Source organism: Vibrio sp. HENC-03 (assembly GCF_000305755.2).
GTDB lineage: Bacteria > Pseudomonadota > Gammaproteobacteria > Enterobacterales > Vibrionaceae > Vibrio > Vibrio owensii.
Genome location: NZ_JH976124.1, coordinates 626,959 through 684,629 on the forward strand (window position 1 = coordinate 626,959; position 57,671 = coordinate 684,629).

A 57,671-nucleotide genomic window follows, 5' to 3' on the forward strand; every position below is an offset into this window, starting at 1 on the left:
TAACTGGGACAGAACAATGAACAAAACAATTATTGCATTATTAACGTTGACGGCTGCAGGCACGGCAACAGCGGGTGATACTTACATTCGTAACGGTAACATCTACAACAACGAAGGTGGCTGGATGGTCGAAGCTGGCGTAGTACAAGCGAGCGATCTTTTCAAAGACCAAAAACACAACACTGCGCCAGTTCTAAACGGTGGCTACCATGGTGAAGACTTCAACGCTGATTTAGGCGGTATTAACTACCGTTTCCTAGGTGACAACGATGAACTACTTAACATGAGTGCTTACGTGGTAGGTAGCGGTGTACCTCGTGATAGCGATGTAGCGAAAAGCCTAAAAGGTACGAAACGACGTGATATCGCGATCGATCTAGGTTTGAACGCAGATTTCAGACTTGATCCAAACAACGTGATCTCAACTTACCTACAACATGATGTATCAGGCGCTTACAAAGGCTTCCAAGGTGGTGCTACTTACTTCCATATCATGAATATCGGGAATGTTGATTTCGTACCATTTGCGAGCGTGTCTTACCAAAACAAAGATTACGTTGATTACTACTTCGGTGTAACAGACAAAGAAGCACGTGCAAACCGCAAAGCATACACAGGCGACGCAACCGTAAACTACGGTTTAGGTTACAAACTGGTAGTGCCAATCACTGAGCACTGGCAAATCAGCCAAGTATCACAATACACACGTCTAGGTAGCGGCATCAGCGATTCTTCTATCGTAGACAGTGCAAATCAATGGGCAGTAGGCGCGACAGTTTCTTACAACTTCTAAGCAATCCCCCCTATTTAGACACATACTCCATTTAATTAAAAAGCCATCATTACGATGGCTTTTTGTTTATTTAGCTGTGTTTATTTAGCTTTAGGCGCTTGGCGTTTCGGCTTTCCTTGGAACTGCTTAATGCTCTTTTTGGCATTGGTTCGACGATTGGCTTTTTTATCACGTGGAGCACGCTTGCTTTCGCCTGTTGATGGCTTATCCGTTACCGGGAAACCTTCAAGGTCTTGCGTTGGCAATTCACGTTGAGTCAGGTTACGGATCGCGGTAAGCGCTTCGGTTTCTCCATGGCAGACCAGCGACATTGCAACACCTTGCTCGCCAGCACGGGCTGTGCGCCCAACTCGGTGAACGTAAGTCTCTGCGTGCATTGGCAACTCAAAGTTAATCACCACTGGTAGTTGCTCGATGTGAATACCGCGAGCTAATAGATCAGTAGCGATCAACACCTGTGTTTGCCCAGACTTAAACTGCGCCAGCGCTTCTTCTCGCTCTGCTTGGCTCTTATTACCGTGCAGGGCATTGGTTGTGATTCCAGCTTTATTCAATTTCTTCGCCAAACCATCAGCGTTGTCTTTCGCGCCAATAAATACCAATACCTGTGCCCATGTATTTTGCTTGATAAGTTCAATCAACGCTTTGGTTTTACTGCCTTTGTTGACGAGATACAGCGTTTCGGCAATATCTTGATTGGTGCTGTTTTCTTGATGCGCTGCTACCTGTTTTGGTGCATGCATCAGCAGCTTGGCTTTGCCCTTCAACTCATCAGAAAACGTTGCTGAGAACATCGCGGTTTGACGCTGGTTTGAAATCTGCTCTGCAATATTTTGTACGTCAGGCCAAAAGCCCATATCCAGCAAGCGATCTGCTTCATCCAACACTAGGTAATGGATACTACTCAGATCCAAACCGTTGCTCGCCAGATCAACTAAACGACCTGTTGTCGCCACAAGAACGTGGGGATTTGATGCAAGTGCTTGTAGTTGCGTCTCTTTATCAACGCCACCACACAAACACACGGCGTTGAGACCAACAGATTGACCAACTTGGTTAATCGCCTCACTTACCTGAGTTGCTAGCTCACGTGTTGGTACTAGAATCAGCGCTTTTTGCACTGGATTTACACTTAGCTTTTCCAACAAAGGCAAACCATACGCAAGGGTTTTACCACTGCCTGTATTTGCCAATGCCAACACATCTTTACCACTGAGTAGCTCAGGAATAGCCAAAGCCTGAATATCAGTTGGCTTCTTGAAATCTTTTGGCAGTGCGTGAATCAGCTCAGAACTCAAAGAGAGAGTAGAAAATGGCATTAGCTTAACCTTGTGCTTTTGGTTGAAGAGGCAGTACAACAATATAGGTGCAGTAAATCGCAGGCGCGGACTTTACCACAATCTAGGAGACGAACAATCCCATTTTAGAATAGGAAGTCTGCGAACGTCGTTGGTTTTTAATGCCTCAAGTAAAATGCCTCAAACAACAACAGCGATTAGATTGCCGCTTGGTAGGTACCACGAATAGGGTAATCATTTTCTGGGTTACGGATAAACGCCAATCCTGAGAGCAAGACTTCTAGGTCAGGTCGAGCGAATGGACCGTTGGAAATATCGACTAACTGAACTTGTCCTTTACTGTTCACCACAAACAAACCTGGCTCTGCAAAGAGATGGTCTGTCTCTTTTTCTGAGCGAGGCTCCGAGATATACAAACCTAGCGTTTTCATTTGCTCTACTGTCAGACCAAAAGCGACTGGGAACGTGACGCTCAGTTGCTCCATATGCTGCTCTAACTGTGCTTGGCTATCTGCGGAGACTGCCACGATGTCCATCCCGAGTTGTAAGAATCGCGCTTTTAGTGTCTCTAGCTCGTTGAGGTAACGAGTACACAAAGGGCAGTGTTTGCCGCGGTAAACTATCACTAAGCGCCAATCGACATTCTCAGAAGGTGTACCCAGCTCGATAGTTTCGCCACTTAGCGTTGGCAGAGTGATAGAGGGGAACAAATCACCTGCGGTAAATTTTGTGGTTGTCATTATTCAGTCCTATTTACTTCACGTTGTTTAAGATAAAACGAGCGCGACACAGGTTGGAGTGGAGAGCATTGCAGCCCTCACATGTCGCGCTCCAACTAACAGACCGGAGTTATCGTTGAATGTATTCGTAACTTTCGTCAAATTTGTTGCGTTTACCTACGTACTTATCTTCAAAGTTTGGGGACCACACTGCGCTCGCATCTTGGTTTTGGTTCCAATCAAAAGCGGTAAAGCGGTGCACCATTTTCCAAACACCATCACGACGTTCAAAACGGTACAGGTGGCGACCACCTAAAATGCCTTCTTTGTCCACGCCATCTTCTTCATGCACGTGGTACGCCCACACATAACTCTCTGCAGTTGCTGTATCACCATCTACTTCGATGAGAACGTTGCTAATGCGGTGCTGTGTAATTTTGATTGCTTCAAACCCCTTCATTGCTGGTTCAACAAAAGCGTGGGCATTATCGTTATAGAAAAACAAATCTGGAAAGATTGGGTCTTGATGGTCTTCAATAGCATCTTCCCAGTAAGTGGACTTCATCAGCTCTGCGTCCATACGGTCTAAAGAGCGAGCATGACGGAAAATCACCTCAGTAATATCTTGTTTATCAAGTAGTAGTTGCAGTTTTTGTTGCATGTCCATAAGCGCCTCCATTGGCGAATCAATCTTGGTTAATCTTTCTTACCGATTTGTCTTTCGGCTTGGGATGTATCTTAGAACCAACCAATACCGACTAAAACTGAGCTACAATGACTAGCATCTATGCTTATTTGGAATAATTGAGAACACTAATGGACCAACTAAGTGCAATGCGCGCATTTGTTCGAGTGGTACAAACGGGCAGCTTTTCTGCCACAGGTCGTGAGATGAATACCTCACAAACGACGATCAGTAAAAAAGTGGCAGCGTTAGAAAAGAAAATCGGCGTCAAACTCCTCGCTCGAAGCAGTCGCGATCATGCTTTAACGCCTGCGGGCACGAAGTATTATCAAACTTGCGTGGATATTTTAGGAGAACTGGATGAAGCCGAAGCTGAGGCAAGATCGGAGGTGGCTTCTCCGCAGGGAACGATTCGCATCTCAGCACCAGTGGCGTTTGGTCGCATTCTGCTTGCCCCTATCATGTCAGAGTTTTTCCAACGTTATCCTGATATCAAGGTGGATTTACAGCTCAGTGACCAGCACACCGACTTGATCAGTGATGGGATAGATGTCGCAATTCGAGCTAAACAACTGGAAGACTCGACTTTGATTGCGCGCCATTTGTTTGATAACCCAATGCTAGTTTTAGCCGCGCCGAATTATTTACAACAGCACGGTGAACCCAAAACTCCTGAAGACTTAAAACAACATAATTGTTTGGTTTATTCGCGGATGAAAGACATTAATGTATGGAGCTTTACCAAGCAAAATCAGAAACATGCCGTCGCGGTAAATGGTAATTTTCAAAGCGACAATGGGGATGTATTACTAGAGGTTGCATTAACTGGAATGGGGATAGTCACTCTTCCGATTTGGATGGTTGAACATCACTTAAAAGAAGGGCGACTTACACAATTGATGAGCGATTACACAGGGCAAAATTTACCGTTCAATGCGGTGTACTTACAAAGCCGTTATACGCCTCTTAAGGTTCGCTGCTTGATTGATTATCTCAAAGAAAAGCTTCCCAACAGCGAGTAAAAACAAAAAAGCGCAGAGCTAAAACTCTGCGCTTTTAAGAGAGATTTTACATTGTAAATCGTTACTTGGTGTAGAAAGCGCGTTTTAGTGCCATCTCTAGACCACGCACTTCAGCAAGGCCTTTCAAGCGACCGATGGCTGAGTAGCCTGGGTTGGTCTTCTTCTTCAAGTCATCCAGCATTTGGTGACCATGGTCAGGACGCATAGGAATCAAACGGTGATCGCCTACTTCTGCGCGGCGTTGTTCTTCATCCAGAATCGCCATCACCACGTTGTACATATCCACATCGCCATCTAGGTGCGCGGCTTCGTGGAACGTCATTGGGTTGCTTTCTTCACGCTTGGTTGAACGCAAGTGAGTGAAGTAAACACGATCGCCATGCTTTTTAATCATCTTCACTAGGTCGTTGTCACCACGCACACCGTAAGAGCCGGTACACATGGTTAAGCCGTTCATCTTGCTCGGTACTTTTTCGGTTAACCAGTCGATGTCTTCGATGGTTGAAACAATGCGCGGCAAACCAAGAATTGGACGCGGTGGATCGTCTGGGTGTACCGCCAATTTCAAGCCATGCGCTTCACACACTGGCATTAACTCCGCTAAGAAGTACGCCATGTGCTCACGCAGTTTGTCTTTACTGATACCAGCGTAGCGGTCCAATTGTGCTTGGAACTCTTCTAGCGTGTAACCTTCTTCTGCGCCCGGCAAACCAGCAATGATGTTGCTTGTCAGTTGTTGGATTTGCTCTGCCGTCATGTTGTTGAAGTACTCAAGCGCTTGAGCTTGCTCAGCTTCGGTGTAATCCGCTTCTGCGCCCGGGCGTTTAAGAATGTGCAGCTCAAATGCTGCAAATGCGATTTGGTCAAAGCGTAGCGCTCGAGAACCATCTGGCATTTCAAATTCAAGGTCAGTACGCGTCCAGTCGAGTACTGGCATAAAGTTGTAGCAGACCGTATCTACGCCGCACTCTGCAAGATTACGCAGCGTTTGTTTGTAGTTGTCGATCCATTGTTGGAAGTTGCCCGTCTGAGTTTTGATTTCTTCGTGAACAGGAACACTTTCAACCACCGACCACGTTAAGCCTTTCTCTTCGATGATGGCTTTACGTTTTAAAATCTCTTCTTTCGACCACACTTCACCATTTGGAATGTGGTGTAAGGCATTCACGATGCCTGTTGCGCCAGCTTGACGAATATCGTCTAGCGACACTGGGTCATTCGGACCGTACCAACGCCAAGTTTGTTCCATGACACTCACCTTTTTTAAGACGCACTCAGCCCGCTCGAATTATTCAAGCTAAGTGCACAACGACTTCTTAATATGCAGCCACGATAATGCAGCTGCGCTGACTAGAGCCGACCGAAGCCGGCAATGTGGTTAACCGTTTTCAGCGCCCTGCAGAACAACAGGGTTGGAACTGAATAAGTAACCATCAAAATTTGGGTCATCGATGTCAGACAGCTCCAACAGGCGCTGTTTAACGTTTTCAAGGTGTTGCCACATGGCATTTTTTGCAGCGATAGGATCTTTACGCTGCAATGCGGCGAGGATTTTGGCGTGATCGTCTAACCACTCTTCACGGTAGTCTTGACCAGCAATGTGAGAATGAAGTTTCTTCCACATTGGACTGCTCTCGCGTCGCTCCCAAGATTGCTTCAGCATGTCCACCAGTACAGAGTTTTGAGTTGCCTCTGCAATGCACATGTGAAACTTCTCATCACCGTTGCAATCTGCGGTGCCACTGGCGAGTTCTTCTCGTTCTAACTCAAGGGCTGCACGCATTTTCACGATATCGCCTGGCGTTACTTGCATCGCTGCAAATTCCGCAATGTTACTTTCAAGCAACTGGCGAGCTTGGAGCATTTCAAACGGACCTGCATCATCGCTGATCACGTTCTCACGGGAGTTCGGTTGAGATGGAATATTGATGACATACACCCCAGAACCTTTCTTCACTTCGACAAGGTTTTCCAGCTCAAGCATGATGATCGCTTCACGCACGACTGTGCGGCTAACGTCGAGACGTTCTGCGATATCGCGCTCAGGCGGCAACCTATCACCAACCTTGTACAGGCCGTTGATTAACTCTTGTCTTAGGACTAGACCGGTTTCTTGATACGGTCTTTTCGGTTCAAAAGGCATCATGATGATATTATCACTATATTCCATCTAACTTCTCACGCCATCATAACGACCAATAACAATTGGTCAACCTCTATGTACCAGAATGTGGTAACACCTTGTTTTCGATTGTTTCGTACTAATTAAATTGTGAATTATTGAACGGCTTTAATTTTCTCAACCAATTCATTTAATTCAGGATTTGTCTTTTCTAGGTCCGCATACATTGGTTGAACCGCTTCAGCAAATGCTGCTTTATTTGGCTCCACAAATGTCACGCCCATCTTCTCTGCTTTCGCGCGCTCTTTCGCTTCAGACTCAGCCCATAGTTTCTTCATGTATTCCGAAGAGTCTGCCGCTGCTTTCATCAGTGCTTGTTGCTGCTCTGGCGTTAGCTTGTCGTAAGTCTTCGTTGAGATAACCAAAACGTCCGGAACCATAGTGTGCTCATCTAAGCTGAAGTATTTTGATACCTCACTGTGACGGCTCAAGCTGAACGATGGGATGTTGTTTTCCGCAGCATCCACCACACCTTGTTGCAATGCTGTGTATAGCTCACCGTATGCTAATGGTGTTGGGTTACCACCTAACGCTTTTACCATCGCAATCGCTGATGGGCTTGGCTGTACGCGCACTTTCAGACCTTTCAGATCTTCCGGCGTATTGATTGGTTTATTGGTGTAGAAGCTACGCGCACCCGCATCGTAGTAAGTCACACCAATAAAGCCGCTGTCCGCTGAAGAGTTCAGGATTTCACGCCCCACTTCACCATCTGTCACTTTGTAGTAGTGGTCTTTATCGCGGAACAAGTAAGGCATGTTGAATGCTGCGTAAGCTGGGGAGAAAGCTTCCAATTCTGCCGCGTTGCTCTTCACCATATCTAGAGCGCCGTTTTGCATCAGCTCCATCGATTCACGCTGTGTACCTAACTGTGCATCAGGGTAAATGCGGATACGAACTTCACCGTCTGTCATTTCACGAACTTCTTTTGCCATAAAGTCCATTGCTTTATGTACGGCATGGTCACGAGGGTGGTTGTGACTCAGCTTCAAAGTGGTCGCAGCATAAGCAGAAGCGGTGGCGCCGAAGGTCATTGCAGCACCGACTACAGCGCTTAAAAGAGTCTTACGCGTCATCATTGTTCTATTCTCCTTGGATTGGTTGTCCAATGTGTAGGGTAGTTTTAATTTTTTAACGGTATTTCTTGTTTCGAGGCCATTATTGGCGATCAAAAAACCTATCGTCAAAACAAAAATGCAAATTGATTGACCAAAATCACAATCGCAACCCTTAAATTGGTCAACCAATCCAATTGTGAACCTGCTCACGTGACAACCAAATTGGCTAACTTATAATCCGACCAGAAAGATTAGCGTATGTTACTGCCCTACACAGAAACAACTTCTTACATTGGTTAACCAGTTGTTATGAGGTGCGCGTATTTACTTAAAGGAAATAAAAATGAATAAATTGGTCAAATACATCAACAGGGGGCTGGCCGCCTTTACGGTCTCTCTCTCGACCTTCCTCGTCATTTGCGTAGTCTGGCAAGTGTTATCACGCTATGTGATTGGCAAACCAAGCACCGTTACTGACGAACTTGCTCGCTATCTCTTTATGTGGGTTGCGTTAATTGGCGCGGCATACACTACTGGTCTTAAACGTCACCTTGCTATCGACTTGCTAACAATGAAGCTGCAAGGCAAGCGCAAACTCATCAATGAAATCGTCATCCAAATTGCCATCGCGCTGTTCTCTTACGTGGTGTTGGTTCACGGCGGTACACAACTGGCACTGAAAACACTGGCAACTGGCCAGTTAACACCAGCGCTTGGCTTGGAAATGGGCTACATCTACTTCTGCCTACCAATCAGTGGCGCACTGATGATCTTCTACTCTGCGGTATTTGCTTTCGACCGTGTAAAACAATTGACGTCTGGTGAAGCCCTACTCACCGACACACAACTTGATTAATCGAGGGTTCCACAATGGAATGGCAATTAATTCTCACCCTATTCGGTAGCTTCGCGGTCTTATTGACGATTGGCGTACCGGTTTCTTTCGCTATCGGTTTGTCATCGCTAGCCACTATTTTAATGAGCTTACCGCTAGAACCTGCGATCGCCGTTGTGGCGCAGCGTATGGCGGCAGGCCTTGATAACTTTGCTCTACTAGCAATCCCGTTCTTTATCTTGGCGGGTAACATCATGAACCAAGGTGGTATCGCACTGCGCCTTATCAACTTTGCAAAAGTGCTTGGTGGCCGCCTTCCTGGTTCACTAGCACACGTGAACGTAATGGCGAACATGATGTTTGGGTCGATTTCTGGCTCTGCGGTAGCGTCTGCAGCAGCGGTTGGCGGTACCATGTCCCCTCTGCAAAAGAAAGATGGCTACGATGAGAACTTCTCTGCAGCAGTGAACATCACTTCTTGTCCTTCTGGTTTGTTGATTCCACCAAGTAACACACTGATCGTGTTCTCATTGGTGTCTGGTGGTACGTCTATCGCGGCACTGTTCCTAGCGGGTTACATTCCTGGCATCTTGATGGGTCTTAGCATCATGGTGGTAGCAGGTATCATTGCAAAACGCCGTGGCTACCCAGTGGCTGCACGCCCTTCTCTGGCAATGGTTTGGAATACCTTCTTGAAAGCAGCCCCATCTTTGGCACTGATTGTAATCATCATGGGTGGCATCATTGGCGGTATCTTTACCGCAACAGAAGCCTCAGCTATCGCGGTGGTTTATACCTTTGTGCTAGCGGTGTTGATTTACCGCGAAGTGAAATGGCGTGACATTCCAAAGATCATCCTAGAGTCTGCGGTGACCACTTCTATCGTATTGCTACTGGTTGGCGCATCAATGGGCATGTCTTGGGCGATGGCGAACGCCGACATTCCTTACATGATTGCAGATGCTCTACTTGCTATCTCTGACAACCCAATGATGATTCTCTTGATCATCAACGTCATTCTGCTGATTGTCGGTATCTTCATGGACATGACACCAGCGGTACTGATCTTTACGCCTATCTTCCTGCCAATCGCACTAGATATGGGTATTGACCCTGTACACTTCGGCATCATGATGACCTTCAACTTGGCTATCGGTATCTGTACCCCACCAGTAGGTAGCGCGTTGTTCATCGGTTGTTCTGTGGCGAACGTTGCCATCGACAAAGTGATTAAGCCTCTACTTCCATTCTACGTTGCACTGATTGCAGCGCTAATGGCCGTAACCTTTATTCCTCAGCTAAGTCTGTTCTTGCCTAACCTTGTTCTTGGCTACTAAGCGCTTAGCTATAAGTTTTAGATTACGAATTATTAAAATACACCATCCCGCAGGTTCGCCTGCGGGAAAAGGGATACCAAAATGAAGACTATTTCCAATTCCACTCTGAATGACCACGTTCTGCTTCCGGACTACGACCGCTCAACGCTTAAAAGCCGTATTGTTCATCTTGGTTTCGGTGCTTTCCACCGAGCACACCAAGCCTTATTCACCAATGAAATGTTGAGCAAAACGGGCTCTGACTGGGGCATTTGCGAAATCAACCTATTTGGTGGTGAGGACTTAATTCAATCGCTGCGCGCGCAAGATCACCTCTACACAGTGGCAGAGAAAGGCGCAGAATCAACTGAGGTAAAAGTGATTGGCTCAGTGACTGAATCACTCCACCCAAGCCGCGACAGCATTCAAGCAGTGTTAGAAAAAATGGCAGAGCCACAAGTGGCAATCGTTTCAATGACGATTACCGAGAAAGGCTACTGCGCCGACCCTGCGACGGGCACACTTGATAAAAACAACCCGCTAGTCATTGCTGACCTTGCCAACCCAACGGAGCCAAAATCAGCATTGGGCTACATCGTGCAAGCACTGAAGATGCGCCGTGAACGCGGCCTAACGCCATTTACCGTGATGTCTTGCGATAACGTGCAAGAGAACGGTCACGTAGCAAAAGCAGCGGTACTTGAGTTCGCTCAACTGCTTGACCCAGAATTGCGCGACTGGATTGAAACCAACGTTACTTTCCCTTGCACCATGGTTGACCGCATTGTGCCAGCAGCAACCGAAGAGACACTGACCGAAATCGCTGAGCTACTTGGCTGTGAAGATCCATGTGGCATCGCTTGTGAACCATTCCGCCAATGGGTTATCGAGGATAACTTCGTGGCTGGTCGTCCAGATTGGAACGTGGCTGGCGCAGAATTTGTTGCCGACGTTGTGCCTTACGAAGAAATGAAGCTGCGCATGCTAAATGGTAGCCACTCGTTCCTAGCCTACCTAGGCTACCTTGGTGGTTACGCGCACATCTCTGACACCATGACAGATGAAGGCTACCGTAAAGCGGCATTCGACATGATGATGCAAGCACAAGCCCCTTCGCTGACCATGCCAGAAGGCACCGATTTAGAAGGCTATGCGAAGCTGCTTATCGAGCGCTTCACTAACCCAAGTTTGAAACACAAAACATGGCAAATCGCGATGGATGGCAGCCAGAAGATCCCACAACGCATGGGCGGCAGCTTACGATTCCATCTTGCTCAAGGTTCTAACTTCTCTTGGTTAGCAACAGCGATTGCAGGTTGGATGCGCTACGTATCCGGCGTGGACGAGCAAGGCAACGACATTGATGTTCGCGATCCAATGGCAGAGACACTACGTCAGATCTGCGACCAACACGGCTTGAACGTTTCTGTTGTGTCTGCGTTGCTCGCTGTTGAAGCCATCTTCCCTGCAGAGCTTGGTCAAAACCCACAAGTGATTGATGCGGTGAGCAGTGCTTACCAATCGCTAATCGATAACGGTGCTCGTGCCACTGTCGCTGCGTTGTAATAGGAGTTAACGATGAAGAATTTCTTGTGTGAAGACTTTTTACTCTCAAACGAAACTGCACGCCGCTTGTACCATGAGCATGCGTTCCACCAGCCAATTTATGATTACCACTGCCACCTAAACCCAGCGGAAGTGGCGCAAAATCGTCAGTTCGATAACTTGGGTCAAATCTGGCTTGAAGGCGATCACTACAAATGGCGTGGCATGCGCTCGGCAGGCATTGAAGAGCGTTTGATTACGGGTGACGCGAGCGATTACGACAAATACGTGGCGTGGGCGAAGACGGTTCCTCAAACCTTGGGCAACCCGCTTTACCACTGGACGCACTTAGAGCTGCGTCGCCCATTCGGCATTACCAATACGCTGTTTAGCCCAGACACTGCTGACCAAATTTGGCATCAATGTAATGAGCTGCTTGCGACACCTGAATTTACGGCTCGCGGCATCATGCAGCAAATGAACGTCGTAATGGCGGGCACGACCGATGATCCTATTGATTCACTAGAACACCACAAAGCGATCGCAGAAGACGACACCTTTAACGTTAAAGTGCTGCCGAGCTGGCGTCCGGATAAAGCGTTCAAGATTGAATTGGACGTGTTTGCGGATTACATGCACAAACTGGGCGAAGTAGCAGACATTGAAATCCGCCGCTTTGATGATTTATTGAGTGCGCTTGATAAACGTTTGGCACACTTCGATGCACATGGCTGTCGTGCGGCAGACCACGGCATTGAGATCGTCCGTTACGCGCCAATTCCAAGCGAGGGTGATTTAGATGCGTTGCTGACCCGTCGTTTGAGTGGCGAAGTATTGTCAGAGCTTGAATGCGCGCAGTTCTCTACCGCAGTTCAAGTTTGGCTCGGCAAACGCTACGCGCAATTGGGCTGGGTCATGCAGCTCCATATTGGCGCGCAGCGCAACAACAGCACACGCATGTTCCAACTGTTAGGTGCCGACGCTGGCTTTGACTCGATTGGCGATCGCCCATTTGCTTTTGAACTGGCACATCTACTGGATGAAATGGACCAAACCAACGAGCTGCCTCGCACCATTCTTTACTGTTTGAACCCTCGTGATAACGAAATGATGGCGACCATGATTGGTAACTTCCAAGGTGGCGGTATCGCTGGCAAAGTGCAGTTTGGGTCAGGTTGGTGGTTCAACGACCAGAAAGACGGCATGCAACGCCAAATGGAACAGCTTTCTCAACTTGGTTTGCTCAGCCAATTCGTCGGCATGTTAACGGACTCGCGTAGCTTCTTGTCTTACACTCGTCACGAATACTTCCGCCGCATCTTGTGTGACATGGTCGGTCGTTGGGCAGAGAATGGCGAAGTTCCAAATGACCTATCGCTGCTTGGTCCTATGGTCGAAGACATCTGTTTTGGTAACGCAAAACGCTACTTTGAAGAGAGGGCGTAACCAATGAAGCACATCGCCATTATTGGTGAATGTATGATTGAGCTGAATGGCAAACCGTTCGGCTCAATGCATCAAACATTTGGTGGGGATACGCTCAACGCTGCGGTTTATTTGAGCCGCGGCTGCGAAGCCAATAACAAACCTAATGAAGTCAAAGTCTCTTACGTTACGGCGCTTGGTAATGACCCGATCAGTACAGGCATGCTGACTCGCTGGGAAGACGAAGGCGTCTCAACAGACTTAGTGCTGCGCGATGAGACCCGTACGCCGGGTTTGTACCTGATTCAGCTTGATGACCAAGGCGAACGTACATTCCTATATTGGCGCAATCAATCAGCAGCACGTTACCTACTTCAACATCCAAATTTTGGACTGGTTAAGCAAGCATTAACTCAAGTGGATGCGGTGTTTCTCAGCGGTATCTCTTTGGCCATTTTGCCAGAAGAAGATCGAATTTCACTGCTCAACTTATTGGTCGAACTAAAAGCTCAAGGCGTTGAAGTCGCGTTTGATAGTAACTTCCGCCCAGCACTATGGCCTCAAGACGATAATCAAACCGTCAAAAACGTGTACCAAGCCATGTATCAACTGACGGACGTTGCCATGGTGACTTTTGATGATGAGCAATTGATCTGGGGTGACGAAACACCAGAGCAAACCATTGAACGCCTTACCTCTCTTGGCGTGGGCAAATGCATCGTCAAGCTCGGCGCAGATGGCTGCTTAGTTCAAGACTCAACAAATCAGGGTTCGAGAGCGGCTCTGGCTCCACAAGCCGTGCCGACCCAACCAGTCGCTCAAGTGGTGGACACCACATCGGCGGGCGACTCATTCAATGGTGGCTTTTTATCAGCATACCTTGCTGGCGCCGATCTCGCGACCTCATGTCAAAGAGGTAACGCACTGGCAGGTGCTGTGATTCAACATCGCGGTGCCATCATTCCCAATGCATTCACACAACCGGCGCTTGGCGTCGTTTAAGGAACACTCATGTCTAGCATTAAAGAACAATTGAAAGCTCTGAAAGTCATCCCAGTTATCGCCATTGATAAAGCAGAAGACATTATCCCATTGGGTAAAGTACTGGCAGAAAACGGATTACCAGCAGCTGAAATCACCTTCCGTTCAGCAGCGGCTGCAGAAGCGATTCGTCTACTGCGTGAAACCCAGCCAGACATGCTGATTGGCGCAGGTACGGTGCTAAACCGCGAGCAAGCAATTGCAGCAAAAGAAGCAGGCGCAACCTTTATCGTATCACCTGGCTTTAACCCAAATACCGTGAAAGCGTGCCAAGAAATCGGGATTGATATCGTACCGGGTGTGAACAACCCAAGCACAGTTGAAGCCGCACTGGAAATGGGATTAACCACCTTGAAGTTCTTCCCTGCCGAAGCTTCTGGCGGCATCAATATGGTCAAATCACTGCTCGCGCCATACACCGACATTGAACTGATGCCTACTGGTGGCATTAACCCTGCGAACATCAAAGATTACTTAGCTATCCCGCGCGTATTGGCATGTGGTGGTACGTGGATGGTAGACAAGAAACTGATCGAAGCGGGCAACTGGGAAGAACTTGCTCGCCTAACTCGCGAAGCAGTAGCACTTGTAAATGAGTAATGATTGGTAAGTAAGCTCAGGCTCTTGGGTAACCCCTTAGCAGTTTAGATATAGTGCCCAGCCCTCCCTTTGTGGAGGGCTGATTCGTTAAAGGTATGACTCCAGATACAACACTCTAGGGAAACAAATGGAAAACTGGTTAGCACAAGGCATTGGTGGCATCGCGTTTATGGTTGGCGTAATGGCATTCTGGCAAAAAGACGACATGCGCTTTCGCTATCAGATGATGGCGTTTTGTTTCATCATGGGTATTCACTTTACCCTGATGGGCGCAACCGTCGCCGCCATTGGTGTGATCATTAATGGCATTCGCAGTTTCGCCTCAATCAAAACTCAATCACGCAGAGTAATGTGGTTCTTCATTGCACTGATGTGGCTGATGACCCTTCCAAACATCACTCACTTTTTTGAGCTACTCACGGTAATCGGATCGTCCGTCGCCACTTGGGCGCTCTTTTCCAAACAAGGCATCACTCTACGTAGCTTAATTTTGTTTAATTCCTTTTGCTGGGTCAGCCACAATATTTGGCTTGGCTCGATCGGTGGTTCATTGGTCGAGAGTACTTTTATCATCACCAATTTACTGACCATATATCGCTTGTATAAATCGAGCAAAAATAATAACCAGATACAAACTTTAAATCAGGGCTAATGTATTTAGCCCTTTTTCTCACCTGGTAATAATTTTGGAGCAAACGATAACAGCCATAGCGTTACATAGAATTTGGAAGCGACATAACACAAACATAAAACACTGATTTTAAAGAATTTAAATAACAATAAATAGACTACAAAACCAAGATCACATTTAATTTGGTCAACCTATTTTTAATTATATATTGAGTTAAATCACCTAAATAAAAAATATGGTGATCCAAATCTTCAGTTTAATTTATTTTGGTTAACCAAAATTGCGCTAATTACTAATATTGGTCTGGAAAACAACTATACCAACATTAGGACAGCGACATGAAACGTCTTACCCAACTCACTCCTATCGCAGTGGCGCTTGTTCTCGCAGGGTGTAATTCATCCGACGATGACAACAGCTATGTTCAACCAGAAGTCTTCTCTCGAGTACACGACGTGCTCAGCGTCGACGGTTATCAATTTAGAGATTCCAATGGCAACGGAACGTTAGAACCGTTTGAAGATTGGCGTCTCACACCAGAAGAGCGCGCCGCTGATCTTGTTAACCGAATGACGCTTGAAGAGAAAGCCGGCATGATGCTTATCGACACACTAAACTCCGGTGAAGGCGGTGTCGTGACAAGCAAAGGCCAAGACATGATCGCCGATGCTCAGATGACCCGTTTTATCTTCCGTAACAACGTGGTGGAAGCCCCAGAAAACGCACCAAACTGTGATAGCGGACGCTCTGGCTGCCAGATTTCACCTAAAGAAGCGGCAACTTTCATGAACAGTGTCCAAGAGCTGCGAGAGAAAACCCGCATGGGTATCCCTGCTCTATTTAAGTCCAATGCACGCAACCACATCGACCCATCTGCAAAAGCGGGTATCAACGTCTCTTCAGGTGCATTCTCGGCTTGGCCAAAAGAAGCTGGACTTGCAGCCACTCGCGATATGGCGCTGATTGAAGAGTTTGCGGGCATCATGAATGAAGAATGGTCATCGATTGGTTTACGCAGTATGTATGGCTACATGATGGACTTGGCGACAGAGCCTCGTTGGTACCGCGTACATGAAACCTTTACAGAAGACGCGGAGCTTGCGGCAGATATCATGCGCTCTTTGATCAACGGTCTACAAGGTGGTGGAGCCATTGACCAAGACAGCATCGCCCTTACGATCAAACACTTTCCTGGTGGTGGCCCTCAAGAAAACGGCGGTGACCCTCACTACGACTTTGGGCAAAACCAAGTCTATCCAAAAGACAACTTTGATTATCACCTGATCCCGTTTATTGCCGCGATTGACGCTGGCGCCTCTTCGATCATGCCTTATTACGGCATACCAGTAGATCAAAAGTGGATGCCAAACGATGTAGGCATGTCCTTCTCTAAAGGCATTGTGACCGATCTGCTGCGTGGTGAGCTGGGCTATACCGGCAACGTCAACTCCGATACAGGTATCATCGGCGACCGTGCATGGGGTGTGGAAGATAAAACCATCGACGAGCAAGTTGCGATGGTAATCGAAGCTGGCGTCGACGTTCTCTCTGGCTTTAATGATAAAGACGTCATCGTAAATCTGGTCAACAAAGGACTGATTGACGAAGAGCGTGTCAATCTCTCAGTGACTCGTCTCGTCAAAGAGCAGTTCCAACTTGGTTTGTTTGAGAACACGTATGTGGACGTCGATAAAGCCCAAGAAATCTTAGGCAACGCCGAACATCAAGAACGTGCAGACTACGCTCAGAAGAAATCCGTGGTTCTGCTGCAAAACACAGACAAGACATTACCACTCGCCAAACCAAACGCCGACAAAGCAGTTTCACTCTATGTGATGGGTATGGATGAAACCATCGCTGGCGACGAGCGCTACGGCTTTGATGTGACGTCTGGTGATTATGAAGATGGTGAAGCTCGCCCACCAGTACCAGCAGGCACCGATTACGCAGTTATTCGCGTGCGTGTCTCCAATGAAGGTGCGGATCCTGAGCTTATCTTTGGTGGTGCAAACCCAGATGAACTCGACCTGTTGGCATTTAGCCAAATGGCAACCGCAGCATCTTGGAAAATTGAGCCAAGTCTGACCGATATCCAAGCCGTCATGAGTGAAATTGGCGCAGAAAATACCGTGCTTTCAATTAACTTCCGTCAACCGTTCGTACTGGATGATGCAAGTAACATGAAAAAGTCGGGCGCAATCTTAGCCACCTTCGGTGTATCAGACAGCAACTTAATGGAAGTCCTTTCTGGCAACTTCGCTCCTCAAGGCAAGCTTCCATTTGCACTGGCAAACAGCGCGCAAGCGATTTTGAACCAGCACTCTGACTACCCAGGTTATGACGAAGCAGACACCTTATACGAATTCGGTCACGGGCTAAGTTACGAATAACCTTTTACCCACCTAACAAGGCAGTGTTTCGACGCTGCCTTTGTTGGATCTACCTGAGGAATAAACCATGGAACACATACTGCAGTTAGACTGGGTTGACCAAAGCATTCCCCATAAAGTTTGGGTTGAACAATACTACGATGGATGCCGCATTTGCCTCAAAGTCGTCAAGGATGTTGAGCCAGAAATGCTCTCACTGATTGTGCCTAACATTGATGTGAAAAGCGTTCGTCAGGCATGGCAAGGTAAAGCTATTAACGTTACACCTGCTTATGATGATGGCGTCCTTTTCACTCAAACCCGCTCACTGTTCAACCTTCCTCATGGTTGCGTGATTTGGGCCGTCACTCATATCAAGATGCAAAATGGTTTGAAGATGTCCGCAGACAAGCTCTGTTTTGTACCGAAACATTCAAAGCAAGATTCTCGCTTTCAACAAGAGCATCACGCTGAAGCATGCTAAACCAAAAAGGTCAGCTCTACAGCTGACCTTGTTTTTATCTGTGCTTTTGCTTCAGCACGAATGAAAATCAACCTTCTGACAAATTGGGGGAATGTAGAGCTGAAGATAAGACTCAGACAGGCGAAGAGCTTCTTTAGCCAGTTCAGGGGTGATGTAGCCATATTTGCGGTAAGAGAGAGAATAGATTTTGTCGGCAACTTGCAGAGATATAGCAAAAATATTAATCGGTTGAGGTAGCTGAGGAATGTCGAAGAACTGGCGATAAATCATCTCAACTTGATGTCCTAGCTCAAGATCGTGTTCTGTATCTGCATGACCTAACTCTGCAAACGTGTGGCGCCCTAATATCAACTTTTTGGCAATTGGATTGTTATTGTAGTAATTCACATAAGCGGTTTCTATCATTCGATTAATATCGGTCCAATGTAGAACTTGTTCTTCATCAACACATTGCTTTAATAATAAGTCGAAATCGACAAAAACATTCTCCAATAAACTATGAAATAAGTTTTCTATATTCGGATAATGATGATAAACCGTTGAAGTTGCCATTCCGCACTCTTTAGCAACGTCGTACATGGAAATATCCGTCGCTTCTCGCCTTTCCATCAGGCGGACAACTGCTTCGTTAATTTTCAACAATTTTGTTTCCGTACTAACTTTTCGCATCGTGATGTTGTCCTTCCAAGTTTTAATTAACACCTAATATATAAGGTCACACTATCAATGTCCGCCAAAAGCGACCGTAACTTTGACATGCGACCTTATTAATTTGTGAATTAACTTATTTGCATATTATGCTTGTATATGTGTACCAGATTTCCCTTCAATGATTTCTAACGCAAAAGATAAATCACCGATATGACCACTTTGTCCTGTTTTTTCAACAAACTGGCAGCATGCATCAACTTTCGGTCCCATCGATCCTGCAGGGAAAGAATATTGCTTCATTTGCTCAATAGTCACATTCTCTAGCTTTTGCTCTTGTGGTGTTCCCCAGTTAAGACAAACGTGAGTGCCGTCAGTCAGAATCAGCAAGTGCTCCGCCCCAATTTGTTCTGCAATTAATGCCGCTGTCATGTCCTTATCAATAACCGCTTCAAATCCGACATATGCCCCGTCTTTTTCGATCACTGGCGCACCACCACCGCCACCACAAATGATCAGGTGTTCTTTCTCAAGTAAGTCTTTGATTGCTTTGATTTCTAAGATCTCTTGTGGCTTAGGAGAAGGGACGACACGGCGCCAATGCGAGCCATCAGGTTTCACAACCCAATGATTTGCCTCAGCAAGTTGTTTCGCTTGCTCCTCGGTATAAACTGGGCCGATGAACTTGGAAGGGTCAGCAACAGCAGGGTCGTTTTCATCGACGACAATTCGCGTCAGTATCGTCGTGGTATAGCGGTCTTCAATCGCGGCATTAAGACCTTGTTGAATCAAATACCCAATCATGCCTTGCGTCTCTGCTCCAAGAACATCAAAAGGATAAGGAGGACAGTCTTTGTAAGCATTATTCTGCAAAGAAAGCAGACCGACTTGAGGACCATTACCATGCACAATGACTAAACGGTAGTTTTTACTCAATTCAGCCAGTGAACTCGCGGTTTGCGCAATACTTTTCTGTTGGTTTTCACAACTCATCACCTCTCCACGTTGCAATAGAGCGTTACCCCCAACAGCCACAACAATAATAGGTTTTGACATATCTAAATCTCCAAATAAGTGACGTCAGAATAGACTCAATTCACTGTATTGAATTCACAGGAAAGGATTGGAGATAAAAATCACAATTCGATTCCTGTCCATATTTGGGCTTAAAAAACCTTATTGATATCACGAACTCATTATTATTAGCACACTTAAACTCGATATGTGATCTCGTATATATTTTTGTGCTTAGCTAAGTAAGAAAAATCTGAATTTCATAAATTGATCAAGAACAAGTATTTCGATAATTACGTTTTTTTCCTCTAAAAATGCCTAACTTCTTTTAATTTCCTACGCAATTAACCTTTCCAAAGCCGATATTAAATTCGCATCAAGGTTCGTTACATAAATTTCACTTTTAATAATTGCCATATTCGGTAGTTAAGGAGCGAAACAATGAGCAACGAAACTCAAGGAAAAATGGGGGTCATGAGTATTGCACTATTTACGTTATGTGCAGTACTGGTGGTCGACACACTCACGGCATCCGCCAGTATCGGGGTCAGCTCAATCGGGTGGTGGGTCGTAATGCTGATCTTTTTTGTCATTCCCTATGGATTCATCACCTCGGAATTAAGCACGACCTACCCTGGTGACGGCGGTATTTATGATTGGGTAAAAGAGGCGTTCAATTTTAAATGGGCAGTTCGTACCACTTGGTTCTATTGGATCAACGTCGGTCTCTGGATGCCTGCGGTATACATCATGTTTGCAGGTATGTTCGCCGAGCTGTTTATGCCCGACCTTTCATTGTGGGGACAAATTGCGATTTGTATTGCGCTCACATGGCTTACCGTTTGGATCTGTAACGTCTCAGCAGACATTGGGGTTTGGGTCACCAACATCGGTGCAATTCTAAAAATCTTGGTGATCGGCACATTGGGTGTAGGCGGTTTTATCTATGCGATGAAACACGGCGTTGCGAATGAATTCACGCTTGCAGCAATGGTTCCTACGCTTGATTCAGCAGTGGCATTTCTTCCTGCCATTGTATTCAACCTAATGGGATTCGAACTGGTTGCAACCATGACTAAAGAGATGAAAGACGTACGCGATATGCCAAAAGCCGTATTCCTTTCTATTGGTATCACTGCGTTCCTCTACATCTTTGGAACCATTGGCATTCTGATGGCGTTACCTGTAGAGAGCATCGGCTTGGTTGCAGGCTTAATCGATACCTTCAAGACCCTGTTTGGTGATGGTCCGCTGGGCAATGCCATGGTGTATTTCTTTGGTGTCTGCGCTCTATTAACGCTCATCGGCAACATGGTGAGTTGGACAATGGGCGCAAGCCGTGCCGCCGCAGAAGCAGCACAAGAGGGCGAACTACCAGCCGCTGTTGCAAAGGTATCGGACAAAGGCTCTCCCGTGGGTGCGAACAATATCACTGGCACAGTTTCTACCGTGGTGATCTTGTCATACGCCCTATTTGCTCAAGGTAATGACGATTTGTTTTGGTCCATCTTCGCTTTTTCAAGCTGCATTTTCTTATTGCCTTATCTGTTTATGTTCCCTGCTTATCTCAAGCTGCGCTTGGTAGATGGTGAACGCGAACGCCCATTTAAAGTCCCTGGCGGCATGGGATTGCAGTTTGTGATGTCCATTGTGTGCTTCTTCGTCATTTTACAAGCGGTAGTGCTCTTCATCTTCCCAGAAGCACTTGACCTAACCGTTGCCGATTGGAACTACACCGCTCCGGTATTAATCGGCGTCATCACCACGATCTTAATTGGCGAGTGGATCTTACTCGGTGCCTTGAAACGCAAAAATCAACAAATGGAACAAAAAGCTGAGGCTTAGTTCAGGAGTTAGACAATGAAAAAGCTATTAGAAACCACACCAAAGCAAGACGGGTTCAGAATGCCTGGTGAGCACGAACCTCAGAGTGAAATTTGGATGGCTTGGCCAGAGCGCACAGATAACTGGCGTAACGGTGCAAAACCTGCGCAAAAAGTGTTTGCCGACGTAGCCAAGCAAATCAACAAAACCACACCTGTCACCATGTTGGTAAGCGCAGAGCAATATGACAATGCGGTATCTCGCTTACCTGATGATATTCGCGTTTTGGAAGTATCGACCGATGACTCTTGGATGCGCGATATCGGCGCAAGCTACGTCGTAAATGACAACGGTGAGCGTCGCGGTGTCGACTGGGAGTTTAATGCTTGGGGCGGTTTTGTGGATGGTTTGTACTGGCCATGGAAACGCGATGATCAAGTGGCTCAGAAAATGTGTGAAATTACCTCTGATGCACGTTACAGAGCACCAATAATCCTTGAAGGCGGCTCAATCCACATCGATGGCGAAGGCACCTTGTACACCACAGAAGAGTGCCTACTGGACAAGAGCCGTAACCCAGATCTTAGTAAGGAAGAACTGAGCAAAATTCTCCGTGAGCACCTTAATGTGGAGAAAATAGTTTGGTTGCCTCGTGGCTTATACAACGACGAAACCAATGGTCACGTCGATAACATTCTCCACATAGTCAAACCCGGAGAAGTGGTTTTGACTTGGTGTGACGACCCGAATGATCCGCAGTACGAAATCAGTCGCGAAGCCTACGACTGCCTAACAAATCAAAGAGACGCGAAAGACCGAAAAATCAAAGTCCATAAGCTGCCAATGCCAGGTCCTTTGTACATGGCAAAAGAGGAAGCAGCAGGGATTGATATTGCCGAAGGGATGGAGCGTGAAGCCGGTGAGCGTCTAGCCGCCTCATACGCGAACTATCTCATCACGAACAACCAGATTGTTCTACCTCTACTCGATAAGCGATACGACGCAGAGGTGATTGCGCTCTTAGAGGATCTCTACCCAGGCTATGAAGTAAACGGTGTGCCTGCTCGTGAGATTTTGCTCGGTGGCGGCAATATCCACTGCATTACTCAACAAGTACCTCAAGTTTAAATCCATACGAATCCAACGACTCAAAATAAAAGGGGCGAGCTTAGGTAAGCCCCAAATGAAAATAGGAATATGATTATGAAATTACCTTCTTCAAGTGCAACTGACCTACACAAAGCCAACATTGAGCATATGGTGTCTATGAAAGATTTCTCAGTCCGAGAAATGGACAACATGATGGAATTAATGAGCTACCTAAAACAAGCGCGCAAAGATAATGCTGTCCCACAACTGTTCAAAGGAAAGTCAGTAGGGATGATTTTCGAAGCAGGCTCGACTCGCACACGCGTTTCATTTGAAGTTGCCGCAACGCTACTTGGTGGTCACGCTTTGTTCCTATCGCCAAAAGACATCCACCTTGGCGGCAAAGAGTCTATTGATGACACCTCACGTGTGTTATCACGTATGTGTGATGTGATCATGGCTCGCACTAACAGCCCTGAAACGCTAGATGGTTTATTAAACATGTCTACCGTACCAGTCATCAACGGTCTAGATACCCGTTTCCATCCAACACAAATGCTGGCTGACTTATTTACTATTCGTGAACACATCACTGATGGTCGCCAGCTTAATGAACTGACTTTGGCATTCATGGGTGACGCTACTGATGTATGCCGCTCATTGATGCTAACTTGTGCGAAATACGGCATGGGCTTTAAACAAATTGGGCCAGTTAAATACCACATGGAACCAGAATGGGTCGAGCTTGCAGAATCGTTCTGCAAAGAGTCTGGCGGTCATATTGAGATCACCGATGATGTAGAGCGAATCAGCGATTGTGATGTGGTCTACGGCGACAGCTTCTACTGGGTTACTCAAATGGATGAGAAAGAAGAGCGCTTAGCTGCCTTCATGCCTGATTACGTGATCACGGAAGAGTTAATGGCAAAAGCGAAGCCAGGTGCAATGCTTCTGCACTGCTTACCTGCCAACGACAAAGAGGAAGTCACTCGCGGTGCGCTAGAAAGTGAATACTCTGTGGCATTCGACGAAGCAGAGAACCGCCTAACGGCGCAAATGGCCATCTTGGTTTACTTCACTCATAAAGATGCAATCACGCCAAGCGAAGAAACCATCAAGCGTCACGAAGACAAAATCCTGACCTTCCTCAGCACCCTATAACGATCCCATTCACTAACTAACGTTTTTATTCGGCACACATAGCCAGACTTGCCTCTGTTTTGAGCGGTTGGTCTGGCTATCTATTGCCTGTATCAGCGTACCCACAGCGTTCCTACAGCAGCCAGAATTGGAGAACATTCGAAATGCACGGCGAAATCATCAAAGTATCTAGAAATACAGAAAATGCACCAATCAACGACGGCTCAACTCAATCAGTGGCTTTCTCCCATTACAACAATATCTCAGCGCAACTGCCGATTGACCCAGAAAGCCAAAAGTTAGTGGAAGGGGGCATCAAAGAGCAAACTAAGCAATGCTTAAGCAATATTAGGTCAATCGTGGATAGCATTGAGCACAGCTTAAATGACGTCGTTAAAATCACGATTTATCTTAAATCTATGACCGATCTGGATGCTGTCGATGAAGTTTATAAACAATACTTCATCAGCCACCTTCCAACTCGAACCGTAATTGCCGTTGCTGCACTGCCTTTGGAAGGCGCTTTGGTTCAAATCGACGCGCTCATTTCGAACGGCGAAGGAACACACCCTCAAGAACCTTGCGAGCTGATCAAGCTGGTAAGAAACACAGCAAAAGCCCCAGCCAGTTTGCTGTCGAGCCAAAGTGTTGCGTTCTCACATTACAACCACATTTCAGCCCAACTGCCGATCGAACCAGAAACAGGTAATATTGTTGAAGGCGGGATCAAAGCGCAAACTCGACAATGTTTAAAAAACATCAAGAGCATACTGAATAGTATTGATGTCCCTTTTGATGACATTGTTAAACTCAATATCCATCTGAGAAATCTCGACGATGCCTTTGCTGTCAATCAAATCTACAGCACATTTTTTCCAGACTCAGCGATAGCAAGAAGCGTTGCCTACGTGCCCGCTCGTACTGTCACCAAAGCAGAGGGGTTACCAATGGACGCCTTGGTACAAATAGACGCGACGGTTTCTCATGGGGACGGAACGCCACCACAAGCCGTAGAAGATAGACATGGGATTGTGATTCGCGCCCACAACACAGAAGCGGCGCCAATCAGCAAGTTCTCAACTCAAACTGTCGCTTTCTCGCATTACAATAACGTTTCTGCACAACTGCCAATCCATCCGTCGAGTGGCGAAGTCATTGCTAATGACATAGGCGAGCAAACCATGCAATGCCTCGACAACATCAAAGCCATCATAAAAAGCGTACACCATGTAATGGACGACATCGTGAAGCTGAATATTCAGCTAAAAGATATCAGCGACTTGCACGTTGTCGAGGATATTTTAGCGAGCTACTTTGATAAAGAACTTCCAGCGTGCACTGTTATCGGTGTATCAGAAATCTTTATGGATGCCTCAATCCAAATAGACGCTATTGTTTCTAATGGTGAAGGCACATTTCCAAAAGAAGAGCTTAGCTACTGAGCCTCATAAAATTATCGAGAAAAAGGTCAGCCCAGCCGCTGACCTTGTGTTTATCTGTGCTTTTCTTCCCTGACACATTGCCAAAACCCAAGACTTCAAAGCGAACCTATAAACAGCCAAAATACTCCAACAATTTTTCGAGAAATGAAGACAAATATCTTTGTGATGTGCCTTCTAAAAGAAGCTGCAAAATTATGGCGTGATACAGCAAAGCATCAAGTATAAAGCGACGCTTTAAATCGCCCCTTTTCTTTTGAAATCAGACTTCTAATGAAAATGCGAGAAGAACCCTCACTCCGCCCTCTGTCAGAGCATTGTCAAGACAGAGAACACACTCTTCTCCTCACATAAAACCTTCACATCACGGTCATAATCTAGGGTCTAAAATTACCCTTGAACTCGTGTCTACGGACGAAATTTTCAATCGTTAGTTGTGGGAGGTTGCTATGGAAAAGTACTGTCCAATATGTCAAACAGAGTTGATCGATAGAAGTCACTATCTTATCTGTCCTAGAAACAATATTGGCGAATGCGCGTATGATGGCTACGAGGATCACCACAACCATTGCTGTCATGAAGTGGGCGAAAACACCCATGAGAAAGAATTGGTCGCTTTAGATTAAACAAACCTAACAGTGACAAAGCATAAAGATGCCACTCAATGTTGAGTGGCATTTTTGTTAGTGCAAGCTGAGATTTACGGGCAGGTTACATCTACGCTCCCAACCAAAGTACTATCGGCTTGGACTTCAATGTTAAAACTATTGCCATTGGTTGATTTGAGACATGTCACTGAAACCGAGTAGGTTCCATCATTGTTATCCACAATATCACTAAATGAGCCAAATCCCCCTGCTGTGAATATGAATGCGTCCGAAGAAGAGTCAACAGTCACTACGTGCCCTCCATGCCCTAAATCGGTACCACTCGAATCTTTAAGCGTGATTGTGATATTACCTGAACCATTTAACTCCGTAGGTGCTACAACACTTTCTGTAGCATCGACTTGGGTAACCGTTAAAGGCAACGAATTACTCAATGAGAGATCCCCAACAGTAGCACTCACGACATAACTGCCTGCAGTATCTGCAGTAACTGACACCGTGTACGTACCATCACCATTATCTACAGGAGTGCCATAGCTTAGCCCCGTTCCTTCTGGGCTCAACACCAAATCACCGTAGCTTTGTGTGTAAGCACTGCCATCAGCTTTCTTTAAAGCAACCGTGATAACTGCACTATGATCGCCTCCCACACCAAAGGTGGAAATATCACTCGTGATGGTAGACTGAGAAGCGCTTGGCGCTACCGCCTCAAATGTGAGGTTTAGCGTGCCAACGGTTCCAGAGTCATAGGTCGCAGTAACAGTGACCTCTCCAACAACGCTAGCGCTAATGCTGCTTGTATAAACCCCATCGCCAGCATTCACTAATTCCGTCTTATCAGCTGAGCCCGCTGTAATCGTGAGTTCAGGACTGTTCGATGATGGTACAAACGCATTGCCAGCGTAGTCTTTCAGCGTGACTGTCAACTGAGCAGTACTGTTGCCATCTGCTGCAATAGTGGTGATATCGGCTTTCAATGTCGACTGCGATAAATCAATGACGGCATTAAAAGTAAGCTCAATATCGTTAGCCAACTGAGTGCCACCTATGCTCGCACCAAGGGTATAACTACCTGCGTTCACTGTTGTAAAGACAGCAGTATACGAACCATCACCGTTGTCTGTATTTGATACTTCCGTTACCCCACTAGGCACAGAGAATGAAATATCCCCCGCGGACGATGTATAGTCAGCACCATTGGTGTCTTTTAGTTGAACCGTTACGGTAATCTGGTCACTACCATTTGCGTTCGCGGAGTCTTTATCACGGCTGAACGCTGCTGCAGAAAGATTTAAGACCTGAGCATAAGACAAAGAAATAGAGCTGGATAACTGGGTTCCCCCAATAGATACTCCTGCTGATTTAGTACCGGAGCTCGAACTAGAGAAACTCACAGTATAAGTACCATCACTATTATCTTGAGAAGTAACTACACTCACGCCTGCTGGTAATGAGAGCTCAAGAGTACCGCCTGAACTTGTGTAGTTGTTACCTTCCGTATCTTTCAATTGAATGGTTACTGTGATCACATCGGATCCGTCGGCATTTGCAGAACTTTTATCACGAGTAAATTCAGTGTTGCTGAGGTCAAGAACTGGAGTAAATTCAAAGGAAATGGATTCAGCAAATTTACTGCCGTCTAGCGAAGCTCCCACTGTGTAGGAGCCTGACGTAGAGCTTTTGTACTTCACAGTATAAGAGCCATCGCCATTATCTTGGCTGTCGAACTTAGTTAACCCATTTGGTGTATCAAAAACGACTGCACCGCCAGAACTGGTGTAATCATCCCCCTCTTTGTCTTTTAGCTGCAAGGTCACGGTAATAACGTCAACACCATCTGCGCTTGCTGAACTCTTATCAAGTGAGAAGTCAGCGCTGTTGGTATCTAACACTGGCGTAAACTCGATATTTATGCTGCTAGATAGTGCGATACCTGCAATCGATGCTGTGATATTGAAGGTTTTTGACGTTTCACTAATGAAAACGCCGGTGTAAGTGCCATCGTCATTATCTTGGTAAGACTTCAAAGTTAACCCAGAAAGCTCGCCAAACTTGATGTCACCACCAGACGATGTATAGTCATTTCCATCCGCATCTTTGAGTTGTACAGTCACCTTAATTTGTTCACTACCATCCGCACTGGCGGACGCTTTATCCCGACTAAAGACGGCATTTGAGAAATCAACCACAGGAATAAACTCTACTGTCGCAGAGCCTCCTAAGGCATTGTCATCAATCTTTCCGGAGATAACGACTTCTTGCGCTTTTGTAGACGTCACCTTGGCGCTATACGTACCATCACCATTCGAAGTAACCCCAGAAATCATGACCTCTTCAGCAGGTTCAGCACTCAAGGTAAGATCACCTGAATTCGATTCACGAGCCGTACCAAACTCATCGCGCTCCTGAACGGCAATAATGATTTCTGCGACACCGTCTGCCAGCGCTTCTGTGTTCTCAGCAAAAACGAACGTTTGAAGGTAATCAATCGGTAATTCGGCAAGACAATATTCATTGGAGCTTGGTAACTGAATATCAAAAGTGATCGCCTTATCGGCACTCGTCGTGGCGGTTGTACGTTCACCCCAGTAATAACGGTTCTCAAAGTAAGAATAGGCTGAGCCCATGTATTCAATCGATTCGACCGCATCACTTTGCGTGGCGTTACCATCAGAGTCTGTTCTCCCCCATAAATAGTGAGAATAATCTCGGTTGTACATCCAAAAATACGCTTCAGGTGCGGCTTTAAAGCGCGTGACGGCCATATCGTCGTCGGTACATACCAAGCGGGTTTTAATGGCCTGGTCAATTTTGTCACACAGTTGAAGTGACATCAGTGAAATAGTGGTCGTGTCTGCTTTGGCGGTAAATTCTACTTGTGCCCAAGTCTGCCCACCGTAGTAATAGAGTCGATATAACCCGTCTTCAACCAAGTTGGAAAACGTAATGCTATCCCCATTTACTTCACCCGAACTTTCATAAGAATAACCGGAATATAAGTAGTAATAGCCGGAGTCGACTGTCTGAGTTTTCGTTTCGTCGATTGGACAAACTAACGACAGCCCTGTTTCGACATCAATACGAGGAGGGTTTACAATATTCAAGGTAGCCTTGAACGATTTAGTGGAGTCACTCGATACACCAAAACAGAAGTCATCGAGATCGAGTCCCTCAGAACCATCGGCTACTTCAATAACCTCACCGTCCACTTCAATCGACGCCAGTAAGCTATTACCTTGGCTGTCGAGCAGATCAAAATGGCCAGCAAAGGCAGGCACTCGATTGATGTTTAACTTTTCAGGGTCATCGCCCCACCCAGAAGGCTTGTAAGCCCAACCACCGCCAGCTTTGGCAAAGGAGAGGCGTAACTTTTGATTATTGGGGTCGCCATTCGCATCCACAACGTCGACATCAAGTTGACAACGATCTTGTCCATACCAATCCAGATTGTAGTATGAGAGGTGAGTGATTGGTTTCGAGACGGTAAAGGTGTTTTCGTTTTCTTGCTCTATGACAGCATCACCTTCATAGCGCCATTTACCCGTAGAGTCGGTATAGCTCCAAATAGGGATCGTGCCGTCATCCAAAGATAGTGGTTCACCTGTTTGCGGATTTATTGTGGATTTTGGAACTTCAAATGCCAAGGTAACCCCTTCGCCATCAAACGATGACACTTTGTTGCCGCTCTCATCGCCAATCTCAATCGCAACAAAACCAGCAGAAATAAAGGTCACGCTGTCAGGAGAGGTAATATCGCTTGGGAGCTCACCATCAAATCCATCTGGTGATAAACCACCAGGGAAAAGGTATAGCGGGTTATTCTCATCATCAGCTAGGCCTTTTGGATCCGCTGAAAACAGCATCATCGAAACAGAAACCTCTCCTAAAGGCGTAAAAGGCTGCCCATCTTCATCAATGAGCCCCGTGCCGGCAGGAATCGATAACTTGGCAGTTGCGCCATCAAGGATTTTGCCTCCATCCGTGCTGTCATCTTTGCTAACCGTCGCGACATCCACCTGAGAACTGGTGACGTGACCATCTAAGTCAACACGCTCTTCAGCAAAAGTAGTTGCCTCTTCAGCCTTTTCTGACTTAGGAACAATTTCAATCCAATAGTTATCGGACATCGTAGTTTGGGTCAGGTCAAACACTTGAGAGTTAGAGAAAAAACCATGCCCTCTCACAATCACCGTCATCTTAGCCACACCGCCATTCACATCGCTGGCGTTATCGACATCGAATGTGAATGGCACAATGCCAGATTCAGGCACTACCACAACGTTACTTTGAAATGCTTCCCCCTGATGGAAACCAGCCACTTCTCTTCCTAGAACATCTTGTATTCGAACGGCAAACGTTTCGTTCTGATTGGCAACATCGAAAACAAACAGCAGTTCTAGATTAGACATTTCAGTCTCATCAACTCGATTAGAGACATTAAGTGACAAGCTTTGTTGGTGAGAGATTTGAGACGTTAATGAGGTGGTCGTTTCAGTGGTAGAGTCATTACAGCCCGAGATGGCAAGCAAAGACATCACTCCCATCAGGCAATACAACCCCGCCCTTCTGCACGTGTTGATCATAACCATAACCTAGCCTTTATTTTTATATGAAACACAATACATATAAATAGCAGCTAAATAATACACCTGCATGATGTATGGGCAAAATCATACTCAGAGCACATTAGGATGAAACAAGTATTTTGCTATTCATTTGGACATTTTCTGCGATACAAATAAAAAAGCACCACATCTTTCAACATGGTGCTTTTTGGGGGAAATTCAGAGTCGGTTTATAGCACGGCTTTGCGGCTTGGTAAGAACACTTCGCCTAACATGCAGCGTACAGAGCCACCGCCGATCGATTCGATGGTAGAAACGTCGAATGGCAGCAATTTACCGTGAGTCGCCAGTTGATTTCTTTGTGCTGGTGAGAACGCATCGTAAGCCGATTGAGACATAGCAATGACCTTATCGCCGCGTACCGTTTCCAATTGGAGGATGTTGCCGCAGAACTGGTTCATCTGCTCAAGAGAAATCGAGATCACCTGCTTATCTTTCGCCAATGATTTAAGCACAAAGCGACGCTCAAACTCAGGGATCACTTCATCACAAATCACGCAGAACTGCTCACCTACTGCCATCATCACGTTGGTGTGGTAAATCGGCGCGCCAGAAGGCAAACGGGTTTGGAAAGAAATCACACGATCGTAACCAATGCGCTTGGCATAATCTTCTAACACCAGACGATCACAACGCTGTGAGAGCGCGGCATAAACGGTTTTGTTAAAGTGGTCGAACACCATCACGCCCGTGCTTTCTAGGTAGGCTTCTTCATCAAGGTATTCGGTTAATGAATCTTGTTGATGCACTTCTCGACCCGCTTGTGCTAATGCAGCAACCAGCGCATCTGGGCGAACTTCATGCTGACGGTTTTCACACGCCATCGGGAAGGTATACAAAGTGCCTTCTGGAGTGGTGCTAAACCAGTTATTCGGGAACACCGCATCTGGCGTGGCAATGTCTGATTGAGGGTAATCAAACTCGACGACTTGCACGCCTTCTTTACGCAAGGTTTCAACCATCGCGGAAAATTCAGCCATGGTGTTACGTGAGACTTCTTCTTGAGTCAGAGAAACTTGGTGTTGAAACTCGTTGTCTTGCGCGGTTTCTTCGTTAAAACGAAACTCTTTCGGCGGCACCATCACAACGCAATTTGCGGTATGACGCAGAGCACTTTGCGTGCTTTCTTCTTTTCCATGTGCATTCTGAGGCACTGATTCGTGTAATAGCATCCAAACATTCCTTTTCACTAGAATGATGAGATTGTAAATTTATTGTTAACTTCGGTTTTGCTGTTTTTAATAATAAATTCATCAGTCAAAGGTAAATGTTTCTGACAAAAACTCTTTTTACCCGACTTTTTATTGTCACCGTGCCGATTTGCGGTTTTGTGGCGTGTGAATGACAATCTCAAGAACAATGCACTAGTGAATTCTTTATAACCAACTAGTTACATTTAAAATGCAATCGGTTAGACTATTTTTTCGCCTCTCTCACGTACGAAATTTGTCTGCTTTTCTGGCTAGCAGACCTCAATATGTCTTATCACCACGTTCAGTGTTTCGACCTCGTCCAAGGTAGAAAGAATTGATGAATTCACTCTCTGACGTGGCAATGTTTTAACTTTAGGATGAGTTATGTTTAAACGATTTGAAGGCTTTACTGAGCCGTTCCCCAAATCACAGCCTGACCAACCCCCAACTGGGATTTACGCCTTCTTACGCCATTACACGCGTGGCTTTGAGAAACCGCTGATCATCATGTCGATCATGTCGACGATTGTGGCAATCGTAGAGGTGTCCCTGTTTGGTGCCATGGGTCAGTTGGTTGATTGGCTATCCACCAGCAACCCAGAAACTTTTTTGCAAGACAACAAAGCGGACCTTATTTTCTACGGATCTTTATTGCTGGTTGTCATGCCAATTTTGGTGGTGGTTTACTCGCTGCTGATTCACCAAACTTTACTGGGTAACTACCCGATGTCGGTACGTTGGCTTGCACACCGTTACTTGCTTAATCAAAGTCTGAACTTCTATCAGGACGATTTTGCAGGGCGTGTCGCTACCAAGGTGATGCAAACCTCTTTGGCGGTGCGAGAAACCGTCATGAAGACGATGGATGTGTTTGTTTATGTCTTGGTTTACTTCACCAGTATTATCGTGATGCTGGCGGCGGCTGACTGGCGCTTAATGATCCCAATGTTGGTTTGGCTAATGGCGTACATCGCTATTCAGATCCACTTTGTGCCGAAACTAAAAGCCGTGGCTACTGAACAAGCCGATGCACGCTCCACCATGACTGGGCGCATTGTCGACAGCTACACTAACATTCAAACCGTGAAGCTGTTCTCGCACAGTAAACGAGAAACCGAGTACGCCGAAGAAGGCATGAAAGGCTTCTTGAATACCGTATATCGCCAAATGCGCTTGGTGACCGGCTTCGATGTAGCGGTAGAGATCTCCAACTATCTATTGGTGTTCTCGGTGGCTGCACTGTCGATTTACTTGTGGTTGGATAGCGCGATTAGCGTTGGTGCCATTGCAATTGCTGTCAGCTTAGCCCTGCGTATCAATGGTATGTCGATGTGGATCATGTGGGAAGTCGGTGCCCTATTCGAAAACTTGGGTACTGTCGTAGATGGCATGAAGACGCTATCTAAACCTATCGACATCAAAGACAAAGCCGATGCGAAAGATCTGCAAGTGTCTCAAGGCGGCATCCACTTCGATAACGTGAGCTTCCATTACAGTGAGAAAAAGTGCGTGATAAACAACCTCGACCTTAATATCAAACCGGGTGAGAAAGTGGGCTTAGTTGGACGATCTGGCGCAGGTAAATCCACCTTAGTGAACTTGTTATTGCGCTTCCACGATGTAGAGGAAGGTTGCATCAAGATTGATGGGCAGGAAATCTCGAGCGTCACGCAAGACTCGCTGCGATCGAATATTGGTATGGTGACGCAAGACACGTCTTTGCTACACCGCTCAATCCGCGACAATATCTTGTATGGCAACCCAGATGCGACTGAAGAAGACCTGATTAAAGCGACTAAGCAAGCGCACGCACACGAGTTTATCGAAACCCTAACCGACCCGTTCGGCAACGTGGGTTACGACGCACAAGTGGGTGAGCGCGGTGTGAAACTGTCTGGTGGTCAACGCCAGCGTATTGCGATTTCACGCGTGCTGCTAAAAGACGCACCTTTGCTGGTACTTGATGAAGCGACTTCAGCACTGGATTCAGAAGTTGAAGCCGCCATTCAGGAAAGCTTGAACGAGCTGATGCAAGGCAAAACCGTTATCGCCATCGCGCACCGTTTGTCGACCATTGCGCAAATGGATCGCTTGATTGTGCTTGATAAAGGTAACATCGTCGAACAAGGCACACACAAAGAGCTTATTGCTAACAACGGCATTTACGCTCAGCTTTGGGCGCACCAGACAGGTGGCTTCCTTGGGGAAGAGTTGGAGAGTTAATGCTCTTTAGATAGCTGTAAATCACCAAGCAAAAACGGCGCACCAAGCGCCGTTTTTTATTCAATTTTGCTATATCCATCCGTTTTCTTCAGAAACCGACTCGAAGCAATACGTGATCATTGTCACTTAAAATCTCAACTATGAAACAGTTTTATGGATGCAAATCACACTTTTTCTGCTAGTATAGCGCCCCGTTGCGTATTCGTTAGCAGTGGACACAACGCAGAGTATCTCGCTGGATTCATTTGTAATTTCACTTTTTGAGAAACAGCTATACTCAATTGATGGCTTAGTTATTAATCTAATAATAAGGTAATTAGCTTATGTGTAAATGTGGTTCAATGCAGATCGTACAAGTAAAACAAAGTTGGGCGGATAAATTATTCGGCTACTCAGAGCGCTGGAAATGCCAACTTTGCCGTAAGGTCTTCCGCTTCTAAAAGCACAATAAAAAATAATCTTAGAGCTTCTAAGAAAAAGCAGTGGCCCGACAATGATTGTCGGGTTTTGTTTTTTTCGCCCCTACTCTATCTCGCCCACATGAATCCTATTGTTCTCAACCTAGCATCTAGCTGTCGGTTGGGTATAAAATCATGTCCACTTATTACTCCATCAACTCATACATAATCGGTCACTATGAACAAAAGTTTGCTGACTAATATCCTCGCGATCGCCATGATGGGCGCGGGATATCACATTCAAAATGATTACCTTTGGTACGCGGGTCTGTTCGCTTTTTCTGGCGCGATCACCAACTGGCTAGCGATTCACATGCTGTTTGAAAAAGTACCCGGCTTATATGGCTCTGGCGTCATTCCAGCGCGCTTCGAAGAGTTCAAGCTGGCCATCAAAAACCTGATGATGGAGCAGTTCTTTACTGAAGCAAACATCGACCGTTTCTTAAACAAAGAAATGGCAGGTGGTGTAAACATCAATCTTGAACCTGTGATTGAGAAAGTCGACCTAAACCCAGCGTTTGACTCACTGGTTGAAGTCATTGAAGGATCTCAGTTTGGTGGCATGCTAGCGATGTTTGGCGGAGCAGAAGCGCTGCAACCTATGCGCCAACCATTCGTAGAGAAGATGCAAGAATCCATTATCGATCTAAGCAAGAGCGACAGCATCAAAGAAGCGCTAAAAGAGCAGATGGAATCGCCAGCAATGATGGATGAAATCAAGCAGAACATAGAAAGCATCATCGATCAGCGCCTTAGCGAACTGACACCAGCTTTGGTGAAAGAAATCGTACAGAAGATGATTAAAGAGCATCTTGGCTGGCTCGTAGTTTGGGGTGGCGTATTTGGTGGCCTGATCGGCGTATTGACCACTTTCGTCAGCGCTTAATTGATACAAGCTACATACGAGAATTGAAAAGGAGCCTCCATGGCTCCTTTTTTGTGTCTGTCATGTGAACCCAAACGTGGGTATTAACCAAGCAGCTCTGGATTGACACCAAATCCAGTCTTGTGTTCTTCGATGACCACTTCACTACGAGTTTGTATCACGCCAGGCAACGTCCCCAGCTTACTCGACATAAATTCCTGATAAGCCTTCATGTTCTTTACTCGTACTTTGATCATGGTATCGAAGTCACCCGACAGCGAGTAGCACTCTTCAATTTCAGGCATCAACTCGACCGCTTTAGCAAATTTCTCGAAAATCGAGAAGCTGGTTTGATCAAGACGAATATGAATAAAGACCTGCACATCCAGCCCAAGCTTTTCGGCATTGAGCTCTGCGTGATAGCCATTGATGAAGCCTTCTTTTTCCAACCGTTTTACGCGTTCAGAGCATGGTGATGTGGTTAAGTTAACCTGCTTCGCCAATTCCACCACTGGAATTCGACCTCGAGAATGCAACACTCTCAAAACCTGTAAATCAATTCTGTCTAGTTGATAACTCATTCACCACATCCTTGCAACAACTCAGGAATCACCAGATTAATAGTTACTATTCAGTTTGCAAATAGTGAAATGAGCAACGTGTGAAACTCGCAGGCATTTAACGTTTGCCCTGAACAAAAAGTCGTCAAATATTCTAAAAATGAAAACATTCATGCGTCTAATTTATAAATACACCAAACAATATAGGTGACTTTATTAATAAGATAATTTTGTTAACGAAAAAATGGAATGATGAACTTTGAATAGAAAAACATGAGCTTTTAAGAAAAGAAATGAGCCAAATGGTAAGGCAATAATAGGCAAAAATAATGAGGAGAAAGCAATGTTAACCCTACAACTCGCGTACAAGCCATTTGGTGTTGGTGAATGGACGTACACGACCGTTTCACACGAAGTGGCAAAATCTCTGGCGTCTGAATATGCCTCTTACGGCTGGCCAGTTATGATCGATGGAATGCCATTTGCAGCAGAGAAAGAACTGGCTGCTTAAAAGTCGATTACATGATTGCTGATGTCTGTCGCGCTGGATGTTGAACCACTTCACCGATAGCGCGATGGTTACAGCAACGGCAGTAGTACTGCGGTTCCATTTCGTAGTAATGCTCACCTGATACAAACTTTGCCATCAATTGAGTAAAACTCACGACTTTGCCAGTTAGCGTAGCGATATGCTCTGGTTCACAACGCTTCATGATCACTTTATGCTGCGTTGTTCTTTTGCAAACTGAGCAATAAATATTAGGCATTTCCTTTCTCCCTGATTTCCTGTGCTACTGACAATTGACATATTTTGTTCAAAATAATTCCACAATAAAAAAGCCCCTTTGCTTTTTTGTGTTCCACATCCAAAAAATGACACCCAAGAACTCAAAAACTGAGACCTTGGTCAGACCTCAATTTTTCGACCAAATTATGAAAAATAGCACCTATGTATGTAATACTACGAGACATCATACATAACTGATTGTACGTACTTATTTTTTACATTCGGTATTGCCCATATTGCTCTGCTTGCCTACGAGAGAAGACGGATTTATCTCTCCAAAACGGCTTCAATTTACAGTGTGAATTGTGTGCAAAATAAGCAGTGGAGCTGACTCCCTCTTCGTAAAGAACATGCCGTTCTGAAGAGATAAACAAGGAAGTAAGATGATTCATATTACCTTCGTCCGCCATGGACGTTCACTTGCAGATGATTTACGCGTTCATGAAGGACGATTCGACAGTCCGCTCACCGAAATTGGAATTCAACAAGCCGAAAATCGCGCGAAACAATTTGCCGAAGAAGGGCGAAAGTACGATGCGATTTTAAGTAGCTCAATGCAGCGAGCACGCCATGTTGGAGAGATATTTTCTACACACCTAAATGTCCCTATGACCACGCATGATGAATTAATGGAGCGTGATAACGGCCCGTTGCAAGGGTTACCTTTTAGCGAATCTCAACACAAATACCCTATGGCTGATTTCGTCAACCCGTACCAACCTTGCGTCGTCTCTGCCAATGAAGGGGAAAGCGGTGTTGAGCTTTACGCCCGAGCAAGCCTTGCCCTTCAATCTATCATCAGACGTGGCAGTGGCCGCTACTTGGTGGTTTCCCACGGACGCTTCCTCAGCACGATGTTTAATGTGATTTGTGGCAACCAACCAAGAGCCAACGAAACTGGCGTCCGATTTGCGTTCGATGATTTGGGTTACTTCGACACAACTTACCGACCTGATCTCGATGTGTGGGTCATTCAATCTGTAAGGTGATTCCGTTATGCCAACACAACCAAAACTCTTTACTGAACGACTCATTCTACGACCTTTCCAGCATGAAGATAGCGAACGCGTCGCTTTACTCGCGGGTGAAAAAATCATCGCAGATATGACCGCGAACATTCCGCATCCTTATGAGCCGCCTATGGCGAAAACTTGGATTAACGGACATGCGCCAATGTACAAAGAGCGCAGTGGTGTCGTCTACGCTATTACCTTGCGTGAGTCAGGGGAGTTATTAGGTGCCGTGAGCATACCGAGAGTTGAGGATGGCTATGGCACTTTAGGTTATTGGCTCGGTGTCCCTTACTGGGGGAAGGGTTACGCGTTTGAAGCTACGAACGCCCTAATCGAGTTCGCGCGTGTCGACTTTGAGTTAGCCGGAATTAAGGTACGGCACTTAGTAGAAAACCACCGTTCCAAATCGGTGATAAACAAACTCAATGTACCTTATATCGAAAACACTTGGGTTGGCCCTAAAGGGGCAGAGCGTGAAGTTTGTGTTTATCAAAAAACGTTCGTTTGAAGGGACAAAAAAGCCAGCGATGATGCTGGCTTTTCTCTATCTTAGTCTTGAGCGACTTTCACGCGAATCTTGCTTTTCGCTACGCTGGTCAAGTTCAGCGCTTCCAGTGCAGCAATCGCCTCTGCTTCATCTGGCATGATCACAAAGCCGAAGCCTTTCGACAAACCGGTTTCTTGATCAAGAACCAGAGTACAAAGTTCTACTTTGCCGTGCGCTGAAAATAGTTTGCGCATCTCTTGCTCGGTTGTTTCACGAGCCAAGTTTCTTACTAAAAGTTTCATAATGAACCTAGTTGGTTTAATAACCGTACGATTCTCTCAGGTTCTTCCAAGCAAACCAAGCGAATAATATTGTACGAACGACTAGATCATTCTAAGTACATCTGATTAAATGATTTTTCGTTCATTTTTCACCCAAAGGAGAGCCGATATGGAAACGAAACGTCTAAAGCTAATCCCCGCTTGTTTGGAACGTGCAGAGGAAGCACATCAAGTCGTGGTACGTTGCCAGAAGACGCTCGAAACGTACCTTCCTTGGGTGCCACATGTGCTCACACTAGAAGCCATGATTGAGGGAACAGAAAAAGCCGTCGCCAACTTTGAAAACTTCGAAGAGGAATTGCGTTACTTCATTATCGAAAAGGAAAGCGATCGCTTAATAGGCGCCGTTGGCTTGATGATTAGAGACCAAGAAGTACCAGCATTTGAGATTGGCTACTGGTTAGATGATATCGCTGTTGGTAACGGCTACATTTCCGAAGCGGTGTTAGAATTAGAGCGCTACGCGTTTGAAGATCTTGGTGCGAGGCGCATTGCTATTACGGCAGATTCAACCAACCTAAAAAGCCGCGCCGTGGCAGAGCGTTGTGGTTATGATTTTGAAGGTGAGTTGAGACACGATCGCCTCTCTACCTCAGGGGAATTGAGTAACACTGTGGTTTACTCAAAAATCCGTCACTAGGCAGTTTATGATTAAACTTTTTTATTAAATATAGCGCCACAAAAAATAAGCCTCACGAAGAGGCTTATTTTTATTTAACCGGTTTTTAATACGCTGCTTAGGCGCTAATTATAGAGCACGAATGCGCACAATTTCGTCTTGCTCAATACCCAAAGATTCAAGGAATTTTTGGTGCTCAGCAGGCTCCATCTCTTCAAATTTCTGATGCCATGTCACCATGTCGTTTTCAGAGAAACCCGCAGCTTGCATGATTTGTACCCAACGTTCTTTAGTCACAATATTATCCTCTATCAGTTGTGGTTCTTGTAATAGCACCACGATCGCTTTTTGCTGCGCTCGTAGGTTTTGAATCTCACGTTCGAGTTCATTGAAATGGTCTTTCAAGATCTCCGCTTGAGATTTGCCTTTCTGTGCCAACAAAGTGCGTATGCTGGAAATCGGTAACCCATAAGAACGATAAGACGAGATCGTTTTTAAACGCTGCATCTCTTTTTCTCCATACCAGCGATAACCGTTTTCTGAACGATGTGCAGGCGCTAGCAAGCCTTCACGCTCATAGTAAAGAATCGTAGTACGAGAGAGTCCACACTCTCTGGCCAGTTGGGTTACGGTTAGCATAGTGGCTCCTTTTGTCGGTACAGACATAGCATCAGCCCTACACTGATAGACGGGTCAACACGTTTTTTACTATACCTCAGAAATTCTCTAATTGAGGTATTACAGGTCATTCAAATCACCATCAACCATCAACCATCAACCATCGAGTAAGCACAAAAAAGCCCGCGATGGTCGCGGGCTTTGTTTTTATTTGAGAGGAATTAGTCTAGCTCAACCAACTTCTTCTCGTATTCTTTGTGTTGCTCAAGCACTTCTTCTGCTGCACCACCAGTCATTTTGCTCACTACCACGATAGCGATAGTAGAGAAGATGATGCCCGGTACGATTTCGTACACATCGAACCAACCGCCTGTTAGCTGTTTCCAAACCACGATAGTCACACCACCGATTAGGATACCTGCTAGTGCGCCGTTACGGTTCATACCACTCCAGTAAAGGCTAAGTACAACTGCTGGACCAAACGCAGCGCCAAAGCCAGCCCAAGCGTAAGATACAAGACCTAGAACAGAGCTGTCTGGCGTCATTGCTAGGAATAGCGCGATAAGAGAAATCACGATAACGCCTACACGACCAATCATTACCACTTCTTCAGACGTTGCATCTGGCTTAATCACTTGCTTGTAGAAATCTTCTGCAAGAGCTGATGAAGATACTAGAAGCTGTGAATCCGCAGTACTCATTACCGCCGCTAGGATTGCCGCCAATAGGATACCCGCAATCACTGGGTGGAATACCGTGTTCACCAATAGCATGAAGATTTTCTCACCGTCATCCAGCTGTGTACCAGGGTGACCTGTTACCCACACTAGACCAACAAGACCAACGAGCATTGCACCCGCCATAGAAAGCGCAGTCCAACCCACAGCGATACGACGCGCTGTTGTTAGGTCTTTGTTTGAACGAGAAGCTTTAAAACGCGCTAAAATGTGCGGCTGACCGAAGTAACCTAGACCCCATGCTACCAAAGAGATGATTGCGATAGCCGATAGAGGCTCACCTTTCACGTCACTCCATAGCGTTAGTAGCTCTGGGTTAATGTTGTGCATGTCCGTCGCTAGTTGACCTAGACCGCCGTCCATTACTGCAACAGGTACAATCATAAGTGCTGCCGCCATCAATAGGCCTTGCACCAAGTCCGTCCAAGATACCGCTAAGAAACCACCGAATAGCGTGTACGAAACCACACACACCGTGCCAATGATAACGGCAATGCTGTAATCCAAGCCGAATACGGTCTCAAACAGTTTACCCCCTGCTACCAAGCCTGAGCTGGTGTAGAAAAGGAAGAATAGAAGAATGAAGAACGCAGAGATTGTCTGAATCAGTTTCGACTTGTCGTTAAAGCGACGCGACAGGAACTCAGGCAGCGTTAGCGCATCAGTTTGGATGCTGTACGTACGTAGGCGTTTTGCACTGATTAACCAGTTTAGCCATGTACCCACAAGCAGACCACCTGCTAGCCAGAACGCTTCAATACCTGCTGCATACGCATACCCCGGAAGACCAAGTAGCAACCAGCCACTCATGTCTGATGCACCCGCAGATAGTGCCGCTGGCCATGGACCAAGGCTACGACCACCTAGGAAGTAATCTGATGAATTGGAAGTCCTCTTATACGCGTAAACGCCAATGGCAACCATAATTAGTAAGTACGCCACAAAAGTGGTCGTGATAGCAAAGCTATTTTCTATCATTTGATAGTCCTCGTTATAATTATTTCCTTCCTTGCCCGCTTTGATATTTTGCCATCGCAGCAATACATCAAAGTAAGAGATACCAACCCGAGTAAGCTCTCAGGCTCTTTTGATTCAGATTGGTATCACAAGTCAGGTTAGTGGGAGTCGCTTCCCAACTCGAGTAGAGTCGCGTTACCGCCCACTGCTGTAATATTTATCGTTCGAGTACGCTCGGTAATGAAGCGCAACGACAGATGAGGATCATGAGTCAATGTCGGTGACTCTAAATCCGTTTCAGAAACTAAGCCGACGATGGCACCGTCACGCTTAGCCAGTTGCAGGTTAAGCGCATGCTCAACCTGTGAATGCCCAACATAACCCACACTACGTACGTCGCTGTCTAACAACGGGGAAGACGCATCGTACGCAACCACTTGGACTAAGTTAGATGGGAAGTTTGCTGACGCTACAGCCTGCTTAACCAATTGAGTAAGCTCTGTATTGTCACTGCAAATCACCACGCTGTTGCCTGCAATCAGAGCACAGGTGATCATTGCAAAGGTGCTGTACAGAGCGTTCTCGGTATTTGCTAGGTTGTTTTCACAAACGACCAAAGCCACACCGCGACCCGCTGCGTACAGCTCGTTAGTTTCGCCCGTAGGCCCAACTAACTGATGAGTTTCTGCCAACAGAGCAGACGCTTGCTGCAAGTGGTAAGACACCACTTTGCCCACCACGCTATGCTGCTCTTCAATCGCAGATTTAAATGCCAGCAAATGCTCACATTTGTAATCAAAATCGGTCAGATTCCACTGCTCCCAAGCAGAGAATGCATCTTTAAAATACGTGATCTGATGAACCATAATACGACTCCTTACGCCTTCTCTGCTTGAACAAGATGTTGTTTAGTAAAGCGGTATAGGTAGTGAGGACCACCTGCCTTCGGACCTGTACCCGACAAACCTTGACCACCGAATGGCTGAACACCAACCACCGCACCAACCTGATCGCGGTTGATGTAGCAGTTACCCACGCGAGCGTGTTTTTCAATCCAACGGTAAGTGGTTTCGTTACGGCTGTGGATGCCCATTGTGAGACCAAAACCAGTTTGGTTGATTTGCTCAACCACGTTTGGCAACTCAGACGCTTTAAAGCGAACAATGTGCAAGATAGGACCGAATTGCTCTTCTTTCAGAACATCAATGCCCGAGATTTCGAACGCACTTGGCGACACAAAATCACCGTGCTGACATACTTCATCCAATTGCAATTGAGCAACTTTGGTTTGCGTGCTTGTCATGTGCTCTAGGTGAGCAAGGAGTTTGTTTTTTGCATTGCTGTCGATAACCGGACCCACATCAGTTTTGTGTAGGTAAGGAATACCAACATGCAGTTCATTCATCGCACCTTGGATAAGGTTGATGATGCGATCCGCAACATCTTCTTGAACGAACAGAACGCGCAGAGCGGAACAGCGTTGACCAGCAGAAGCAAAAGCGGAACGAATCACGTCACGCACAACTTGTTCTGGTAGTGCCGTACTATCCACAATCATGGCGTTCTGACCGCCAGTTTCAGCGATAAACGGTACTGGCTTCGCGCTACGCTCGGCAAGCGTCACATTGATGCGCTGCGCTGTTGCTGTCGAACCAGTAAATGCCACGCCTGCAATCGCATCGTGAGACGTTAATGCATGACCAATTTCACCACCACGACCCGGCAATAGCTGAATCACGCCCGCAGGGAAACCAGCCTCTAGCATCAATTCAATCGCACGTGCCGCAATTAAGCTGGTTTGTTCAGCAGGTTTAGCCACAACTGTGTTACCCGCAACCAATGCCGCTGTGACTTGACCAAGGAAAATCGCTAATGGGAAGTTCCATGGGCTGATACAAACGAATACGCCCAAACCTTCGCGGCTAGACATGCGTTTCACGCCATCAAAGCCTTCTAGCTCAAACGGCTGAAGATTTTGCGCTTGTTTCGCGTAGTAACGACAGAAGTCGACCGCTTCACGCACTTCATCAATGCTGTCATGGATAGTCTTGCCCGCTTCTTGGTGACAAATCGCCACCAGCTCAGCCAAGTTCTCTTCCATCAGATCCGCAAGCTTGTCTAGGCACGCCGCTTTTTGTTCAATTGCGGTGCCTTTCCACTCTGGGAATGCAGCATCAGCCGCTTCGATTGCAGCGGAAACATGATCAAGGCTTGCGAAAGCCACCTGACCCACTTCGATACGGCGATCGTAAGGGGCAGTAATGATCTCTGTGGAGTTTTCCTTGATCATGCTTTCGGCATGTTTTTCGCCGTTGATGATCGGACCCGCAGTCCACTTCTGATTCAGGAAGCTTTCAACCTGTGCTTCAAACGGCTTCGCTTCGCTGTCGATATCAACGTTGACACCATATGAGTTTTTACGCTCTGGGAAGATACCGGTTGGCATTGGGATTTGACCGTTGTGCAAGGTCTCAAACGAGGTCAGCACATCAACAGGGTGATGCGTCAGCTCTGAAATTGGACAACGCGCGTCCACCAAACGGTGCACAAACGAGCTGTTCGCGCCGTTTTCTAGTAAGCGACGAACCAAGTAAGGCAGTAGATCTGCATGGCTACCGACTGGCGCGTAAATACGTACTGGCTGACCATAAGTGTCCATTACATGGTTATAAAGCGAATCGCCCATACCATGCAGACGTTGGAATTCGTAATCTTTGTGCTCTGCCATTACAGCAATCGCCGTAACAGTGTGCGCGTTGTGACTAGCAAACTGCGGGAAGATGTTACCGCGCACGCCTTCACTCAGTAGGAAACGCGCACACGCTAGGTAAGCAACATCCGTCGCTTCTTTACGCGTGTAAACAGGGTAGTTCTCGTAACCCGCTTGTTGCGACCACTTGATTTCGCTGTCCCAGTACGCGCCTTTTACTAGGCGAAGCGGGATCAGATCGCCCTGCTCTTTTGCTAGACCGTTTAGCCATACGAGTACAGGCAGTGCACGTTTCGAGTAGGCTTGAACCACCAGACCAAACTTGCCCCAACCTTTCACTAGGTCGCTGCGGTACAGTTTTTCAAACAGTTTGAGTGACAGCTCAAGACGGTCTGCTTCTTCTGCATCAATCGTGATGGCAACATCCACTTCGATAGCGCGTTTAAGCAGTTGCGTTAAAGTGTCGTAAAGCTCTGTCATCACGCGTTCTTCATTCGCCACTTCGTAACGTGGGTGAAGTGCAGAAAGCTTAATAGAGACAGAAGGCGCTGGGCTCGTATCACTGCCGTACGTTTCGCGACCTACCGCTTCAATCGCCATTAGGTAATCTTTGAAGTACTTGCTTGCGTCTGCCGTGGTCAGCGCCGCTTCACCCAACATATCGAATGAGTAAGTGAAACCTTTGTCGCGCATTGGACGACCGTTCTTCTGCGCTTCTTCAATCGTACGACCACGTACAAACTGATGACCCATGATCTTCATTGCCTGATACATGGCTTTGCGAATCACAGGTTCTGAGAATTTGTTTACCAGACGGTTTACAGCCTGACCTGGGCTCTGGGTTTCTTGCTCACCAAGACCAATCACTTTACCCGTTAGCATTAAGCCCCAAGTTGAAGCGTTAACGAACACGGAATCAGAACTCTTAAGATGAGATTTCCAATCCGCTACGCTTAACTTATCTTTAATCAGTGCATCCGCCGTTGCTGAATCAGGAATACGCATCAATGCTTCTGCAAGACACATCAGCAAGATACCTTCTTGGGTATCAAGGCTGTATTCCAGCAATAGCGCATCAATCATCTGGATTGACTTCTTATCCGCACGGATAGCTTTGATAAGCTGGGTTGTTTGGGTCGTGATTGCCGATTTTTCTTCCGCTGTCGGCGTTGCTAGTGGCAATAGTTGCTCTAGCCATTGAGACTCGTCCACCATGTACAATGGCGAGATCAGTGACCATAACTTATCAAGCGGCTGCTCGACAAATTCTGGTGTTAACACGTTCGTTGCAGTAAACATGCGTTTTCCTCAATCTCTCTCCTCGAAAACCGCTTCGAGGATCATCAATGGCTGGCAGTGTATTTTGAGGGCGAGAAGAATACTTGTCAAAAACTCCGAGCTTTTTGCTAAAAACTCGCTTTTATAACAAAACATCTACATAGTCACATGCAAATAGATAATATATTGTGTTGTAAAAATTCATCTTTGCATGTCATTTACAACAAAAGTAGACTGTTTTTCGACAGATTTTGTTTGAATAAGAAGGATTTAGATTGCGCTTTTGTGAGAAACGGACAAAAACGCTGAAAACTTTCGGAGAATTACGCAAAAAAATTTGATTTTCCTGTGCAAAATGCAAGCACAAAAAAACCGCGACTCATGCGCGGCTCTTTCCAAATAAGCAACTAAATGAACAAGATTAACCAACCTGTTTCTTATACTGAGAAGGTGATAATCCTTGTAAACGAGTAAAAGTATGCGTGAAGGTACTTTGGCTCGAAAAACCGGTGAATTCGGCAATTTGCCCCAAGGTTAGATGACCTTGCTCAATCAAATCGCGCGCCATGTCGATGCGTTTGCCAAGTACGTACTGATGCGGCGTAATGCCCATCTGATCCTTGAACAAGCTATGGAATTGGCTTTCACCCAAAAATACACTGCCAGCCAATTGCGCCACACTGATTTTATGACTCAAATGCTGTTCGATGTAGCGGTCAATGGCGTCCAAATCAAATCGCGATTCTTTCTTCGACGTTTCAAATGCAGAGATATGACGCTGCATAAGAGCGATCACGGTATCGTTACATGCACGGCTAAGCAGTAAATCGTCTGGGTGATTGCGCATCTCTTGCACTAACATTTGAATTAGCTTTTGGATTTGACCATCCAGTTGGAAGTAAAGATGAGAGCGCTCTAGATTGTTGATTTTCTGCAGCATCTCGGGATCATCGTTGGCAGGCTTTGGCATGTTGAGCACCAAAATGTCTGATTGATGAATCACGCCGCCGAAAGCATGATCAGAAGACGCCGTTACGATGCAACCTTGCCCTGGCCCAACTAAATTTCCCTGACCACGAACCTCAAATTCGGCCTGTCCTTTCAAGCCGATCACGATCTGCGTATAAGCATGATCATGGCAATCCATATAAGACGGAAGCGTGATCAACTCTGCTGGTTTAGGCAGCATGATCTCTTTATATGGCGGGGCTTTCGGGTTATCTGAATCACTCATTTCGAACAGTCGTCTTTATACAGTCGGCTTACACCTTGGCATCATATACCTTCTCGGTTGGGTTGCAAATCTTCCCCCTTCCAATCGCACAAGATCAAACCAACACAATCAAGGCGTTCTACATGATCATAGTTCCGGAACGATGATCATGTAAGAGTAACTTACGGTCAATGTGCAACCAATTTTTTTAACAAAAACGGACAGATAGCCAAAATTACCAAAGATGAGACAAGCTATTCACAAAGATCCTTGCAGTTGAAATGCAAACCGATGTAAGCCACAAGGTCAAAATTACGATCGAAAGCGTGTGAAATGCCCGAAAAACAGGGGGATAGAGGGATTTCCCCCCTTACCAATATGCTCACAATTCAATACATTAGACCTCGAGCTCTAGGATGCATACGACCCTGAGCTCAACGGTATCTACTTGATACCTCTAACTTACTTAGCAGACCCTCGCTATGTAATTTAGAACCTCTTCTACACGTCGACAAGATTATATCTTGTGTTGCCAGCCCGTCTTCAGGCTGGCTTTTTTTTGCCTATCGCCAATGAAAACAATGGCATAAGCTGATAATATATCGGACATCTCACCGTATCCTGACGTTAATCATCACGCTGAGTTATCTTGCTCGACCTTCTCTCTTCCAGTTCTATCTGGCGCGATTCTCGAAAGCATGATCAAGGTGATGGTTGTCATTCAAAAACGCAGAATAAACGAAGTGAGAATACCGACCTGCAATCATGCAGGCGATGAGTAGCAGTAGTGAGTCCATTGTGAATATTCCAGTCAATACCATAGAACAGTCGCTCCTTCGACAGCTACCGGGTTGTTGGGGATGCAAAGATAAAGATTCGGTATTCCGCTATGTGAATCAGGAATACGCCGAGTTAATTGGGTACGATTCACCTGAAGCCTGTATCGGTAAAACAGACTTTGAAATGGCTAGCCCTACCACGGAGTGCGCGCAAGAGTTTCGAGAACAAGATAAACACGTGATTGAAACTGGCGAGTCGCTAAAGATCCTCGATATACACCCTTATCCAGATGGTCATTGGCGCGCGCATATCTTTACCAAGACGCCTTGGCGAGATGACGATGGCAACATCATTGGCACCATATTTTATGGTCGTGAACTGACTGATACTGCCGTCATCGAAGTAGGCTATTGGGTTTGCCGAGCCATTGGCGGCTCACCGAATCAGCAGTCGATCTTCCGATTCGCTAACCTTAAACCCGAGCCGGAGAAGCTAACTTGCCGTGAGCAAGAGACTTTGTTCTTGTTGCTGTATGGCAAAAAGCCGCAATTCATCTCTCAGGTGATGGGGATTTCAACCAAAACCGTAGAGGGGCATGTGGCTCGTCTTCGAACTAAGTTTGAAGCCAACAGTAAAAACGAGCTCATCGATAAAGCGATGGAAGCTGGTTACGGCTCAATTGTGCCAAAGACGCTGCTGAAACATCAGCTTTCTGTTGTGCTTAACGGCGAACGCTGATTCTTAATTCTGTTCAAACAAAAACACCGCCAATTTCGGCGGTGTTTTTTTATATCTTCATCGAAGTGACTACGGTGCAAGACGGTCGATGTCCCACTCACCTTCTTGATTTGAGAACAAGAAACGATCATGCAGACGATGTTCACCACCTTGCCAAAATTCAATGCTTTGTGGCTTAACGCGGAAACCACCCCAGAAAGTCGGCATCGGGATTTCACCTTTGGCAAACTTCTGCTTCAGTTCGAGGAATTTACCTTCTAGTACACCACGCGCTGAAATACGGCTACTTTGTTTGCTCGCAATCGCAGCCAGTTGGCTGTCTTTAGGACGAGAAGTGAAGTATTTCATGTTTTCCATGGCGGTGAGCTTTTCTGCCACACCAGTAATGTGAACCTGACGCTCAAGCGGGTGCCATGGAAAATGCAGGCTGATGTTGCTGTTGTGCTCAAGCTGCTGCGCTTTACGGCTGCCCAAGTTGGTGTAGAACACAAAACCGTCTTTATCGACGCTTTTTAGCAGCACAATACGTTGAAACGGCATGCCATTTTCGTCGACTGTCGCGACTGTCATCGCCGTCGGGTCAGTCAGACCTGCTTGTACCGCTTGTTCTAACCACAGGTTAAATTGATCAATCGGATCTGCTTTTAAATCTTTACGACGCAGGCCACCTTTTGTGTACTCACGACGAATATCAGCAAGTTCCATCTTCACTCCTTCACTCGTTTTTGTCGATTGTGCGCCCGATAATTTCGAAATACAAGGACAGCACACATGGATGTTTAAAGACCTAGTACGACTCTTACGGTTGGAGTACTACAAAGATCCATCGCACGGGATGCCGAAGCGTAACAAACAAGCCCAGACTTCACTGTGATTTATGTCGTTAGGTTGATGAAAGTAGGGTGAAAACCAACAATGTGAAGTCATTCCAAAATAATATTGCTCGTTTTTGCTCCACTAAAGACAATAATTACTGCCCAGTGGCCTCAAAAACCTCAGAATTTCAGGTACTAATGCAGGTGAGTCGTAAGTTTATTAGCTTATTCACCTACCTCAATTCGCTGTGAAAACCGGACTCTCAATCCCTTTTTTGAGGCCGCTTGGGTATACTAAAAGACATGCATAATAAAAGTGGATAACCACAACACATTAAACAACGTTGCTAGGAAAGACATTTGCTTATGGACAAGCTAAGACTGTTCGAACTCTCCAACCAGCTCAGGTGCGCCGAAAGCTCTGACGCTATTCATGCTTGGTTTGGAGAACTACAAAACGAAATTGATTTTGAATTCAGTATCCTCGGTTTATTTGGTGATGATTGCGCTCCAGACCCTGTCTGTTATGGTTTCTCTCCCGATCAATTTGCCAACTGCTTTAGTAAAAAAACCGCCGAAAGTGACCCGTTAATCGCGGCATTACAGCAATCCAATCACGGCATCATGGCTCTGATGGACTCACATACCCATCCAGATTACGGTAAGCGCTTACTGCTGGCCGGATATCATGGCGACAAGAAGGCCATTTACCTCACCTCCTTTGGTGACCGCCAACCTTCCAGCGAAGAGATCGACGCGTTATATCTTTTAACGCCCCACCTCTATATGGCTTCAAGTTATGTCTGTGATCGTAACATCCGAGTGGAAACGCTACCTGCTCCAGAGAGCCAACTGACGACTCGAGAATGTGAATTGCTTCCTTGGTTAAAACTGGGCAAGAGTAATTGGGAAATCAGCCGCTTACTCAACATCAGTGAACGTACTGTCAAATACCACCTACAAAATATTTATCGTAAGTTGGACGTACATAACCGAACGCATGCCGTGTCAAAAGCGATCGAGTTAGGTTGGTACGAGGATTAAAAAAGGCTTAGGACGAATATCCTAAGCCAAGTGGTACAAGCCAAGAGTGTCAGTAAATTAGGCGGTTTGTGGTTTGTGCTGTGCTGCCTTGGCAGATTTCCCAGTCACTTTAAGCAAGGCAGGAATCAACAACAAATCAAGCACAAGCGCGATAATGATGGTGATTGCGGTCATCAGGCCCATGTCCGCATTCATCTTGAAGGAACTGCTCGCCAACACAAAGAAGCCTGCACTGAGCACTATGGTGGTACCTATGATTGCCACGCCAGTCTCTCGAACGGCGGTAACAATCGATTCTTCTTCCGACTTCCCTTCCTTACGAGACGTGTGATAACGATAGAGCAAGTGAATGGTGTCATCCACGACGATACCTAGCGTCATACTCGCAATGACGGAAAGACTCAAGCCAACTTCACCAATGCTCAATCCCCATAAACCAAAGGCAATGGAAGCAGGCAAGATGTTTGGCAAGATGCTAATCACACCAAGGCGAACGGAACGCAGAATCAAACCAATAAGGAAGGAAATCACCAATAGCGCCGCGGCAGACGCCGTCAACATGCTCACGTTGTTACGATAGCCAATGTGCGCAAACATGATGTCAGCGCTCACTCCAGGACTAACGCTGCTTTCAGGAAATAAGCCTAACAACTGGCTGCGTAACGTCGATTCCAGAGCAATCAAATCATTGGACGACATCTTCTTCGCCGTTACGATAACGCGCAGTTCTTTTTTATCCAACGCGACTTGGTTGCTGAGGTTCAATCCGTATGGAAGCGACATGTCATAAAGCAAAAGTGTTTGAGCAGACAACTCAGGATCACTGGTGAGACGATATTCACCCGCTTCATCGTTATGCAAGCTGCTGTTCAAGCGCTTCATGATGTCAGTCAGCGATTGAATGTGATACACGCCTTCGGTTTGGCGAGCCTGTTGAACAAACTGATCCAACTTATGCAGGAAATCAGGAGAGGTAATCAGTTCACCTTGTTCTGGTCGAATCGCATATTGAATACTCGCCACACCCGTTAAATTAGCGTAGGTGAAATCGTTCGCTTGGCGCACCGCATAGGATTCATCGAAATATTCAAACAAGGTGTCATCTATATCGTTTCGAACCAAGTTTGCAGCAATTACGCCACCACCAAGTACAACTACGGCGATCTTTAATCCGGGCTTCACCATTGCCCATCGAGCGATGGATTCAAGTGGTTTAGCAAGCCCAGAGCGCTTCACTACTTTACTCTTTCTTGCTGGTAACACGGCCAAAAGCGCAGGTACGAAGAACAACGTCAGGAACATGGCAGCAATCACGCCCATCGCGGTGATATTGCCCAAATCGTTAAACGGAGGAGAGTCACTGAAGTTCATCGACAAGAAACCAACCGCAGTAGTCAAACTGGTCAGAATAATGGGTAGACGATGCTTCTCCATCGATTGCTGCAACGCCACCAGCTTGGTTTCGCCTTTGTTTAGCGCATGTTTATAGCCTTGCAAATAGTGAATGCAATCGGCAACCGCCATGGTCAGAATGATAAGCGGTGCAGATGCAGACGGAGAGGTAATTGCCATGCCGAGCCAACCTGCAGCACCAAGCGCGATGAAGATTGAAGAGATGATGGTTAACGTCACTACCACCGAACTCCACAAGCTACGCAGATAGATGCCCGTGCCGATGACAATCAGCAGCAATGCGCCCGGCACCAAACTGCCCATATCTCGCTGTGTCGCCTCACCAAACGCATCATTTTGCATCACCTGGCCCGTGAGATAAAACTGCACGTCAGGGTAACGTGTCTGAGTTTCAGCGATCTTGTCTTGCCAGAACTGCGCGATCTCACGCACTTCTTCGGACTGACCCTCCGTCGTCAAACGCACCAACACATTGATCGCCGTCGAGTTCGCATCTTGAGCTAAGTAACGATTGACCAACTCAGGTTGTTTAAGTGCATAAGCTTTCTTCTCTGCAATCAGCCGGGTATTACTGAGTTGGTTCGCGTTTACAAAATCTTCGACGATCAGGTCATCATTTTGAGCATGGGTATATTGGTAGTTGGTCAATGAATCCACACGGTATGAGTGAGGTGTTTGCCACGCATATTCCGTCAGTTCCATGACTGCTTTCAGCACATTTTCCTGAAAGACATCGCCCGATTTCGGGTGCAAGACAATCAATACGCTGTCATTGCTGTTGTATTTTTCTTCGATGCTCTCAAACGCGATCAAATCTGGATTGTCGTCGCTAAAGAACACTTTATAGTCATTGTTTAAGCCGAGTTTCCCTAAGCCAACAAACGCTAGGGCCATGATGCAGAGCCACCCCACAAGGGCGAGCAAAGCTCTGGGTTTTGTCCATTTTTTCATTATTCGAGACTTCCTTTGAATTAAGCCTGCTGAGTCGCCAACACAGACAGACGGTGGTTTTCTATTTCTATCGCCTCTGCTTTCACCTTGTTCACCGCTTTTTCGATCGCCTCATCTGGGTCAACATATAAAGGCAACTCGAAATGTTCCGCGATGGTAATCAATCGGTGACGCAAATCACCGCCAACCGTGATGTAAGGGATGTTGAGCTCTTTCACAGTAGAGAGCAGAAGATCATTGGAGAGCGTTCTAAAGCTTTCAGACACAGGACGGTGGCCATCTTCCACCAAATCAAATTCAATCGGCAGGTGCACAAACTTGCTGTAGGTCTTTTTCGCATGACGCTTTGCAACGTTGCCAAAAGCATCAATGTAACCACGGTGAATCGACGCATACGGTTTGCCTATCAGTCTTTTCATAGCCAAAACCAAGTCGCTGTCATTTGGGTTAATCCCTGTTTCCAAGCGAGCTGCCCCATACACCCATTCATGCAAACAAGAACCATCAGAGAAAAAGCGATCACCACATCGCTCTTCATTCACAACACGCTCACTCAAACGACTAAGCCCCAAGTTCAGCAGCTCCGCAGTATTACACTGCTCTAAGGTTTTACCCGGCACCGCATCTGGCAGAATCTCACGCATGGTGCGCGCTTGAGTTCGTGGAACTTGAGTCGCGATCGCCAGCGCTTCCGTTAATGTCGTTTTTCCGGTTGAGTACGTTCCTGAAATGGCAATTTTCACGCTGGTTCTCCTTGTGGTAATTGATGGCATAGTTTTGCAGTTAGATTAAATTCTGGATGGCCGGAAACCGAGCCGTTTACGGTGGCAAGTCGCCATGAAGAGTCTTTCTTTTTCACTAAAGAATTCTTCATGCTGCGAAGTGTGAGTGTGTGTTTACGACGAGGGATAATGGGGTACGGCGTTGTGACCGTAACAGAGCGCATCCACAAGTTGTGAGTCTCATTACGATCCAGCTTATCGAGGCGATACATCACCAACTGCGACAGCTGAGCAAAACACGTCAGCCAATCCACCATCATCAGTGCATTGGGGTAATGCCCCATCGCGCCCGTTGATGGTTTGCCTGGGCATTGAAATAGCAAGTCACTGGAGACTGCACAAATGGCGTCACAAAAGGTGTTGTTCGCAAGGTGGCAATGACGCAAACGGAAATCACTGTTGAAGTACTCATCCTCATCCGAAAATGACACGACAGATTGCGAGTTATCCGCTTCCGCCTCATGATCGATGATCACTTCAATTTCCATACTGTCGAGCTTGGTTTTGACGCGAGTTAAGGTGCCAAACAAACTGTCCTGTGAACTGCTGGTATCAAGTAACTGGGCAGAAAGGCGCACCGCATCAAGATCCTCTAGCGCTTCTGCGCCAGCTTTAATCGACACGTGGCGGATCCACGCTTGAGACGACTGGTGGGCTGACAACTGATAATGGCGTTTGATGATCGCGTAAGAGACACGACCAGCAATCAGAAACGCATCAATCGTACTGAGATGAGGACGACGAGATTGCGTCTTCTTTTGTGACCAATCTGTTCGATACGCAACACTGACTAATCCTTGTGCGGAATCCGTGTCGTAATTGATGTTGCATTCATATTGAGTGCGCTTGTAGCCTTCACCGAAGTAGCGCTGTTCCGAGGGGCCCAAAATGTCATCAATACTGGTGACCACCTCGTTAATTTCCTTACCTGAAAGATTAAGCTCCATAAAAACAAATACTCCTTGTGCGAATCACATTGGTTGCGGAGTTTTTTATGCTACCTCCTGTGTTTCTATTTTTATCCTGTCCGAATACCCGCTGAAACTGTCCACTCGTACAGGTTCAACCCTGTCTAATTTCTTGTAACTTGCACAACAAAACTCGTCCCTCAACAAGGAGTTAACTATGAGGATGTTTTTCGGATTGCTCATGACACTCTCAGCAACGGCCGCCGCTGAGGGTGTCTCCGGGTTCGATGTAGCAAAGGAAATGATCAGTCGAGATACCGGATATGTTTCCTATACATCGGATGTGGAAATGTCGATCGTCGCAGCCAATGGCGACACGGTACGCAGACAATTGACCATCAAAGGTATCGAGCAGGAGAACGATGGCGATAAGATCATCACTTACTTCCAAGCGCCAAGAGACATTGCAGGGACCGCCCTACTTACGTTTAGCCATGCCATTGAAGCGGATGATCAATGGTTGTTTTTACCTTCCATCAAAAGGGTTAAACGCATTTCTTCGAACAACCGTTCAGGGCCATTTATGGGTAGTGAGTTTGCTTATGAAGACATGAGTTCGTGGGAGTTGGACAAATATCGCTATGAGCTCGTCGAAGAAAAAACACAAGATGGGCAAAGTTACTGGCTGTTGGCTTGCTTCCCTCGCTACGAAAATTCGGGCTACTCGAAACTTGTCGCTTGGATTGATCAAGACATTTATCAACCACGAAAAATCGAATATTACGACCGAAAAGGCACCTTGTTTAAGCAGCTAACCCTCTCCGACTATGAGCAACATAACCAACGCTACTGGCGTCCGAAGTTTGCTAAAATGGACAACTTAAAAAACAAGCGTTCCTCTTCATTGTCTTGGCAAAACATGACATTAGGTGTGGACGTTCCACAAGGCCAGTTTGAACCCAAACAGCTTCGTAACGCATACAGGCACAACTGATGAGTAAAGTGCGCACCTTACTACTCACCAGTTTGTCTCTTTCCTTTTCATCGACAGGGTTTGCCGATTGGCAGACAGAAGGTTTTGTTGGGTTAACCGCAGACCTCTACAAAGACGAGGCACAAACGGGGCAATGCTGTGACACACTCGCCAATCGAGCTCTTATTGCTCCTCGTCTACTGTGGTGGAACGATTCTGGCTGGGCAGCAACCTTCAGTCCTTATGCAGAATATGAATTTCAGTCCGAACAAGGGTTCATCAATCTGCGCGAAGCCAATATCACTTATGCGGGAGAAACGATCGAATGGTTGCTTGGCTATGGTGTGGTTTACTGGGGTGTTACGGAAGTCTACCAACCCGTCAACGTAGTGAATCAATATGATGGGCGCATCGCTTTGGGGTATGAAGAGAAAATGGGTCACCCCATGCTTCAAGCGCGTTGGTTGCCTGACTGGGGAGATGTGCAAATGCTATTACTGCCATTCCACCAGCCACGTAAGTTTAGAGAACCAGATCAACGTCGAACCCTGATTAAGCCTGTCGACGATGATGCGATCTATTCTGATGGAGAGAACGCCCTCGATAGCGCGATACGGATTGGCTTTTGGCAGGATGCATTAGACGTTGGCATTAGCGCTTTTTACGGCAATAGCCGAGAACCTTTGCTCGTCGAACGTCCTAATGACTGGCAAGCCTCATACGCACGAATATTCCAGCTCGGAACTGAATTGCAATGGACGCAAGACGACCTTTTACTTAAATGGGAAGGGACGTTTAAATCTGGGGAAGGCAGTGACTACTTTACCCTAGTCACAGGGTTTGAATATTCGGTGTACGGTTTTTCCTTTAGCCAAGGCACTCTCGGTTTAATTGCCGAATACGCATGGGACAATAGAGACACTTACGCGCCACCTACTATCTACAATAACGATGCTTTTCTTGGTTTGCGTTGGCAAGCGAATGATGTCCAAGATACCGAGTTTTTGCTGTCTGGGTTGTTCGACTTAGAGCAAACTTCACCCATCTACAAACTGACCGCTTCTGGGCGCATCAATGAACACTGGAAATGGATAGCAGAAGGTTACTATCTTTCCTCCATGTCCAGTAACGAACCCATTGCTTACCTAGAAAACGACAGTTACTTTTCTATCGGCGCAGAATACTACTTCTAAAAGCGGATCGATTTCTCGTTGTCGCGGCGGCTCACAACATCGTTAAATGCCTTTTGATAACATGGCGTTAAAAACTGGTGAGCCAATCGTGAACTTACTGAACCCTAAAGCCCTGCGCCATTTTCTCTTGATACTGTTTGCCATCGGTATGGTTGGGCTTGTTTTAACTCATCATTACGCGACAAAGTACCAACATCAGCAATGGCAATCGGATCTCAAACAGCAAGCCTCTCAGGTGGCACAAGAGATCGACTATGAGTTGGCTAAGTTTGAGCAAATTCCTAATCTACTCAGTCATGACCCAAGATTGCTTGAAGCCGTTAAAGTGGGTAAGCGTTCTGAGTCCCTCAATAAATTGCTTGCCGATTGGCTAACGCAAAGCCTTGCTGACACTATCTATGTACACGACAACACCGGCTTAGTTATCGCATCGAGTAACTACCAGCAAGACGACAGCTTTGTGGGTTCTAACTTTGCCTTTCGTCCTTACTTTCAGTACGCCTTAAATGGAGAAAAAGCTCAGTATGTTGCACTGGGCGTACGCTCAAATAAGCGCGGCTATTTCTTCTCGTCCCCTCTTTGGGTTGAAGGCAAAGTCTCAGGCGTGATTACCGTTAAGGTGAACCTAGAGCAGTTAGAACAAAGATTGGCACAAGACGATGGTGGCTTGCTGGTTACAGGTGTGCACGATGTCGTCTTCATGAGTAACTTGCCCGATTGGCGTTATCGCGCGCTTTTCCCGTTATCCGAAGCTGCGAAAGAAGAACTCAATCAAACTCAACAATATGGCGATACCCTGCCGCAATACCGAGGAGAGTTAACCGGACAAAGTGGCGCAACACAGTTTGAGAACAATCAGCTACTGGTTTCCCCTAACTACCTTGCTTACGCGACCAACTTATTCGACAAAGGCTTTCGTGTCGTCGCGCTGATTAGCCAGCAAGAAGTCCTTACCGCTGTATTGCAGGCGGACGTGGTTTACCTATTGCTCTACGCGCTCGTTGGTTTAATTGCCTTGGCGTGGTTTCAAATGCTAGTCAACAAGGCACGCCTCGCGAATGTGAATGCCAATTTGGAAGAAAAGGTGACAGAGAGAACCTTAGTCCTCAGCCAAGCCAACCACAAATTACAGCAAACCGTGCATCAATATGAGCAGAGCCAACAAGAGCTCAAACAGACTCAACAAGAACTGACTCAAGCGGCCAAACTCGCGCTGCTTGGCGAGCTATCCGCTAGCATCAATCACGAAATCAACCAGCCGCTTGCAGCGCTACGCACTTACACCGAAAACTCTCAACGCTTGATGGTGATGGAGCGCTACCCGATGGTGACAGATAACCTCGATAAAATGCTCTCCCTCAACGACACCATCGCCGAAGTGATTGCACGCTTAAAGGTGTTTACACGCAAAACGGACGACAACCCACACAACGAAGTGGCGGTCTTACACGATGCTGTGCACAACGCGACGAGAATCCTAAGCAGCAAACTCATCAAGCAAGGCGTGACACTGAAAGTGCCAACCATCGAATACAACGTGAGGTTAGCGATTCACAGCGTGGAGCTTGAACAAGTGCTGATCAACCTCTTCCACAACGCTGCTCAAGCAATGGAAGGGCATTGTA

At 46.4% G+C, this 57,671-nt stretch carries 48 protein-coding genes (1 of these 48 running past the window's edge); 26 read left to right on the forward strand and 22 right to left on the reverse strand.

Going from position 1 to position 57,671, the window contains the following annotated elements:
• Positions 1 to 16 precede the first annotated feature (16 nt).
• Complete coding sequence (ompV, locus tag VCHENC03_RS09650) at positions 17 to 793, forward strand: outer membrane protein OmpV (protein WP_009706632.1); 777 nt, start codon at positions 17 to 19, stop codon at positions 791 to 793.
• Positions 794 to 873: 80 nt separating this feature from the next.
• On the opposite strand, the gene VCHENC03_RS09645 is transcribed toward ompV, so the two are convergent.
• The 3 genes from VCHENC03_RS09645 to VCHENC03_RS09635 all read right to left on the reverse strand — a co-directional run bounded on the left by VCHENC03_RS09645 (position 874) and on the right by VCHENC03_RS09635 (position 3,477).
• Positions 874 to 2,112, reverse strand: a complete 1,239-nt coding sequence (locus tag VCHENC03_RS09645) for a DEAD/DEAH box helicase (protein ID WP_009706633.1) — start codon at positions 2,110 to 2,112, stop codon at positions 874 to 876.
• Between the two features lie 176 nt (positions 2,113 to 2,288).
• Positions 2,289 to 2,831 carry a peroxiredoxin-like family protein gene (locus VCHENC03_RS09640; RefSeq protein WP_009706634.1) on the reverse strand — a complete coding sequence of 181 codons (543 nt, stop codon included), beginning with the start codon at positions 2,829 to 2,831 and terminating at the stop codon, positions 2,289 to 2,291.
• Between the two features lie 109 nt (positions 2,832 to 2,940).
• Positions 2,941 to 3,477 carry a nuclear transport factor 2 family protein gene (locus VCHENC03_RS09635; protein ID WP_009706635.1) on the reverse strand — a complete coding sequence of 179 codons (537 nt, stop codon included), beginning with the start codon at positions 3,475 to 3,477 and terminating at the stop codon, positions 2,941 to 2,943.
• Positions 3,478 to 3,626: 149 nt separating this feature from the next.
• Here VCHENC03_RS09635 and VCHENC03_RS09630 point away from each other — a divergent pair, with 149 nt between their 5' ends.
• Complete coding sequence (locus VCHENC03_RS09630; protein ID WP_009706636.1) at positions 3,627 to 4,517, forward strand: LysR family transcriptional regulator; 891 nt, start codon at positions 3,627 to 3,629, stop codon at positions 4,515 to 4,517.
• Between the two features lie 61 nt (positions 4,518 to 4,578).
• On the opposite strand, the gene uxuA is transcribed toward VCHENC03_RS09630, so the two are convergent.
• The 3 genes from uxuA to VCHENC03_RS09615 all read right to left on the reverse strand — a co-directional run bounded on the left by uxuA (position 4,579) and on the right by VCHENC03_RS09615 (position 7,778).
• Positions 4,579 to 5,766 carry a mannonate dehydratase gene (uxuA, locus tag VCHENC03_RS09625; protein WP_005434165.1) on the reverse strand — a complete coding sequence of 396 codons (1,188 nt, stop codon included), beginning with the start codon at positions 5,764 to 5,766 and terminating at the stop codon, positions 4,579 to 4,581.
• Positions 5,767 to 5,895: 129 nt separating this feature from the next.
• Complete coding sequence (locus tag VCHENC03_RS09620; protein ID WP_009706637.1) at positions 5,896 to 6,687, reverse strand: FCD domain-containing protein; 792 nt, start codon at positions 6,685 to 6,687, stop codon at positions 5,896 to 5,898.
• Positions 6,688 to 6,794: 107 nt separating this feature from the next.
• Positions 6,795 to 7,778: a TRAP transporter substrate-binding protein gene (locus tag VCHENC03_RS09615; protein WP_009706638.1), complete on the reverse strand. Its 984-nt coding sequence runs from the start codon at positions 7,776 to 7,778 to the stop codon at positions 6,795 to 6,797.
• A gap of 322 nt (positions 7,779 to 8,100) precedes the next feature.
• Between VCHENC03_RS09615 and VCHENC03_RS09610 the strand changes: the two genes are divergently transcribed.
• The 9 genes from VCHENC03_RS09610 (at position 8,101) to VCHENC03_RS09570 (ending at position 18,003) form a co-directional block, all read left to right on the forward strand.
• Complete coding sequence (locus VCHENC03_RS09610; protein ID WP_009706639.1) at positions 8,101 to 8,613, forward strand: TRAP transporter small permease; 513 nt, start codon at positions 8,101 to 8,103, stop codon at positions 8,611 to 8,613.
• A 14-nt stretch (positions 8,614 to 8,627) separates the two neighbouring features.
• Positions 8,628 to 9,929 (forward strand): TRAP transporter large permease, encoded by a 1,302-nt coding sequence (locus tag VCHENC03_RS09605; RefSeq protein WP_009706640.1) that lies wholly within the window; start codon positions 8,628 to 8,630, stop codon positions 9,927 to 9,929.
• An 81-nt stretch (positions 9,930 to 10,010) separates the two neighbouring features.
• Positions 10,011 to 11,474 carry a mannitol dehydrogenase family protein gene (locus VCHENC03_RS09600; RefSeq protein ID WP_009706641.1) on the forward strand — a complete coding sequence of 488 codons (1,464 nt, stop codon included), beginning with the start codon at positions 10,011 to 10,013 and terminating at the stop codon, positions 11,472 to 11,474.
• 12 nt (positions 11,475 to 11,486) lie between these two features.
• A complete protein-coding gene (gene uxaC, locus VCHENC03_RS09595) occupies positions 11,487 to 12,899 on the forward strand; it encodes a glucuronate isomerase (protein ID WP_009706642.1) in 1,413 nt (470 codons plus the stop codon).
• A 3-nt stretch (positions 12,900 to 12,902) separates the two neighbouring features.
• Positions 12,903 to 13,880: a sugar kinase gene (locus VCHENC03_RS09590; protein WP_009706643.1), complete on the forward strand. Its 978-nt coding sequence runs from the start codon at positions 12,903 to 12,905 to the stop codon at positions 13,878 to 13,880.
• Positions 13,881 to 13,889: 9 nt separating this feature from the next.
• Complete coding sequence (locus tag VCHENC03_RS09585; RefSeq protein ID WP_005429019.1) at positions 13,890 to 14,519, forward strand: bifunctional 4-hydroxy-2-oxoglutarate aldolase/2-dehydro-3-deoxy-phosphogluconate aldolase; 630 nt, start codon at positions 13,890 to 13,892, stop codon at positions 14,517 to 14,519.
• 127 nt (positions 14,520 to 14,646) lie between these two features.
• The gene (locus VCHENC03_RS09580) at positions 14,647 to 15,171 is read left to right on the forward strand and encodes a YgjV family protein (protein ID WP_009706644.1); all 525 of its coding nucleotides are present in this window, start codon (positions 14,647 to 14,649) and stop codon (positions 15,169 to 15,171) included.
• A gap of 317 nt (positions 15,172 to 15,488) precedes the next feature.
• The gene (locus VCHENC03_RS09575; RefSeq protein ID WP_009706645.1) at positions 15,489 to 17,540 is read left to right on the forward strand and encodes a glycoside hydrolase family 3 protein; all 2,052 of its coding nucleotides are present in this window, start codon (positions 15,489 to 15,491) and stop codon (positions 17,538 to 17,540) included.
• A 67-nt stretch (positions 17,541 to 17,607) separates the two neighbouring features.
• On the forward strand, positions 17,608 to 18,003 hold the full coding sequence (locus tag VCHENC03_RS09570; protein WP_005429015.1) for a hypothetical protein: 396 nt from the start codon (positions 17,608 to 17,610) through the stop codon (positions 18,001 to 18,003).
• Positions 18,004 to 18,054: 51 nt separating this feature from the next.
• Here VCHENC03_RS09570 and VCHENC03_RS09565 read toward each other — a convergent pair whose 3' ends face one another.
• Both VCHENC03_RS09565 and arcC read right to left on the reverse strand, forming a co-directional pair.
• A complete protein-coding gene (locus VCHENC03_RS09565; protein WP_009706646.1) occupies positions 18,055 to 18,672 on the reverse strand; it encodes a TetR/AcrR family transcriptional regulator in 618 nt (205 codons plus the stop codon).
• Positions 18,673 to 18,798: 126 nt separating this feature from the next.
• Positions 18,799 to 19,707, reverse strand: a complete 909-nt coding sequence (gene arcC / locus VCHENC03_RS09560; RefSeq protein ID WP_009706647.1) for a carbamate kinase — start codon at positions 19,705 to 19,707, stop codon at positions 18,799 to 18,801.
• 399 nt (positions 19,708 to 20,106) lie between these two features.
• Between arcC and VCHENC03_RS09555 the strand changes: the two genes are divergently transcribed.
• The 4 genes from VCHENC03_RS09555 (at position 20,107) to VCHENC03_RS09540 (ending at position 25,160) form a co-directional block, all read left to right on the forward strand.
• The gene (locus VCHENC03_RS09555) at positions 20,107 to 21,510 is read left to right on the forward strand and encodes an APC family permease (RefSeq protein WP_009706648.1); all 1,404 of its coding nucleotides are present in this window, start codon (positions 20,107 to 20,109) and stop codon (positions 21,508 to 21,510) included.
• Between the two features lie 15 nt (positions 21,511 to 21,525).
• Positions 21,526 to 22,617 carry an agmatine deiminase gene (aguA, locus tag VCHENC03_RS09550; RefSeq protein WP_009706649.1) on the forward strand — a complete coding sequence of 364 codons (1,092 nt, stop codon included), beginning with the start codon at positions 21,526 to 21,528 and terminating at the stop codon, positions 22,615 to 22,617.
• Between the two features lie 75 nt (positions 22,618 to 22,692).
• Complete coding sequence (gene argF, locus VCHENC03_RS09545) at positions 22,693 to 23,739, forward strand: ornithine carbamoyltransferase (RefSeq protein WP_009706650.1); 1,047 nt, start codon at positions 22,693 to 22,695, stop codon at positions 23,737 to 23,739.
• A gap of 143 nt (positions 23,740 to 23,882) precedes the next feature.
• Entirely contained in the window at positions 23,883 to 25,160 is a 1,278-nt protein-coding gene (locus VCHENC03_RS09540; protein WP_009706651.1) for a RidA family protein, read from the forward strand.
• A 697-nt stretch (positions 25,161 to 25,857) separates the two neighbouring features.
• Here VCHENC03_RS09540 and VCHENC03_RS09535 read toward each other — a convergent pair.
• Together VCHENC03_RS09535 and VCHENC03_RS09530 are read right to left on the reverse strand one after the other, a co-directional pair.
• The gene (locus tag VCHENC03_RS09535; RefSeq protein ID WP_232310349.1) at positions 25,858 to 30,348 is read right to left on the reverse strand and encodes an Ig-like domain-containing protein; all 4,491 of its coding nucleotides are present in this window, start codon (positions 30,346 to 30,348) and stop codon (positions 25,858 to 25,860) included.
• 212 nt (positions 30,349 to 30,560) lie between these two features.
• Complete coding sequence (locus VCHENC03_RS09530; RefSeq protein ID WP_005435759.1) at positions 30,561 to 31,562, reverse strand: arginine deiminase-related protein; 1,002 nt, start codon at positions 31,560 to 31,562, stop codon at positions 30,561 to 30,563.
• Between the two features lie 405 nt (positions 31,563 to 31,967).
• Between VCHENC03_RS09530 and VCHENC03_RS09525 the strand changes: the two genes are divergently transcribed.
• Entirely contained in the window at positions 31,968 to 33,806 is a 1,839-nt protein-coding gene (locus tag VCHENC03_RS09525) for an ABC transporter ATP-binding protein (RefSeq protein WP_009706654.1), read from the forward strand.
• Between the two features lie 636 nt (positions 33,807 to 34,442).
• Positions 34,443 to 35,150: a DUF445 domain-containing protein gene (locus tag VCHENC03_RS09520; protein ID WP_005435770.1), complete on the forward strand. Its 708-nt coding sequence runs from the start codon at positions 34,443 to 34,445 to the stop codon at positions 35,148 to 35,150.
• Between the two features lie 83 nt (positions 35,151 to 35,233).
• Here VCHENC03_RS09520 and VCHENC03_RS09515 read toward each other — a convergent pair whose 3' ends face one another.
• Positions 35,234 to 35,710: an Lrp/AsnC family transcriptional regulator gene (locus VCHENC03_RS09515; protein WP_009706655.1), complete on the reverse strand. Its 477-nt coding sequence runs from the start codon at positions 35,708 to 35,710 to the stop codon at positions 35,234 to 35,236.
• A gap of 322 nt (positions 35,711 to 36,032) precedes the next feature.
• Between VCHENC03_RS09515 and VCHENC03_RS27440 the strand changes: the two genes are divergently transcribed.
• The gene (locus VCHENC03_RS27440; protein ID WP_009706656.1) at positions 36,033 to 36,200 is read left to right on the forward strand and encodes a hypothetical protein; all 168 of its coding nucleotides are present in this window, start codon (positions 36,033 to 36,035) and stop codon (positions 36,198 to 36,200) included.
• A gap of 7 nt (positions 36,201 to 36,207) precedes the next feature.
• Here the strand turns inward: VCHENC03_RS27440 and VCHENC03_RS0125995 are convergent, their stop codons facing one another.
• On the reverse strand, positions 36,208 to 36,456 hold the full coding sequence (locus VCHENC03_RS0125995) for a hypothetical protein (RefSeq protein WP_020194154.1): 249 nt from the start codon (positions 36,454 to 36,456) through the stop codon (positions 36,208 to 36,210).
• A 403-nt stretch (positions 36,457 to 36,859) separates the two neighbouring features.
• Here VCHENC03_RS0125995 and VCHENC03_RS09510 point away from each other — a divergent pair, with 403 nt between their 5' ends.
• Both VCHENC03_RS09510 and VCHENC03_RS09505 read left to right on the forward strand, forming a co-directional pair.
• Positions 36,860 to 37,465 carry a histidine phosphatase family protein gene (locus VCHENC03_RS09510; RefSeq protein ID WP_009706657.1) on the forward strand — a complete coding sequence of 202 codons (606 nt, stop codon included), beginning with the start codon at positions 36,860 to 36,862 and terminating at the stop codon, positions 37,463 to 37,465.
• A gap of 7 nt (positions 37,466 to 37,472) precedes the next feature.
• Positions 37,473 to 37,997, forward strand: coding sequence for a GNAT family N-acetyltransferase (locus tag VCHENC03_RS09505; RefSeq protein ID WP_009706658.1), 525 nt, complete (start codon positions 37,473 to 37,475; stop codon positions 37,995 to 37,997).
• 41 nt (positions 37,998 to 38,038) lie between these two features.
• Here the strand turns inward: VCHENC03_RS09505 and VCHENC03_RS09500 are convergent, their stop codons facing one another.
• The gene (locus VCHENC03_RS09500) at positions 38,039 to 38,278 is read right to left on the reverse strand and encodes an RNA recognition motif domain-containing protein (protein ID WP_009706659.1); all 240 of its coding nucleotides are present in this window, start codon (positions 38,276 to 38,278) and stop codon (positions 38,039 to 38,041) included.
• A gap of 148 nt (positions 38,279 to 38,426) precedes the next feature.
• On the opposite strand from VCHENC03_RS09500, the gene VCHENC03_RS09495 reads away from it, so the two are divergent.
• Positions 38,427 to 38,957: a GNAT family N-acetyltransferase gene (locus VCHENC03_RS09495; protein ID WP_009706660.1), complete on the forward strand. Its 531-nt coding sequence runs from the start codon at positions 38,427 to 38,429 to the stop codon at positions 38,955 to 38,957.
• A 108-nt stretch (positions 38,958 to 39,065) separates the two neighbouring features.
• On the opposite strand, the gene VCHENC03_RS09490 is transcribed toward VCHENC03_RS09495, so the two are convergent.
• The 5 genes from VCHENC03_RS09490 to VCHENC03_RS09470 form a co-directional block, all read right to left on the reverse strand.
• Positions 39,066 to 39,575: a MerR family transcriptional regulator gene (locus VCHENC03_RS09490; RefSeq protein ID WP_009706661.1), complete on the reverse strand. Its 510-nt coding sequence runs from the start codon at positions 39,573 to 39,575 to the stop codon at positions 39,066 to 39,068.
• Between the two features lie 200 nt (positions 39,576 to 39,775).
• Positions 39,776 to 41,269 (reverse strand): sodium/proline symporter PutP, encoded by a 1,494-nt coding sequence (putP, locus tag VCHENC03_RS09485; RefSeq protein WP_009706662.1) that lies wholly within the window; start codon positions 41,267 to 41,269, stop codon positions 39,776 to 39,778.
• Positions 41,270 to 41,406: 137 nt separating this feature from the next.
• On the reverse strand, positions 41,407 to 42,114 hold the full coding sequence (locus VCHENC03_RS09480; protein ID WP_009706663.1) for a 1-pyrroline-5-carboxylate dehydrogenase: 708 nt from the start codon (positions 42,112 to 42,114) through the stop codon (positions 41,407 to 41,409).
• Between the two features lie 11 nt (positions 42,115 to 42,125).
• Complete coding sequence (putA, locus tag VCHENC03_RS09475) at positions 42,126 to 45,257, reverse strand: bifunctional proline dehydrogenase/L-glutamate gamma-semialdehyde dehydrogenase PutA (RefSeq protein WP_009706664.1); 3,132 nt, start codon at positions 45,255 to 45,257, stop codon at positions 42,126 to 42,128.
• A gap of 400 nt (positions 45,258 to 45,657) precedes the next feature.
• The gene (locus tag VCHENC03_RS09470) at positions 45,658 to 46,470 is read right to left on the reverse strand and encodes an AraC family transcriptional regulator (RefSeq protein ID WP_005435788.1); all 813 of its coding nucleotides are present in this window, start codon (positions 46,468 to 46,470) and stop codon (positions 45,658 to 45,660) included.
• A gap of 777 nt (positions 46,471 to 47,247) precedes the next feature.
• On the opposite strand from VCHENC03_RS09470, the gene VCHENC03_RS09465 reads away from it, so the two are divergent.
• Complete coding sequence (locus VCHENC03_RS09465; RefSeq protein ID WP_027726839.1) at positions 47,248 to 47,967, forward strand: helix-turn-helix transcriptional regulator; 720 nt, start codon at positions 47,248 to 47,250, stop codon at positions 47,965 to 47,967.
• Between the two features lie 69 nt (positions 47,968 to 48,036).
• On the opposite strand, the gene pdxH is transcribed toward VCHENC03_RS09465, so the two are convergent.
• Positions 48,037 to 48,672, reverse strand: a complete 636-nt coding sequence (gene pdxH / locus VCHENC03_RS09460) for a pyridoxamine 5'-phosphate oxidase (protein ID WP_009706666.1) — start codon at positions 48,670 to 48,672, stop codon at positions 48,037 to 48,039.
• 476 nt (positions 48,673 to 49,148) lie between these two features.
• Between pdxH and VCHENC03_RS09455 the strand changes: the two genes are divergently transcribed.
• On the forward strand, positions 49,149 to 49,826 hold the full coding sequence (locus tag VCHENC03_RS09455) for a response regulator transcription factor (RefSeq protein ID WP_009706667.1): 678 nt from the start codon (positions 49,149 to 49,151) through the stop codon (positions 49,824 to 49,826).
• Positions 49,827 to 49,883: 57 nt separating this feature from the next.
• On the opposite strand, the gene VCHENC03_RS09450 is transcribed toward VCHENC03_RS09455, so the two are convergent.
• From VCHENC03_RS09450 to VCHENC03_RS09440, 3 genes are read right to left on the reverse strand one after another with little or no spacing between them, the layout of a single operon-like run.
• A complete protein-coding gene (locus VCHENC03_RS09450) occupies positions 49,884 to 52,190 on the reverse strand; it encodes an efflux RND transporter permease subunit (RefSeq protein ID WP_032802815.1) in 2,307 nt (768 codons plus the stop codon).
• Positions 52,191 to 52,210: 20 nt separating this feature from the next.
• Positions 52,211 to 52,933 carry an ATP/GTP-binding protein gene (locus VCHENC03_RS09445; protein ID WP_009706669.1) on the reverse strand — a complete coding sequence of 241 codons (723 nt, stop codon included), beginning with the start codon at positions 52,931 to 52,933 and terminating at the stop codon, positions 52,211 to 52,213.
• The gene (locus VCHENC03_RS09440; RefSeq protein ID WP_009706670.1) at positions 52,930 to 53,919 is read right to left on the reverse strand and encodes an AvrD family protein; all 990 of its coding nucleotides are present in this window, start codon (positions 53,917 to 53,919) and stop codon (positions 52,930 to 52,932) included. The genes VCHENC03_RS09445 and VCHENC03_RS09440 overlap by 4 nt, the downstream gene beginning before the upstream one ends.
• 184 nt (positions 53,920 to 54,103) lie before the next feature.
• Between VCHENC03_RS09440 and VCHENC03_RS09435 the strand changes: the two genes are divergently transcribed.
• The 3 genes in view from VCHENC03_RS09435 to VCHENC03_RS09425 are tightly spaced (at most 46 nt apart) and all read left to right on the forward strand, a layout consistent with a single transcriptional unit that may run on beyond the window.
• On the forward strand, positions 54,104 to 54,874 hold the full coding sequence (locus tag VCHENC03_RS09435) for an outer membrane lipoprotein-sorting protein (RefSeq protein ID WP_009706671.1): 771 nt from the start codon (positions 54,104 to 54,106) through the stop codon (positions 54,872 to 54,874).
• Complete coding sequence (locus VCHENC03_RS09430) at positions 54,874 to 56,046, forward strand: hypothetical protein (RefSeq protein ID WP_009706672.1); 1,173 nt, start codon at positions 54,874 to 54,876, stop codon at positions 56,044 to 56,046. The genes VCHENC03_RS09435 and VCHENC03_RS09430 overlap by 1 nt, the downstream gene beginning before the upstream one ends.
• A 46-nt stretch (positions 56,047 to 56,092) precedes the next feature.
• A protein-coding gene (locus VCHENC03_RS09425) for a sensor histidine kinase (RefSeq protein WP_009706673.1) crosses the window boundary here: on the forward strand, positions 56,093 to 57,671 show its 5' portion. It continues 320 nt past the right edge of the window; 1,579 of the gene's 1,899 nt are visible here — the first part of the coding sequence; its start codon is at positions 56,093 to 56,095; its stop codon lies off the right edge, out of view.

What these genes read in the sequence shown, in the direction of transcription:
- ompV (WP_009706632.1), top strand. Translation starts at nt 17, where the DNA reads ATGAACAAAACAATTATTGCATTATTAACGTTGACGGCTGCAGGCACG.
- VCHENC03_RS09645 (WP_009706633.1), bottom strand. Translation starts at nt 2,112, where the DNA reads ATGCCATTTTCTACTCTCTCTTTGAGTTCTGAGCTGATTCACGCACTG.
- VCHENC03_RS09640 (WP_009706634.1), bottom strand. Translation starts at nt 2,831, where the DNA reads ATGACAACCACAAAATTTACCGCAGGTGATTTGTTCCCCTCTATCACT.
- VCHENC03_RS09635 (WP_009706635.1), bottom strand. Translation starts at nt 3,477, where the DNA reads ATGGACATGCAACAAAAACTGCAACTACTACTTGATAAACAAGATATT.
- VCHENC03_RS09630 (WP_009706636.1), top strand. Translation starts at nt 3,627, where the DNA reads ATGGACCAACTAAGTGCAATGCGCGCATTTGTTCGAGTGGTACAAACG.
- uxuA (WP_005434165.1), bottom strand. Translation starts at nt 5,766, where the DNA reads ATGGAACAAACTTGGCGTTGGTACGGTCCGAATGACCCAGTGTCGCTA.
- VCHENC03_RS09620 (WP_009706637.1), bottom strand. Translation starts at nt 6,687, where the DNA reads ATGGAATATAGTGATAATATCATCATGATGCCTTTTGAACCGAAAAGA.
- VCHENC03_RS09615 (WP_009706638.1), bottom strand. Translation starts at nt 7,778, where the DNA reads ATGATGACGCGTAAGACTCTTTTAAGCGCTGTAGTCGGTGCTGCAATG.
- VCHENC03_RS09610 (WP_009706639.1), top strand. Translation starts at nt 8,101, where the DNA reads ATGAATAAATTGGTCAAATACATCAACAGGGGGCTGGCCGCCTTTACG.
- VCHENC03_RS09605 (WP_009706640.1), top strand. Translation starts at nt 8,628, where the DNA reads ATGGAATGGCAATTAATTCTCACCCTATTCGGTAGCTTCGCGGTCTTA.
- VCHENC03_RS09600 (WP_009706641.1), top strand. Translation starts at nt 10,011, where the DNA reads ATGAAGACTATTTCCAATTCCACTCTGAATGACCACGTTCTGCTTCCG.
- uxaC (WP_009706642.1), top strand. Translation starts at nt 11,487, where the DNA reads ATGAAGAATTTCTTGTGTGAAGACTTTTTACTCTCAAACGAAACTGCA.
- VCHENC03_RS09590 (WP_009706643.1), top strand. Translation starts at nt 12,903, where the DNA reads ATGAAGCACATCGCCATTATTGGTGAATGTATGATTGAGCTGAATGGC.
- VCHENC03_RS09585 (WP_005429019.1), top strand. Translation starts at nt 13,890, where the DNA reads ATGTCTAGCATTAAAGAACAATTGAAAGCTCTGAAAGTCATCCCAGTT.
- VCHENC03_RS09580 (WP_009706644.1), top strand. Translation starts at nt 14,647, where the DNA reads ATGGAAAACTGGTTAGCACAAGGCATTGGTGGCATCGCGTTTATGGTT.
- VCHENC03_RS09575 (WP_009706645.1), top strand. Translation starts at nt 15,489, where the DNA reads ATGAAACGTCTTACCCAACTCACTCCTATCGCAGTGGCGCTTGTTCTC.
- VCHENC03_RS09570 (WP_005429015.1), top strand. Translation starts at nt 17,608, where the DNA reads ATGGAACACATACTGCAGTTAGACTGGGTTGACCAAAGCATTCCCCAT.
- VCHENC03_RS09565 (WP_009706646.1), bottom strand. Translation starts at nt 18,672, where the DNA reads ATGCGAAAAGTTAGTACGGAAACAAAATTGTTGAAAATTAACGAAGCA.
- arcC (WP_009706647.1), bottom strand. Translation starts at nt 19,707, where the DNA reads ATGTCAAAACCTATTATTGTTGTGGCTGTTGGGGGTAACGCTCTATTG.
- VCHENC03_RS09555 (WP_009706648.1), top strand. Translation starts at nt 20,107, where the DNA reads ATGAGCAACGAAACTCAAGGAAAAATGGGGGTCATGAGTATTGCACTA.
- aguA (WP_009706649.1), top strand. Translation starts at nt 21,526, where the DNA reads ATGAAAAAGCTATTAGAAACCACACCAAAGCAAGACGGGTTCAGAATG.
- argF (WP_009706650.1), top strand. Translation starts at nt 22,693, where the DNA reads ATGAAATTACCTTCTTCAAGTGCAACTGACCTACACAAAGCCAACATT.
- VCHENC03_RS09540 (WP_009706651.1), top strand. Translation starts at nt 23,883, where the DNA reads ATGCACGGCGAAATCATCAAAGTATCTAGAAATACAGAAAATGCACCA.
- VCHENC03_RS09535 (WP_232310349.1), bottom strand. Translation starts at nt 30,348, where the DNA reads ATGATCAACACGTGCAGAAGGGCGGGGTTGTATTGCCTGATGGGAGTG.
- VCHENC03_RS09530 (WP_005435759.1), bottom strand. Translation starts at nt 31,562, where the DNA reads ATGCTATTACACGAATCAGTGCCTCAGAATGCACATGGAAAAGAAGAA.
- VCHENC03_RS09525 (WP_009706654.1), top strand. Translation starts at nt 31,968, where the DNA reads ATGTTTAAACGATTTGAAGGCTTTACTGAGCCGTTCCCCAAATCACAG.
- VCHENC03_RS09520 (WP_005435770.1), top strand. Translation starts at nt 34,443, where the DNA reads ATGAACAAAAGTTTGCTGACTAATATCCTCGCGATCGCCATGATGGGC.
- VCHENC03_RS09515 (WP_009706655.1), bottom strand. Translation starts at nt 35,710, where the DNA reads ATGAGTTATCAACTAGACAGAATTGATTTACAGGTTTTGAGAGTGTTG.
- VCHENC03_RS27440 (WP_009706656.1), top strand. Translation starts at nt 36,033, where the DNA reads ATGTTAACCCTACAACTCGCGTACAAGCCATTTGGTGTTGGTGAATGG.
- VCHENC03_RS0125995 (WP_020194154.1), bottom strand. Translation starts at nt 36,456, where the DNA reads ATGCCTAATATTTATTGCTCAGTTTGCAAAAGAACAACGCAGCATAAA.
- VCHENC03_RS09510 (WP_009706657.1), top strand. Translation starts at nt 36,860, where the DNA reads ATGATTCATATTACCTTCGTCCGCCATGGACGTTCACTTGCAGATGAT.
- VCHENC03_RS09505 (WP_009706658.1), top strand. Translation starts at nt 37,473, where the DNA reads ATGCCAACACAACCAAAACTCTTTACTGAACGACTCATTCTACGACCT.
- VCHENC03_RS09500 (WP_009706659.1), bottom strand. Translation starts at nt 38,278, where the DNA reads ATGAAACTTTTAGTAAGAAACTTGGCTCGTGAAACAACCGAGCAAGAG.
- VCHENC03_RS09495 (WP_009706660.1), top strand. Translation starts at nt 38,427, where the DNA reads ATGGAAACGAAACGTCTAAAGCTAATCCCCGCTTGTTTGGAACGTGCA.
- VCHENC03_RS09490 (WP_009706661.1), bottom strand. Translation starts at nt 39,575, where the DNA reads ATGCTAACCGTAACCCAACTGGCCAGAGAGTGTGGACTCTCTCGTACT.
- putP (WP_009706662.1), bottom strand. Translation starts at nt 41,269, where the DNA reads ATGATAGAAAATAGCTTTGCTATCACGACCACTTTTGTGGCGTACTTA.
- VCHENC03_RS09480 (WP_009706663.1), bottom strand. Translation starts at nt 42,114, where the DNA reads ATGGTTCATCAGATCACGTATTTTAAAGATGCATTCTCTGCTTGGGAG.
- putA (WP_009706664.1), bottom strand. Translation starts at nt 45,257, where the DNA reads ATGTTTACTGCAACGAACGTGTTAACACCAGAATTTGTCGAGCAGCCG.
- VCHENC03_RS09470 (WP_005435788.1), bottom strand. Translation starts at nt 46,470, where the DNA reads ATGAGTGATTCAGATAACCCGAAAGCCCCGCCATATAAAGAGATCATG.
- pdxH (WP_009706666.1), bottom strand. Translation starts at nt 48,672, where the DNA reads ATGGAACTTGCTGATATTCGTCGTGAGTACACAAAAGGTGGCCTGCGT.
- VCHENC03_RS09455 (WP_009706667.1), top strand. Translation starts at nt 49,149, where the DNA reads ATGGACAAGCTAAGACTGTTCGAACTCTCCAACCAGCTCAGGTGCGCC.
- VCHENC03_RS09450 (WP_032802815.1), bottom strand. Translation starts at nt 52,190, where the DNA reads ATGAAAAAATGGACAAAACCCAGAGCTTTGCTCGCCCTTGTGGGGTGG.
- VCHENC03_RS09440 (WP_009706670.1), bottom strand. Translation starts at nt 53,919, where the DNA reads ATGGAGCTTAATCTTTCAGGTAAGGAAATTAACGAGGTGGTCACCAGT.
- VCHENC03_RS09435 (WP_009706671.1), top strand. Translation starts at nt 54,104, where the DNA reads ATGTTTTTCGGATTGCTCATGACACTCTCAGCAACGGCCGCCGCTGAG.
- VCHENC03_RS09430 (WP_009706672.1), top strand. Translation starts at nt 54,874, where the DNA reads ATGAGTAAAGTGCGCACCTTACTACTCACCAGTTTGTCTCTTTCCTTT.